General features: G+C 59.8%; 54 protein-coding genes, 1 tRNA gene and 1 pseudogene (1 of these 56 running past the window's edge). 30 read left to right on the top strand and 26 right to left on the bottom strand.

The genetic code is table 11. The features are described 5' to 3' along the window. From mnmE to CDA63_RS11050, 4 genes are all read right to left on the bottom strand, one after another. Positions 1–550, bottom strand: the start of a protein-coding gene (gene mnmE / locus CDA63_RS11065; RefSeq protein ID WP_088464517.1) for a tRNA uridine-5-carboxymethylaminomethyl(34) synthesis GTPase MnmE. The gene continues 842 nt to the left of window position 1, outside the view; the window shows 550 of its 1,392 coding nt (coding positions 1–550); its start codon is at positions 548–550; its stop codon lies off the left edge, out of view. 85 nt (positions 551–635) lie between these two features. Beyond that, on the bottom strand, positions 636–1,295 hold the full coding sequence (locus tag CDA63_RS11060; protein WP_088464516.1) for a metal-dependent transcriptional regulator: 660 nt from the start codon (positions 1,293–1,295) through the stop codon (positions 636–638). Between the two features lie 111 nt (positions 1,296–1,406). Continuing rightward, positions 1,407–2,426 (bottom strand): 3-oxoacyl-ACP synthase III family protein, encoded by a 1,020-nt coding sequence (locus CDA63_RS11055; protein ID WP_088464515.1) that lies wholly within the window; start codon positions 2,424–2,426, stop codon positions 1,407–1,409. 104 nt (positions 2,427–2,530) lie between these two features. Then, positions 2,531–3,778: a glycosyltransferase family protein gene (locus CDA63_RS11050; RefSeq protein ID WP_088464514.1), complete on the bottom strand. Its 1,248-nt coding sequence runs from the start codon at positions 3,776–3,778 to the stop codon at positions 2,531–2,533. A gap of 187 nt (positions 3,779–3,965) precedes the next feature. Between CDA63_RS11050 and CDA63_RS11045 the strand changes: the two genes are divergently transcribed. Beyond that, a complete protein-coding gene (locus CDA63_RS11045) occupies positions 3,966–4,793 on the top strand; it encodes a 2,3,4,5-tetrahydropyridine-2,6-dicarboxylate N-succinyltransferase (RefSeq protein WP_088464513.1) in 828 nt (275 codons plus the stop codon). Between the two features lie 291 nt (positions 4,794–5,084). Further along, entirely contained in the window at positions 5,085–5,885 is an 801-nt protein-coding gene (locus tag CDA63_RS11040; RefSeq protein WP_088464512.1) for a hypothetical protein, read from the top strand. Between the two features lie 112 nt (positions 5,886–5,997). On the opposite strand, the gene msrA is transcribed toward CDA63_RS11040, so the two are convergent. Beyond that, on the bottom strand, positions 5,998–6,534 hold the full coding sequence (gene msrA / locus CDA63_RS11035; protein WP_088464511.1) for a peptide-methionine (S)-S-oxide reductase MsrA: 537 nt from the start codon (positions 6,532–6,534) through the stop codon (positions 5,998–6,000). Positions 6,535–6,739: 205 nt separating this feature from the next. Then, on the bottom strand, positions 6,740–7,627 hold the full coding sequence (locus CDA63_RS11030) for a 3-hydroxyacyl-CoA dehydrogenase family protein (protein ID WP_088464510.1): 888 nt from the start codon (positions 7,625–7,627) through the stop codon (positions 6,740–6,742). A gap of 349 nt (positions 7,628–7,976) precedes the next feature. Between CDA63_RS11030 and CDA63_RS20440 the strand changes: the two genes are divergently transcribed. Next, positions 7,977–8,135 (top strand): lmo0937 family membrane protein, encoded by a 159-nt coding sequence (locus CDA63_RS20440; RefSeq protein ID WP_126546822.1) that lies wholly within the window; start codon positions 7,977–7,979, stop codon positions 8,133–8,135. 130 nt (positions 8,136–8,265) lie between these two features. Here CDA63_RS20440 and CDA63_RS11025 read toward each other — a convergent pair whose 3' ends face one another. Further along, positions 8,266–9,063 carry a hypothetical protein gene (locus tag CDA63_RS11025; protein ID WP_088464509.1) on the bottom strand — a complete coding sequence of 266 codons (798 nt, stop codon included), beginning with the start codon at positions 9,061–9,063 and terminating at the stop codon, positions 8,266–8,268. Positions 9,064–9,177: 114 nt separating this feature from the next. Then, positions 9,178–10,800: an ABC-F family ATP-binding cassette domain-containing protein gene (locus tag CDA63_RS11020; protein WP_088464508.1), complete on the bottom strand. Its 1,623-nt coding sequence runs from the start codon at positions 10,798–10,800 to the stop codon at positions 9,178–9,180. Positions 10,801–11,100: 300 nt separating this feature from the next. On the opposite strand from CDA63_RS11020, the gene CDA63_RS11015 reads away from it, so the two are divergent. Both CDA63_RS11015 and CDA63_RS11010 read left to right on the top strand, forming a co-directional pair. After that, positions 11,101–11,574 (top strand): DUF4199 domain-containing protein, encoded by a 474-nt coding sequence (locus CDA63_RS11015; RefSeq protein ID WP_088464507.1) that lies wholly within the window; start codon positions 11,101–11,103, stop codon positions 11,572–11,574. Positions 11,575–11,764: 190 nt separating this feature from the next. Continuing rightward, on the top strand, positions 11,765–12,247 hold the full coding sequence (locus CDA63_RS11010; protein WP_126546821.1) for a hypothetical protein: 483 nt from the start codon (positions 11,765–11,767) through the stop codon (positions 12,245–12,247). 119 nt (positions 12,248–12,366) lie between these two features. Here CDA63_RS11010 and CDA63_RS11005 read toward each other — a convergent pair whose 3' ends face one another. Further along, positions 12,367–12,774, bottom strand: a complete 408-nt coding sequence (locus CDA63_RS11005; protein WP_088464505.1) for a hypothetical protein — start codon at positions 12,772–12,774, stop codon at positions 12,367–12,369. 123 nt (positions 12,775–12,897) lie between these two features. On the opposite strand from CDA63_RS11005, the gene CDA63_RS11000 reads away from it, so the two are divergent. Further along, positions 12,898–13,731 (top strand): murein L,D-transpeptidase catalytic domain family protein, encoded by an 834-nt coding sequence (locus CDA63_RS11000; RefSeq protein ID WP_088464504.1) that lies wholly within the window; start codon positions 12,898–12,900, stop codon positions 13,729–13,731. Positions 13,732–13,856: 125 nt separating this feature from the next. Here CDA63_RS11000 and CDA63_RS10995 read toward each other — a convergent pair whose 3' ends face one another. Further along, complete coding sequence (locus CDA63_RS10995; RefSeq protein WP_088464503.1) at positions 13,857–14,051, bottom strand: hypothetical protein; 195 nt, start codon at positions 14,049–14,051, stop codon at positions 13,857–13,859. 175 nt (positions 14,052–14,226) lie between these two features. On the opposite strand from CDA63_RS10995, the gene CDA63_RS10990 reads away from it, so the two are divergent. Then, a complete protein-coding gene (locus CDA63_RS10990) occupies positions 14,227–15,036 on the top strand; it encodes a M48 family metallopeptidase (RefSeq protein WP_088464502.1) in 810 nt (269 codons plus the stop codon). Between the two features lie 115 nt (positions 15,037–15,151). Next, on the top strand, positions 15,152–16,072 hold the full coding sequence (locus CDA63_RS10985) for a diacylglycerol/lipid kinase family protein (protein WP_242434646.1): 921 nt from the start codon (positions 15,152–15,154) through the stop codon (positions 16,070–16,072). Here CDA63_RS10985 and CDA63_RS10980 read toward each other — a convergent pair. Both CDA63_RS10980 and CDA63_RS10975 read right to left on the bottom strand, forming a co-directional pair. Then, on the bottom strand, positions 16,056–17,264 hold the full coding sequence (locus tag CDA63_RS10980) for a metallophosphoesterase family protein (RefSeq protein WP_088464501.1): 1,209 nt from the start codon (positions 17,262–17,264) through the stop codon (positions 16,056–16,058). The two genes, CDA63_RS10985 and CDA63_RS10980, sit on opposite strands and share 17 nt — an antisense overlap. 219 nt (positions 17,265–17,483) lie before the next feature. Continuing rightward, a complete protein-coding gene (locus CDA63_RS10975; protein ID WP_088464542.1) occupies positions 17,484–18,116 on the bottom strand; it encodes an LON peptidase substrate-binding domain-containing protein in 633 nt (210 codons plus the stop codon). 228 nt (positions 18,117–18,344) lie between these two features. On the opposite strand from CDA63_RS10975, the gene mtgA reads away from it, so the two are divergent. Both mtgA and CDA63_RS10965 read left to right on the top strand, forming a co-directional pair. Next, positions 18,345–19,088 carry a monofunctional biosynthetic peptidoglycan transglycosylase gene (mtgA, locus tag CDA63_RS10970; protein WP_088464500.1) on the top strand — a complete coding sequence of 248 codons (744 nt, stop codon included), beginning with the start codon at positions 18,345–18,347 and terminating at the stop codon, positions 19,086–19,088. A gap of 103 nt (positions 19,089–19,191) precedes the next feature. Then, positions 19,192–19,650 (top strand): YybH family protein, encoded by a 459-nt coding sequence (locus CDA63_RS10965; RefSeq protein WP_088464499.1) that lies wholly within the window; start codon positions 19,192–19,194, stop codon positions 19,648–19,650. Between the two features lie 134 nt (positions 19,651–19,784). Here CDA63_RS10965 and CDA63_RS10960 read toward each other — a convergent pair whose 3' ends face one another. Both CDA63_RS10960 and CDA63_RS10955 read right to left on the bottom strand, forming a co-directional pair. Then, on the bottom strand, positions 19,785–20,963 hold the full coding sequence (locus CDA63_RS10960) for an App1 family protein (protein ID WP_088464498.1): 1,179 nt from the start codon (positions 20,961–20,963) through the stop codon (positions 19,785–19,787). A gap of 145 nt (positions 20,964–21,108) precedes the next feature. Beyond that, the gene (locus CDA63_RS10955) at positions 21,109–21,918 is read right to left on the bottom strand and encodes a M48 family metalloprotease (RefSeq protein ID WP_088464497.1); all 810 of its coding nucleotides are present in this window, start codon (positions 21,916–21,918) and stop codon (positions 21,109–21,111) included. Between the two features lie 306 nt (positions 21,919–22,224). Here CDA63_RS10955 and CDA63_RS10950 point away from each other — a divergent pair, with 306 nt between their 5' ends. Further along, positions 22,225–23,343 carry a DNA topoisomerase IB gene (locus CDA63_RS10950; protein ID WP_088464496.1) on the top strand — a complete coding sequence of 373 codons (1,119 nt, stop codon included), beginning with the start codon at positions 22,225–22,227 and terminating at the stop codon, positions 23,341–23,343. Positions 23,344–23,456: 113 nt separating this feature from the next. Here CDA63_RS10950 and CDA63_RS10945 read toward each other — a convergent pair whose 3' ends face one another. Then, positions 23,457–25,052, bottom strand: a complete 1,596-nt coding sequence (locus CDA63_RS10945; RefSeq protein ID WP_088464495.1) for a hypothetical protein — start codon at positions 25,050–25,052, stop codon at positions 23,457–23,459. A 159-nt stretch (positions 25,053–25,211) separates the two neighbouring features. Here CDA63_RS10945 and CDA63_RS10940 point away from each other — a divergent pair, with 159 nt between their 5' ends. Next, positions 25,212–26,819, top strand: a complete 1,608-nt coding sequence (locus tag CDA63_RS10940; protein WP_126546820.1) for a hypothetical protein — start codon at positions 25,212–25,214, stop codon at positions 26,817–26,819. A gap of 49 nt (positions 26,820–26,868) precedes the next feature. Here CDA63_RS10940 and CDA63_RS10935 read toward each other — a convergent pair whose 3' ends face one another. Beyond that, on the bottom strand, positions 26,869–27,288 hold the full coding sequence (locus CDA63_RS10935; RefSeq protein WP_126546819.1) for a hypothetical protein: 420 nt from the start codon (positions 27,286–27,288) through the stop codon (positions 26,869–26,871). A gap of 178 nt (positions 27,289–27,466) precedes the next feature. On the opposite strand from CDA63_RS10935, the gene CDA63_RS10930 reads away from it, so the two are divergent. Further along, positions 27,467–27,901, top strand: a complete 435-nt coding sequence (locus CDA63_RS10930) for a hypothetical protein (protein ID WP_088464492.1) — start codon at positions 27,467–27,469, stop codon at positions 27,899–27,901. An 84-nt stretch (positions 27,902–27,985) separates the two neighbouring features. On the opposite strand, the gene CDA63_RS10925 is transcribed toward CDA63_RS10930, so the two are convergent. The 3 genes from CDA63_RS10925 to CDA63_RS10915 form a co-directional block, all read right to left on the bottom strand. Next, positions 27,986–29,482 (bottom strand): exonuclease domain-containing protein, encoded by a 1,497-nt coding sequence (locus CDA63_RS10925; protein WP_088464491.1) that lies wholly within the window; start codon positions 29,480–29,482, stop codon positions 27,986–27,988. Positions 29,483–29,719: 237 nt separating this feature from the next. Beyond that, entirely contained in the window at positions 29,720–30,187 is a 468-nt protein-coding gene (locus tag CDA63_RS10920) for a ferritin-like domain-containing protein (protein WP_088464490.1), read from the bottom strand. Positions 30,188–30,312: 125 nt separating this feature from the next. Continuing rightward, positions 30,313–31,500: an AI-2E family transporter gene (locus tag CDA63_RS10915; RefSeq protein WP_088464489.1), complete on the bottom strand. Its 1,188-nt coding sequence runs from the start codon at positions 31,498–31,500 to the stop codon at positions 30,313–30,315. Positions 31,501–31,695: 195 nt separating this feature from the next. Here CDA63_RS10915 and CDA63_RS10910 point away from each other — a divergent pair, with 195 nt between their 5' ends. The 8 genes and pseudogenes from CDA63_RS10910 (at position 31,696) to rplT (ending at position 42,831) form a co-directional block, all read left to right on the top strand. Beyond that, positions 31,696–33,606, top strand: coding sequence for a DNA topoisomerase IV subunit B (locus CDA63_RS10910; RefSeq protein ID WP_088464488.1), 1,911 nt, complete (start codon positions 31,696–31,698; stop codon positions 33,604–33,606). 94 nt (positions 33,607–33,700) lie between these two features. Next, positions 33,701–36,646: a DNA gyrase/topoisomerase IV subunit A gene (locus tag CDA63_RS10905; RefSeq protein WP_088464487.1), complete on the top strand. Its 2,946-nt coding sequence runs from the start codon at positions 33,701–33,703 to the stop codon at positions 36,644–36,646. Positions 36,647–36,930: 284 nt separating this feature from the next. Further along, entirely contained in the window at positions 36,931–37,707 is a 777-nt protein-coding gene (locus tag CDA63_RS10900) for a hypothetical protein (RefSeq protein ID WP_126546818.1), read from the top strand. 55 nt (positions 37,708–37,762) lie between these two features. Beyond that, positions 37,763–38,881: a tetratricopeptide repeat protein gene (locus CDA63_RS10895; RefSeq protein ID WP_126546817.1), complete on the top strand. Its 1,119-nt coding sequence runs from the start codon at positions 37,763–37,765 to the stop codon at positions 38,879–38,881. 171 nt (positions 38,882–39,052) lie between these two features. Next, positions 39,053–41,002, top strand: coding sequence for a threonine--tRNA ligase (gene thrS, locus CDA63_RS10890; protein ID WP_088464484.1), 1,950 nt, complete (start codon positions 39,053–39,055; stop codon positions 41,000–41,002). 342 nt (positions 41,003–41,344) lie between these two features. Beyond that, positions 41,345–41,902, top strand: a pseudogene (infC, locus tag CDA63_RS10885) (translation initiation factor IF-3); the annotation flags it as partial. A gap of 225 nt (positions 41,903–42,127) precedes the next feature. Further along, positions 42,128–42,322 carry a 50S ribosomal protein L35 gene (rpmI, locus tag CDA63_RS10880; RefSeq protein WP_088464482.1) on the top strand — a complete coding sequence of 65 codons (195 nt, stop codon included), beginning with the start codon at positions 42,128–42,130 and terminating at the stop codon, positions 42,320–42,322. A 164-nt stretch (positions 42,323–42,486) separates the two neighbouring features. Then, on the top strand, positions 42,487–42,831 hold the full coding sequence (gene rplT / locus CDA63_RS10875) for a 50S ribosomal protein L20 (protein ID WP_088464481.1): 345 nt from the start codon (positions 42,487–42,489) through the stop codon (positions 42,829–42,831). Between the two features lie 101 nt (positions 42,832–42,932). On the opposite strand, the gene CDA63_RS10870 is transcribed toward rplT, so the two are convergent. Further along, complete coding sequence (locus CDA63_RS10870) at positions 42,933–43,364, bottom strand: hypothetical protein (protein ID WP_088464480.1); 432 nt, start codon at positions 43,362–43,364, stop codon at positions 42,933–42,935. Between the two features lie 179 nt (positions 43,365–43,543). Beyond that, positions 43,544–43,617 (bottom strand) — tRNA-Met (locus CDA63_RS10865). Positions 43,618–43,753: 136 nt separating this feature from the next. Between CDA63_RS10865 and CDA63_RS10860 the strand changes: the two genes are divergently transcribed. The 8 genes from CDA63_RS10860 to bshB1 all read left to right on the top strand — a co-directional run bounded on the left by CDA63_RS10860 (position 43,754) and on the right by bshB1 (position 52,749). Then, positions 43,754–44,167 (top strand): START-like domain-containing protein, encoded by a 414-nt coding sequence (locus CDA63_RS10860; protein ID WP_088464479.1) that lies wholly within the window; start codon positions 43,754–43,756, stop codon positions 44,165–44,167. A gap of 121 nt (positions 44,168–44,288) precedes the next feature. Then, on the top strand, positions 44,289–45,722 hold the full coding sequence (locus CDA63_RS10855; RefSeq protein ID WP_088464478.1) for an LptF/LptG family permease: 1,434 nt from the start codon (positions 44,289–44,291) through the stop codon (positions 45,720–45,722). A 146-nt stretch (positions 45,723–45,868) separates the two neighbouring features. After that, positions 45,869–46,144, top strand: a complete 276-nt coding sequence (rpsO, locus tag CDA63_RS10850) for a 30S ribosomal protein S15 (RefSeq protein WP_088464477.1) — start codon at positions 45,869–45,871, stop codon at positions 46,142–46,144. Between the two features lie 197 nt (positions 46,145–46,341). Beyond that, positions 46,342–48,501 carry a polyribonucleotide nucleotidyltransferase gene (gene pnp, locus CDA63_RS10845; RefSeq protein ID WP_088464541.1) on the top strand — a complete coding sequence of 720 codons (2,160 nt, stop codon included), beginning with the start codon at positions 46,342–46,344 and terminating at the stop codon, positions 48,499–48,501. A 146-nt stretch (positions 48,502–48,647) separates the two neighbouring features. Continuing rightward, on the top strand, positions 48,648–49,511 hold the full coding sequence (locus CDA63_RS10840) for a sigma-70 family RNA polymerase sigma factor (protein ID WP_088464476.1): 864 nt from the start codon (positions 48,648–48,650) through the stop codon (positions 49,509–49,511). 261 nt (positions 49,512–49,772) lie between these two features. After that, entirely contained in the window at positions 49,773–50,720 is a 948-nt protein-coding gene (gene trxB / locus CDA63_RS10835; protein ID WP_088464475.1) for a thioredoxin-disulfide reductase, read from the top strand. A 140-nt stretch (positions 50,721–50,860) separates the two neighbouring features. After that, positions 50,861–51,997, top strand: a complete 1,137-nt coding sequence (locus tag CDA63_RS10830; RefSeq protein WP_242434645.1) for a M23 family metallopeptidase — start codon at positions 50,861–50,863, stop codon at positions 51,995–51,997. A gap of 32 nt (positions 51,998–52,029) precedes the next feature. Then, on the top strand, positions 52,030–52,749 hold the full coding sequence (gene bshB1, locus CDA63_RS10825; protein WP_088464474.1) for a bacillithiol biosynthesis deacetylase BshB1: 720 nt from the start codon (positions 52,030–52,032) through the stop codon (positions 52,747–52,749). A gap of 19 nt (positions 52,750–52,768) precedes the next feature. On the opposite strand, the gene CDA63_RS21865 is transcribed toward bshB1, so the two are convergent. The 5 genes from CDA63_RS21865 to CDA63_RS10800 all read right to left on the bottom strand — a co-directional run bounded on the left by CDA63_RS21865 (position 52,769) and on the right by CDA63_RS10800 (position 55,874). Then, on the bottom strand, positions 52,769–53,095 hold the full coding sequence (locus tag CDA63_RS21865) for an aldehyde dehydrogenase family protein (RefSeq protein WP_088464473.1): 327 nt from the start codon (positions 53,093–53,095) through the stop codon (positions 52,769–52,771). Positions 53,096–53,288: 193 nt separating this feature from the next. Further along, positions 53,289–54,152 carry a universal stress protein gene (locus CDA63_RS10815; RefSeq protein ID WP_088464472.1) on the bottom strand — a complete coding sequence of 288 codons (864 nt, stop codon included), beginning with the start codon at positions 54,150–54,152 and terminating at the stop codon, positions 53,289–53,291. A gap of 24 nt (positions 54,153–54,176) precedes the next feature. Next, the gene (locus tag CDA63_RS10810) at positions 54,177–55,001 is read right to left on the bottom strand and encodes a universal stress protein (protein ID WP_165768268.1); all 825 of its coding nucleotides are present in this window, start codon (positions 54,999–55,001) and stop codon (positions 54,177–54,179) included. 120 nt (positions 55,002–55,121) lie between these two features. Beyond that, on the bottom strand, positions 55,122–55,373 hold the full coding sequence (locus tag CDA63_RS10805) for a BON domain-containing protein (protein WP_262490658.1): 252 nt from the start codon (positions 55,371–55,373) through the stop codon (positions 55,122–55,124). 231 nt (positions 55,374–55,604) lie between these two features. Further along, a complete protein-coding gene (locus tag CDA63_RS10800; RefSeq protein WP_088464469.1) occupies positions 55,605–55,874 on the bottom strand; it encodes a BLUF domain-containing protein in 270 nt (89 codons plus the stop codon). Positions 55,875–56,149: 275 nt separating this feature from the next. On the opposite strand from CDA63_RS10800, the gene CDA63_RS20435 reads away from it, so the two are divergent. Beyond that, positions 56,150–56,426, top strand: a 277-nt coding sequence (locus CDA63_RS20435) for a PAS domain S-box protein (protein ID WP_242434643.1), incomplete at its 3' end; no start/stop codon positions are given.

Here is a 56,426-nt window from a genome sequence, read left to right as displayed (position 1 = left end):
AGTCGAGCTCCAGCTCCAGCAACGCCGCGAAATGCACCAACTGGCCGCGTAGCTCTTTCAGCTCCCGCGAGAAGCCGCCCCGCATCTGGCGCAGGGCCACCTGGTGGCTCAGGGCCGAATCGGCGGCAATCAGGTCGGCCACCGCCTCGGCCTGGGCCAGGTCGAAGGCGCCGTGCAAAAAGGCCCGCTTGGTGAACTCGCCCGCTTCGGCCAGCCGGGCCCCGTGCCGCAACAACAGCGCCAGCACTTCCTGCACGATGTAGTCGGAGCCGTGGGTGCTGATTTCTACCACGTCTTCGCGGGTATAGGAGTGCGGCCCCCGGAACAGCGACACCACTACCTCATCGAGCACCCGTTCGCCATCGCGCAGCGTGCCATAGTGCAGGGTGTGGCCGGGCTGGTCGGCCAGGCGCTTACCGGCAAATACTGCGTCGGTGAGGGCAATGGCCTGGGGGCCAGAGAGGCGCACCAGCGCAATGGCCCCGGCTCCGGGCGGGGTGGAAAGGGCGACGATAGTATCGGAGAGGGAGAGAGGCAGGTCGGCGGCCACGGCGGCTGGAGAAGTTAGTTGAGCCGCAAAGGTACGGCGCCCAGGAAGTCGGAGCTTGCCCACGCCCGAATGGGTGCTCCCGGCCTCAGTCCGTCAGCATCAGGTTGCGGCTTACCTCTGCCGACATCAGCTGCTTATTTTCTTTGTTTATTCTGATTTCAAGCGAGTTGTCGAACAGAATCTTATCCAATACTTCAATGTGGGTGCCAAGGTTAACACCGACTTTGTCGAGGTATTGCAGGAAGGGGGCGGAGGTGTTCTTGACGGCTACCACGCGGCCCTGGTCGCCGGGGCGCAGGTCAGCAAGCAGGCGGTGCTGGGGGCGGTGCAGGATGCCCTCGGCCGTCGGAATGGGGTCGCCGTGGGGGTCGAGTTGGGGGAAACCCAGAAACTCGTCGAGGCGGCGTACCAGCAGGTCGGAGTCGATGTGCTCCATCTGCTCGGCCACCTCGTGCACCTCATCCCAGTTGAAGCCAAAATGCTCGACCAGAAATACCTCCCAAAGCCGGTGCTTGCGGATGGTGAGCAGGGCCAGCCGCCGCCCCTCGGTCGTGAGCGTAACACCCCGGTAGCGGGTGTAGTGGAGCAGGCCTTTCTCGCCCAGGCGGCGCAGCATATCCGTCACCGAAGCCGGACGGGTCTGCAACTCCTCGGCTACGCTGTTGGTGCTGACTTCGGTGCCCGGCTGGGCCTCCGACAGCTTATAAACGGCCTTCAGGTAGTTTTCCTCGGTGAAGCTGGGCATTTGCTTGAATTAAGAATTAAAAGCAAAGGAGTAGGAATTGGGGTAACTGGCCGAACACATTGTTCTGCTAGCCACCCCAGTTCCTACTCCTCCATTTCTAACTAAAATAACCTACCACTTAATCAGTGCCGAGGCCCAGGTGAAGCCGGAGCCGAAGGCGGCCAGGCAGACCAGGTCGCCGCGCTTAATGCGGCCTTCCTGCACGGCTTCGCTTAGGGCAATGGGCACGGAGGCGGCGGTGGTATTGCCGTAGCGCTGGATGTTGCTGAATACCTTCTCGTCGGGCAGGCCCATTTTGTGCTGCACGTACTGGGTGATGCGCAGGTTGGCCTGGTGCGGAATCAGCATATCGATATCTTTCGACTCGAAGCCGTTCTGATCGAGGGCCTCCTTGATAACCTGCGGGAAGCGCACCACGGCGTGCTTGAACACGTTCTGGCCGTTCATGATGGGGTAGAGCTCCACCTCGTTTTCCAGGTTCTGGATAAACGCGGTTCGGTCTTGGCGGTTCGAGCTGGGCTCCTTCACAATCAGCTCCTCGGCGTGCTCGCCTTGGGCGTGCAAATGCGTGCTGAGGATGCCGTGGCCTTCGCGGGTGCAGGGGCGCAATACCACGGCCCCGGCGCCATCACCAAAAATAACTGACACGGCCCGGCCGCGGGTGCTGATATCGAGACCCGAGGAGTGAATCTCGGAGCCCACCACCAGCACGTTGTCGTACATGCCGGTCTTGATGAACTGGTCGGCCATGCTCAGTGCGTACACGAAGCCCGAGCACTGATTGCGCACGTCGAAGGCCGGAATCGGAGCCTTGATGCCCAGTTCGCGCTGGAGCAGCACGCCCGAGCCGGGGAAGAAATAATCGGGCGAAAGGGTGGCAAACACAATCATTTGCACGTCGTCGGGCTGCAGGCCGGCCATCTCAAGGGCCTTGCGGGCCGCGTTGGCGCCCATATTGGCCGTGGTGTCGGTGCCCTCCGTAAACCAGCGCCGCTCTTTAATACCGGTGCGTTCCTGAATCCACTCGTCGGTGGTGTCCATCAGGGTGATGAGGTCGGCATTCGTAACCACGCGCTCGGGCACGTAATGGCCAACGCCAGCAATTTCGGAAGAGCGGAGAGAGTTGTTCATCAGGGGGATTTTGCGGGACAGACCAGGAAGAAAGCCAAAAGAGCTAGGCCGAAGGTAGAAAAAAACGGAACCCGTTCCCGTAAACGGGCGGCTAAGGTCGGGAGTTACCTGATAGAATCCAGTAAGCGCAGCAGTATTTCCGCTTCCGAGTGCCAGAAAGCGGTGGCTGGCGGCCCCTGCGGATAATAAATAGCGGCCTGCAGGGCCGCTACGAGGCTGGTTGCGGGCGGGTAGTTGTCCTGCAGAAAATCAAACACCAGCCCCGCGCCGGCGGCCTCGGCCAGCGGTTGCCAGAGCGGATTAGGCGGCAGCACCAGCGGCAACGCTTCGGCCAAATACTCGAATAGCTTGGTGGGCACACAACGGGCCGTGCTCAGGTGCGGCCGGTAGGGAAGTAGGCCCAGATGGCTGGCCCGCAGCTCGGCCACCACCCGGGCGTGGGGCACCGGCTCGGCCCCACCGACCAGCACTATGGCTCCCTGCGAAGCCGCTACGGCCGCCCGTAGCCGCGCCAATAGCTCCGGCTGCTGGCAGAACCCGATGATGGTAAGTTGCACGCCCCCTGGCCAGCTAGGGCGCAGGTGCTCCGTAAACCGAATGGCCTCCCATACCCCGTTCAGCGCCGAAATAGTGCCCGAGTACACCAGCCGCAATTGCTCCGTAATTGGGGGCAGTTGGCGCGGGTAGGCAGGCGGCACGGCGTCATAAGGCTGGTGTTTGTTTTCGAGGATAATCGTTGGTTTTTGGTTTTTGGATTCTGGTTTTTGGGTGAAGGAAGTAGTGTTGCTGGGGTGTTCGAGGCGGGCAGAGACCAGCGGTTCTTCGGGCGCGCTGGCTGCTTTAGTTGCGAAGGGCAGCTCCTGGGCATAGCTGCGCTCGGCCAGTACCACGGCAGCGGCCCGGCTAGCGGCCAGGGTTTCGAGGGCGCGCACCAAGTGGGCCAGCAGGCCCCGGGTCCAGGCGGGGTACACAGCCTGGGTTTCAATGTTGAGGGCGTAATTCTCCCGCACATCGTACACGAAGCGGCACCTCGGGTGGCGAAATTGCCAGAGTACGGTGGCAGGCAGTAGCTCTGGGGCGTGCACAAACACCACCGCCGGTTGCTGCCGCTGCAGCAACTGCCAGTAGCGCCACTGCGCTTGGAGCCGGTCAAAGCTCAGCCTTGTGCCCCGTAGCAGTTCGTGCACGTGCAGGTTGGCGGGCAAATCGGGCGGGAGGGGAGCGGTCCGTCCGGCTACGTGCACCTGGATGCCGGGCCGCCCGGCCAGCGTGCGCCCAAACTTGCCCAGCATCCGGGTATCGTCGAGCGGTTTGAGTACGGAGGCCAGCAGGATGGTCGTGGTGGGCGGCATATTGGATGCGAAGATGGCGGTTCCTGATTCGTTTCTCGCGGTTTGTTTTCGGTTTTTCGGCGCTGGTTATTGGGCTTTTACCTTGTTAGCCGTGGCTTGTTTGGATGCGGACACTACCGGCCTCGTCGGTCATGCGCTACCTTTAGGCCGAAAATCAAGCAACTAGCAATAAAAAACGACCTGCCGCATGACCACCGACCTGCAACCCCTGATTGAAGCCGCCTGGAACGACCGCAGCCTGCTCCAGCAAGCCACCACCATCCAGGCCATCGAGCACGTTATCGAGGAGCTCGACAAGGGCCGCCTGCGCGTGGCCCAACCCGCCGCCGACCGCGAAGGCGGCTGGCTGGTAAACGACTGGGTGAAGAAAGCTGTTATCCTTTACTTTCCCATCCGCCAGATGGAAACATTCGAAGTCGGCCCTTTTGAGTTCCGCGACAAAATGCGCCTCAAAACCGACTACCAGGGCCAGGGCGTACGCGTGGTGCCGCCGGCCGTGGCCCGCTACGGCGCTTACCTGGCTTCAGGCGTTATCATGATGCCGAGCTACGTGAACATCGGTGCCTGGGTAGGCGAGGGTACGATGGTGGACACCTGGGCCACGGTGGGCTCCTGCGCCCAGATCGGGGCCGGCGTGCACCTGAGTGGTGGTGTGGGCATTGGTGGCGTGCTGGAGCCTGTGCAGGCCGCGCCGGTGATTATCGAGGACGGTGCTTTCGTGGGCTCGCGCAGCATTCTGGTCGAAGGCTGCTTCGTGGGCCGGGAGGCCGTAATCGGGGCCGGCGTGACCATTACGGGCAGCACCCGCATTATTGATGTAACCGGTACAGAGCCCAAGGAGTACCGCGGCCACGTACCGGCCCGCTCGGTGGTTATTCCGGGCTCATTGCCCAAGCAGTTTCCGGCCGGCGAGTACCACGTGCCTTGCGCCCTCATCATCGGCCAGCGCAAGCCCAGCACCGACCTTAAAACCAGCCTCAACGACGCCCTGCGCGACCACAACGTAGCTGTCTAAATCACAGATATTGCAGATGTTGCTGATAAAAGGGATTCGTGCTGGCTTTAGCTGAAAGGATGATTGGGTAACCTGAAATTGTCTGATACCGTGGCTAGTTGAGGAGCAGATAGCCAGTTTGTTGGTTGTCCGCTTATCTTTGAGAAGTTTTGATGACGAGCTTTCGGCCTCTGGTAGCGCCAACAGAGTGACGCATCATCCGCTCGACCTAACATCAGTCTGCGCCATCCAATCATCTTTTCATCTGAAGGCCAGAACGAATCTGCGCTATCTGCAACATCTGCAACATCCGTGATCAAGAATGTCGTATCGGCCGCCCAGGCCCGCGAGGAAGTGCGCGACTACGTGGCCCAGGAGCTAAGCCTCAACCCCGAAACCATCCAGACCCGCGTGGCTTTCAACCGGGAGCTGCCCTGGGTCGATAACCGTACCCGGCCCTGCTTTTTGGTGGAGTGGGCCACGCCCGACGGCCGCGATGGCGTGGCGTTGGCAGGCCCGTACACCCACAATTTCTTCGAGTTCACCCGCGCCGAAGCCTACCAGTTGGGCGGCCCGAACGCCTGGCGGCAGCAGTTGCTGAACCTGTACGCCGGCTGCGAGCTGGTGGTGCACGCCCGCCTCACCCAGAGCCTGACCGATGTGCCCGACCCGACCCGGCTGGCCCTCATCAAGCAAAACCTGGAGGAGCGCAGCAACTGGCGGGTGGCCGTCAATGTGTCGTTACGTGAGTTCATCCGCCTTGGGACCGATGAGTACTATATCTTCAATGGCAGTTGGGTCTGGAACCCGTTTTATCATTACTCGCCCCTTAGAGGCTTCGTACCCTTCGGCGATAAAACCCTGATGACGCTGCCCAAGCAGACGTTTATTCCGGTTAAGTCGCACTCACCCTTCGAGGCCCTGCCTGAAGTGGGCGAAGACGGCGCCTATCCGGGCGAGCTGGTGAGCTTCCTGATCGTGAAGAACGACCAGATCATCGAAACCCGCGCCCTCGACCTTTATACGCGCACCCTGATAAACCAAGTGGCCACGTTCTACGCATTGGGCCGCGACCATGGCCCTTTTCAGATTGATCTGAACGAACAGGCGTAGCTTCTAGAAGGGAGTACCAAGAAGTGAGAGGTGAGACTCTCGTGCTGACGCCCCCAAATCGGGATATCAGCACGAGTGCTCACCTCTCATTCTTGGTACTCCCTTCTAGAAGCTACGCCACGCTTTTCAGCTTGTCGCCGAACACCGCTTTTACCTTATCCACCTTGCTCTTCACCACAAACTGGCAGTAGGGCTGCGAACCGTTCAGGTTGTAGTAGTTCTGGTGGTAGGCCTCGGCGGGGTAGAATGTCGGCAGGGGGATGATTTCGGTCGTGATAGGACCGTCGAAGGCGTTGGCCGCCGTGAGCTGCTGCTTATAGGCTTCGGCCAGGCGCTGCTGCTCTTCGGAGTTGGTGTAAATACCCGAGCGGTACTGCGTGCCCGCGTCGTTGCCCTGGCGGTTGAGGGTGGTGGGGTCGTGGGTTTTCCAGAACACCTCCAGCAGGTCCTCGTAGCTGATAACAGCAGGGTCGTAGGTCACCTGAATGACTTCGTTATGGCCCGTCAGGCCGCTGCAAACTTCCTTGTAGGTAGGGTTGGCAATGCGCCCGGCAGTGTAGCCCGACACGACTTTCTCCACGCCCTGGAGTTGTTGAAATACGGCTTCGGTGCACCAGAAGCAGCCGCCGCCAAACGTAGCTTGTTCCATGAATCGCAGATGTTGCAGATGAGAGGATGCCGCTGATTTGTTCAGCGTCGACTGTATAACGCGCGAAGGATGCCAGCTGTTCAAATTGGCTGGTTTCAGCCGTTTCAGACAGTCGTATATACGACCTGCGCCTGTCTGTTCATCCCGCTGCTTCATGCCAAAACTGCATGAGTCAGCAGCATCCCCCAATCGCAACATCAACGGCTTACTTCTGGAACCGCTCGGCCAGCACCAGTTCTTTGGTGCCGTGGGTCCAGGAGTAGAAGCCCTCGCCCGATTTTACACCCAGGCGGCCGGCCATTACCATGTTAACCAGCAGGGGACAGGGGGCGTACTTGGGGTTGCCTAGTCCGTCGTGCAGTACCCGCATAATGGCCAGGCATACATCGAGGCCAATAAAGTCGGCCAATTGCAGCGGCCCCATGGGGTGGGCCATACCCAGCTTCATCACGGTGTCTATTTCCTCGACGCCGGCCACGCCCTCGTGCAGCGTAATGATGGCCTCATTAATCATGGGCATCAGAATGCGGTTGGCCACGAAGCCGGGATAGTCGTTGACTTCGGTGGGCGTTTTGCCCAGTTTCCGCGACAAGTCCATCACCTTGGCCGTCACCTCATCGGAGGTGGCGTAACCACGAATCACCTCCACCAGCTTCATCACCGGTACCGGGTTCATGAAGTGCATGCCAATAACCTGGGTCGGGCGCTTGGTAACAGCCGCAATACGGGTAATCGAAATGGACGATGTGTTGGTGGCCAGAATAGCCGTTTCGGGCGCGTACTGGTCAATTTCGCGGAAAATATTGAGCTTTAGCTCCACGTTCTCAGTGGCGGCTTCCACCACTAAATCGGCATTAAGCACGCCTTCCGAAAGGCTGGTATAGGTGCTGATCCGGCCCAGGGTAGCCGTTTTATCATCGGCCCCGAGGCTGCCTTTGCTCACCTGGCGGTCAAGGTTTTTGCCGATGGTAGCTAGGCCTTTGTCGAGGGCTGGTTGGTTGATGTCGATGAGGGAAACGGCGAATCCGTGCTGGGCAAAAACGTGGGCAATGCCATTGCCCATCGTGCCCGAGCCAATAACGGCAACGTTCATAAGGGTGGGAAGAAAACTGGGTGGGAAGAAACGGACCAGCTAGCGCAAAGCAGCGGCTGGCCCTTGGGCAAAGCTAAGCCTAAAACCCCGGGCCCACCAACCAGACACCCCCAGCAGGACAGGATTAACCGAAGCTCGACAAAAAAATATAACGCTGTTTCCAGCTTACGGAGGCACTTTATAAGCTGGGAATGAAAAATAGATGAATAGCAATTAAACCTTTTAACCAAAAGTGCGCGTACAAACCCGCAGAATGGCTTCCGAAGCACGAATCACCCCCTGCAAGCCGGAAACATCCCTTTTCTCTCTCCCCCTTTCTTTTTTCCCAACTCTCTCTTCCTTTTCAATCATGGGTAATCTGTTGTACATCATCGCCGTTATTCTGGTCATCATCTGGGCCATCAGCTTCTTCGGCGGCTTCTTCACCGGCGGCATCATCCACATCCTGCTGGTTATTGCCATCATCGTAATCCTGCTCCGCGTTATTCGAGGCGGCAGCGCGATTTAACTACCAGCTATAGCTAGCCCACAATAGCTGGCATAGTTGACTGAAAGACATAAAAAACCCGCTCAATAATTTGAGCGGGTTTTTTATGTCTGAATCTAAATGGAAATGGCTTAAAACCAGACCGCGACGCTTATTTCAGATCGAACAGGAAGCTGAAACGGATGACGGGCTGGCCGTAGATGTCGTCGAAGCCGTCGTTGAAGTTGTAGAGTACTACAATGTCGGCGGCGGCCCGGTCACTGAAACGGTTGCGGTAACCCACGCCGGCCAGCGGCGTTTTCACCGTGCCTTTGTACACGCCAACATTGCCGAACTGGTCGTAGCCCAACACTTCGGCCTTGGTTACCTCATATTCGCCGTGCAGGAAGAATTCCTTATACACGATGAACTGTGCGAATCCCTTAACGCCCAAGCTGCTGGTTTTGAAGCTGGGCCCGCCATTACCAAACGCGTAGCTGTTGTAGGCGTACGAGAGGCCCGGTCCGGCCGCAAACCGCTCCGAGAACCGGTAACCTACCGCCGGTGCAATGCTGGCGCTAAACTGGTTGTACCCGTTGTAGCCGCTAAAACCCAGCCCCAGGTTGGTATAGAGGAAATACTTGCGCAGGGGCGGCGGCGGCGGTGCCACGCCCGGTCGCTGAGGCAGGTCCATCCCGGATGGCCGGTTGGGGTCATAGGGGGCGTTCGAGGCCGGTACGTTGGGGTCGGGCGCGGGGGCTGTTGGGGCAGGCTGATACACCGGCGGGACCGTGGCGGGAGCGGGTCGGGGTGGGGCCGGCACTGGGGCCGAGCCGGGAGGTGCCGTATTCAACTGCGGCTTCACGGCCGGGCGGGTGCGGGTGGTATCGGTAGTTTGGGCCCGGGCGGCAGTGGGGGCCAACCCAAGGCCAGCCCCACCAAGCAGCAGTAAAAACAGAAGTTGTTTCATCGGAAAAAAGGGAACGTGCAGATGTGAAAATATGGGGACGTGCTTAGTCAACGTAGTGCCAGGTAGTTTCATTGACTGCCCACCCACCTATTTCCCGGGTAAGCCCACTTAAAGCTACGAAACCAACTGGTACATGCGGCGGCGCTGGGCCTTGATGTTCTCGTCGGCCAGGTACTCCTCGTACGTCATCCGGCGGTCAATAATACCGTCGGGGGTCAGCTCGATGATGCGGTTAGCCACGGTTTCAATCACCTGCAAGTCGTGGGAGGCAAACAGCAGCGTACCGTTGAACTCCTGCAACGAGTTGTTGAGGGCCGTAATACTCTCCAGATCGAGGTGATTGGTCGGGTCGTCGAGCGTGAGCACGTTGCCGCCTTCCATCATCATCTTGCTCAGCATGCAGCGCACCTTTTCGCCCCCGCTCAGCACGTTGCTCTTCTTCAACGACTCTTCGCCCGAGAACAGCATCCGGCCCAGGAAACCCCGGATAAACGACTCGTCCTTCTCGGTGCTGTATTGGCGCAGCCAGTCCACCAGGTTCAGGTCGGTATCGAAAAACTCGGTGTTCTCCTTGGGAAAATAGCTGGGCGTGATGGTGGTGCCCCAGCTAAATGTGCCGGTGGCGGGCTTGGTCTGCTCGAATAGGATGTCGAAGAGGAGGGAAGCCGCCCGGTCGTCGCGGCTCACGATGGCCACCTTGTCGCCTTTGTCGAGCATGAACGACACGTTGCGGAACACGGTATACCCGTCCACCTTGGCGCTCAGGTTTTCCACCGTCAGCAGCTGGTTGCCGGCTTCGCGGTCGGGCTTGAAGGCAATGTAGGGGTACTTGCGCGAGCTGGGCTTAATTTCCTCCAACGTAAGTTTCTGCAGCAACTTTTGGCGCGAAGTGGCCTGCTTGCTCTTCGAGGCGTTGGCCGAGAAACGCCGCACAAACTCTTCCAGCTCCTTGCGCTTGTCCTCAGTTTTCTTGTTCACATCCTGGCGCTGGCGCAGCACCAGTTGGCTGCTCTCGTACCAGAACGAGTAGTTGCCGGGGTACATGGTAATCTTCGAGAAGTCGAGGTCGGCCATGTAGTTACACACCGCATCGAGGAAGTGGCGGTCGTGGCTTACCACAATTACGGTGTTCTGGAACGAGTCGAGGAAGTTTTCGAGCCAGAGCACGGTTTCGGCGTCGAGGCCGTTGGTTGGTTCGTCGAGCAGCAGCACGTCGGGGTTACCGAACAGGGCCTGAGCCAGCAGCACCCGCACCTTATCGGAGCTGCCCAAATCGCCCATCAGGGTCTGGTGCTTGTCTTCGGCAATGCCCAGGCCCGAGAGGAGTTCGGCCGCTTCGTACTCGGCGTTCCAGCCTTCGAGGTCGGCAAACTCCCCTTCGAGTTCAGCGGCCCGCTCGCCGTCGGCGTCCGAGAAGTCGGCCTTGGCATACAGGGCATCCTTTTCCTCCATTACCTTCCAGAGGCGGGTGTGGCCCATCATTACGGTCTGGAGCACGGGGAAGGCGTCGGCCGCGAACTGGTCCTGCTTCAGAACCGACAGGCGCGAGCCTTTGGGCATATCTACCGAGCCGGTATTGGCCTCAATCTCGCCCGACAGGATTTTGAGAAACGTAGACTTGCCGGCGCCGTTGGCCCCGATGAGGCCGTACACGTTGCCGGGCATGAATTTGATGGAAACGTCTTCGAAGAGGACGCGCTTGCCGTAGCGCAGGCTTACGTTGGAGGTGCTGATCATATGAAGCAGTAGGTCGAAAAAACGGTAAAGGCAGCGGTAGCCCGGCTCACAGGCCCACTACCGGCTCACAAAAGTACGGAAAATGCCCCGTCTGCCCCATTAATGAGGGCTGCAGGAGTAATAGTGGCCAAAAAAAGCCTCTCCCTCACAACAACCTACTGTTCAACTTGGTATAAAGTAGAGTCGGTGAGCGGCAAAACTTTGTCGTCGGGGCGGCCTTTTAACATTACCAAGGCTGCTTCTGGTTCCGACCAAAGCCCGCGCTCTTTCTTTCGCCACTTACCTTCAATCCCATTCCCTATGGCTGATCCCCAAATCACTCCCGAAAACAACGGCGTCCGCTACGGCCTCTACACGTCCGTGGGCATGATTGCTTACTTTATAGTTGCGTCCTTGTTTGGGCTGGCCGAGCGCATCGAGCTCAGCTTCCTCAACGGCCTGATTTTGGCCGTGGGGGTATGCATGGCCATTGTACGCTACAAGCGTTTTCGCAACGGCCGGATGGGCTACCTGCCAGGCTTTGGCACTGGCATTATAACGGCCGTTGTGGCGTCGGTAACATTTGGCCTCTTCTTCATTCTGTACGCCGGGGTCATCAACCGGCACATCATGGACGGCATCCGGGCCCAGGATCTGTTCGGCTTCGATTTGTCGGTGACCATTGCCTTTCTGGCCATTGTACTGCAGGGGGCTATGTCGGGCGTTATCATCTCACTCATTGCCATGCAGTATTATAAAACCGCCGACCACAAGCCCATGGCTGGAATAGAATAAGCCGCCTTACGGCGATACAAGCGCAAGACCGGTTCCTACAGGAGCCGGTTTTATTTTTAGAACACATCAGGGTATGGCTATAATCTAATTGACTAATGAATATTTCAATAAATTATTTAATAAAAAGGATAAACGTGGTGTGATAATGTGATTTTAAAGCTTTATATTTGTATAAAATAAATGGAAGAAGATGGAATTATCCAAAGAAGTCTTTGGTTTGCATCCTAGCCCATCACTACCATCCAGTGGTCCGCCCAATTTTAAGCCACGTTTTATGAAAGCATTTTTTCTCGCTCTTAGCCTGTTTATTGGTTTGGGTACTGCTGCGCAGGCTCAGCTGAAGGATCATCATTCTGAGCGACCCGGCAATAGTAGCCCAACGGCCGCCCAGGCCGATGCGCTTACCCGGCAGATGAGCCAGCAACTCAGCCTCAACGAGGCGCAGATTATCAAGCTACGGACAGTGAATAAAATAAAGCTCGCTCGCACCGATGAAATCAAGTGGCAGTTCCACGAAGATCCGCTTGAGTGTAAGGCTAAGCTGATTGAGCTCCAGTCGCAATATGAAAACGAATGCGGTCGGATTCTTACCCCCTCACAGCTAAGCGCTTTGCGCGATGAGCATCCTGAGTCTGTACCTACACCTCCGTCCAGCGAAGGCGGCCTTGGTTAAGGTTTTTCACTGATTTTCGGCTAACACAAAGGTCAATCGGCCGTCCTCGCTAGTGAGCGGGGACGGCCGATGGCTTTAATAGCTACCCCAGAGCTGGGGCTGGCTAGTACAGTAAAGCGTTACTCCCCGGTTGGTATCACGGGTATGATGAGCTCCGTTACAGTGCCAGTGGCTCCGCTGCGCAGCATTACCCGGGGGCGGGCCGAGCGGGGATGGCCGGGCTGGCAGTGCAGGCCGGGGGTAACGTAGTAGATGTACACCTTATCGCTCTGCTCACCCAATTCCTCCTCATCGGGGTGGCCTAGCAGATTCGTGATGTCGTTGACGCGGGCTTCGAAAAGGTCGGCGCGGTGCTTTTCGAGAATGGGAACCAGGGCAGCCCGCTGGTTGCGGCAGCCGTAGGGGTCGGCTTTCCAGGTGACAGAGTCGAAGTCGGGCAGGTCGGGCAGCGCGTGGCCGCAGCCGGTTAGGGCGTAGGCCACGGCCAACAGGGCGGGGCGCAAGCAGGAGGCGAAAGTGTAAGGCATGGCTGATTAAGCAAGTGAGGGCGAGTTGGTTTACCGAAAAAGTGCTAATTTTGGTGAGCCCACAGCCCCCGGGTTGTGCAAGGTACCCGCAAATTTACTCGCCCCGACTACTAATTTTAGCCGATGACGAACTTGCCGACGCTGACCGCCGGTCTTTTTCTTGCCTGTTTTTCCTGCCTGCTGCCCGCCAGTGCCGTGCCCACCCGCCCGGCTGGCATTGCCGCTACCCCCGAAAGACCCTGGCTAGCCTCTGCGCCAGTTCGCCTGAGCCCCCCCGAGCGGGCCGTGTATCTGGCCGCCTTCGAGCAGCACGTTGCCCGCACCTACGTGCAGGCCCACCTAACGGCCGCGGCCCTGCCCCTGACTGTGTACCGCGAGGCCCTGCTCGGCTTTTACAACCTGCAACAGCGGGGGCATATCGGTGCCAATTGCCACACGCTGAGCATCGCCGATTTCAGCCAGTCGAGCAACCGTGAGCGGTTGTGGGTGGTAGATATAGACCAAGGCCGGCTGCTGTACCACACGCTGGTGGCGCATGGCAAAAACTCGGGCGAGGAGTATGCCCGCACTTTTTCCAACGTCGAGGGCTCGGAAATGAGCAGCCTGGGCTTCTACGTAACCGGCCCCACTTACCAGGGCAAGCACGGGCTGTCGTTGCGGCTGCGCGGCGTAGATGCGGGCTACAACACCAACGCGCTGGGCCGGGCCGTGGTCGTGCATGGGGCCGCCTACGTGAGCCAGGGCTTTATCGGGCAGCATGGACGGCTGGGGCGCAGCCAAGGCTGCCCGGCCCTGCCCGAGTCCGAAGCGCCGGCCATCATCCGGGCCATTAAAGGGGGCTCGGTACTGTACGTGCACGGGCCCGCCGAGTCGGGCTACCGCTCCGAACTGCTGGCCCTCGATGCGGCCCTGCTGGCTTTTGCCCAGAGCCAGGGCCTGACCAACCGCCTGGGCTAGCCCTGCGAAGCCAACTGAGCGGCGCATCCGTTTCGCCTGCTTATCATGTTGTCTATAAAGAAACCGCCCCCTTCCTGGCCAGTGCCGGGAAGGGGGCGGTTTCATGTTGGTTAAGCGTAGTGGGCTTACGCCCGGTCGTTAGTGGTGCGCACAAGATTGATACCGGCAAAGAAGAAAATCAGGCCCACGATGAAGGGCACCAACGAGTTCATTTTGCTTAGGCCCAGGCCACCAATCTGCAGGAAAGCCAGCGCCGCGATGATAATACCGATGATGCCTAGTACGGTAAGAATGCTGCCGAAAGTGCGTTTCTGATTCATGGGGAGGTAAAAAAGGGAGTGAAGGGAGAGAGGTGCAGCGGGCCCAAGGCCACGGCTGAGCCTGATACGTGCCCCGGCGAATTTTAGGTTTCAGCCCCTGGCGCAACCCTAACCCAGACGGCGCGTTACAAAGCGCCCAACTCTTCCCTTCCTTTCATTCTTTTTCCTTCCAGTCATGCGTGGTAACCTTCGCTACATCCTGGCCCTGGTCATGGCTGCTTTTGCCTTTATTCCTTACTACTGCAACACGCAGAAAAACGAGGTAACCGGCGAAATGCAGCACGTGAACATGTCGGCCGACCAGGAAATTGCCCTCGGCCTCCAGGCCGCTCCCGAAATGGCCGCTCAGTACGGGGGGCTGCACCCCGACCAAGCGGCCCAGGCGGCCGTGCAACGTATTGGGCAGCAGATCGTGCAACGCACCAAAGCCGGCCAGACGCCCTATAAGTTCCAGTTTCATCTGCTGGCCGATGAGAACACCATCAACGCCTTTGCCCTCCCCGGTGGGCAGGTGTTCATCACGGCGGGGTTGTTGAAAAACCTTACGTCCGAAGGCCAGGTGGCCGGGGTGTTGGCCCACGAAATCGGGCACGTGGTGGCCCGGCACTCGGCCGAGCAGGTAGCCAAGTCGAAGCTGACTAATGGCCTGACCGGAGCCGCCGCCATCGGCCTCTACGACCCCGACCGGCCCGGTACGGCCGCCGCCGCCGCCGGTGCCGCCATGGTAGGCAAGCTCCTGACGCTGCGTTACGGCCGCGAGGATGAGCTGGAAGCCGATAAACTGGCCGTGGACTTTACGCCCGCCGCCGGCTACGATCCGCGTTCCATGATTCAGGTGATGGAGATTCTGGACCGTGAAAGCCAGGGCAGCAAGCCGCCCGAGTTTATGAGCACGCACCCCAACCCGGGCAACCGCATCGAGCAAATTCAGCACGACATTGCCACCGATTTCCCCCAGGGCCTGCCCGCTAACCTCAAGCAGTAGTCCTCTCTACCCCGTTCTTTTACTCCGTACAGCTGGCCATTGGCCGGCTGTACGCGTTTAAAGGCCTACAATCTACTTTCCGGACTCGCCTCACTTCTGCTTCCGCTGTCTAGCCATGCGAACCGCATCTTCCGACCATCTGCAGCACTTGCTGTTCGTGCTCAACCCGATTTCCGGCGACATCGACAAGGCCCCGCTCCCCGATACTATCAGGGCCTATTGCACCCAGCGGGGGCGCACGGCCGAGTTCTTCCAGACCACCGGTGAGGATGACCTGTTGCGCCTGCGCGGCTGGCTGGCTACCACTCCGCCCGACGCCGTGTTCGCGGCCGGCGGCGACGGCACGGTGAGCCTGGTGGCCGAAGCATTGTCCGGTACGGCCGTGCCGCTGGGCATCTTACCCCTGGGTTCGGGCAACGGACTGGCCAAAGACCTGGGTATTCCGCTGGTGCTCGACTTGGCCCTGGCCCTGATCTGGGACTACCAGATCCGGCCGCTCGATACGCTGCGGGTGGGCGGCCGCTTCGTAGTTCATTTGGCCGATTTGGGCTTCAATGCCTGCATCGTCGACCGGTTCGACCAGGGCGACGTGCGCGGACCGGCCGCTTACGTGCGCATTGCCACCCAGGAATACGCTGCCTACCAGCCCGCTACTTACCACATCGAAACCAACCAGGAAATATGGGCGGGTGAGGCTTTCATGGTGACGCTGGCCAATGCCAACACCTTCGGCAGTAACGTGGTTATCAACCCCGACAGCAAACCCGATGATGGCCAGTTTGAAATCTGCCTGATCAAGCCTTTCCCCAACGCGGCCGCCCCGGCGTTGCTTTACCGCCTCTACACCAGCGGCTTCGACGATTCCGACTACACCCATCGCCTACGCTGCCAACAGGCTCTAATTCAAGTGCCCGGCGCCGATATTGTACTGGTGCAACTGGATGGGGAACCCCACTACCTGCCCAACCCCGTAACGGTCGAAATACTACCGCAGAGCCTGCGGGTGCTAGTGCCACCGGCTAAGTCTGCTGAGTAGGTGGGGCCGGCGTAACCGGCATGGCGGCCGGGGCGCTACTCAGGCGCAGACGGAATACCTCGGGCGCATCGAAGGGTGGTTCGAGCGTGCGCAGCCAGGTTTGGTGGGGGCCATAGTAGTCGAGGCTGAATAAGCCCTGGTGCTCGTGCACGAACGTGGCCCGCCCGCCCTTCTGCACGAAAGCCGTTTTGCTGCCCGCCCCGCTCACGAGGTAATGGCCGCCTCGCTGCTCGAAGTATTGCAGGTTGTGGTCGTGGCCGGCGGCGTACACCACGCCGGGAAAATCGTGGAGCACCCGGAGCAGGCGGCGGCGCATTTTGCGGTAGCGGGGGTGGGCCATGTCTTCGGCCGCGCCCACGGTTTTGCGATAGAGCGGCAGCAGCGAGCCAATGAAGGGCAGCGGCACGTAGGCCCGCTTATGCACCGTGGTAAGTGGAAATACGTGCTGCTTGGCCGTGAACTTCCCCCCATGCAAGGCGTTGGAGTACAGCGGATGATGGCCGGCCACCACTACCTGCTGGTGGCGGTTGGCTTCGAGCAAGCCCCGCAACTCGTGGAATGGCTGGCGCGAATCGGCGGCGGGGCGGGCGCCGGTTTGCACCCACCACTGGGTATTGAGCACGATGAGCAGCAGGCCCTCGGCCAGTTGCAGGCTTATGGGGCCAGGCTCGCCGTCGGGGGGCAGGTAGTGGGCAGCGGGCAGGTGCTGGTGCACGTAGGCTTCCTGGCGGCGCAGGTATTCCCAGCCGTCGGGGCGGCCCTTGTTCCAGTCGTGGTTGCCGCTAAGGAGCACTACGCGCCCCTCGAAGCGGCCCAGCGTGGCCAGCAGGGCATCGAAGCGGGCCTCGGCGGCGGCCCGGCCGGGGTGGCCTTCGGCGGGTAGGCCGGTGGGGTAAATGTTGTCGCCGAGCAGCACAATTGTACCATCAGGGCCGGTTTGCCGCTGCCAGTGCTCCAGCAGCTGCAGAATCGGATCGGAGCCGTCGGTGGCTACTGCGCCGGGGTCGCCGAGCAGGGCCACGCGGTGGCGGGGCGGGGTAGTGGGCAGGGGTTGGGAAGCCCAGTCGCGGCGGGGAGGGGCCACATAGGGGAGGCGGCGGTAGCGGCGCTCCTGCCCGTGGCGCAGCAGCAGCCAGAGGCCCAACAGGCCAGCCAGCAGCAGCAATCCGTAGAGCAGAAGAGAGGTAGGCATTCGATATGTTCGCTGTTTGGGAATTGACTGCCAGTTGCCAGTCGTTTGTTGCCAGGTGTCAGGCTGGAAGAACGTCATGCTGAGCGAAGCGGAGCGTAGTCGAAGCATCTCTACCGCTTCGTTGGACTTACAAAGAAGTCGCCATTGCATCAAAGATGCTTCGACTGCGGCTACGCCTTCGCTCAGCATGACCTTCCTCTACAACCGACAACCGACAACTCAAAAAGAGGGCGGCGTGAGGTTTTTGAAGTGGCCGTTGAGGCGGACGCGCTCCTTGAGGCGCTCGGTTTCCTGAAGGACAGGCAGAATCCGCTCCAGGTGTTCGAGGGCCAGGTGTTGGCGGGCTACTTCGGTGGGAGCGGCCAAGAGTTGGTATTCCTGCTCGGTGCTCATGCCCAACTGGTGGGCTACGTCGTAGATGCGGAAATCGGGGGCCAGCTCGACGAAGATGCGGCGCAGGCCCAGAATGGAATAGAGCTGTTCTATCAGCTCCCGAAGTTGGGCGTGCAGGACCGGGTCGGCGGTGGCGTTATCGGGTAGGTCGAGTACGGTGGCCCCAGCATACGGCTTACCGGGCAGCTCGCGGAAAAACTCCTCGACCCGAAATAAGCCGACGGCTTTGGTCCGAATGTCGAGCTCCCCGGAAACGTAGCTTTTCTCCACGCTGAGCAGCCGTAGCTCCGTGCCCAGCTCACTAACCTCCCCGTTCAGGTAAGGCGGCACACCAAACGTAATGCCATCCTGCAAACAGTCGCGCACGAGCTGCCGGTAGCGGGGCTCGAAGATGTGCAGGTTGAGCTTTTCGCCAGGAAACACTACGAGGTTAAGCGGGAACAGGGCAAGTTGACGCATGAAGAAAGAATACAGGTAGGCGGATAGCAGCAAAAAAACAGGGTCGGCAAGTAGTGCGCTGCCCGCCTTACTAACAATGCTAGCGCCCGAATCTTCCTGCTGTAGCGCATCTTTTTTGGCGGCGGCTGGCAGTAACTATCGGCTGGCGGGCCCTCATCCTAAAAACAGACGCTATTTTTGCTCCGGGTTTTGGGGCGAATCCCAAGCCCGGATACAGCTGCTGATTGCGTGACGAATATAGAAAAAACTGCCCGCCGAACCGGCCGGATAGCCTTGCAGGTGCTGGCCGTGGCCTTTCTGTTGTCGGTGGCCTGGGTGGGCCTCTACCGCTGGGTAAACCCACCCGCCACCTGGCTCATGCTCGACAGGCGGGCCCACGCCCCGGTGGGCCGGGGCTACCACGGCATCCGCGAAGAAAACCGCCGGATTCAGTACGATTTCAAATCCCTGGAGGAAGTGTCGGCGCAGTTGCCGCTGGCACTGGTGGCGGCCGAAGACCAGCGGTTTCTGCTCCATCACGGCTTCGATGGCGATGCGCTGATGAAGGCGGCTAAATCGAACTTTGAGGGCGGTAAGCAACTGCGCGGGGGTAGCACCATCTCGCAGCAGGTGGCCAAAAACGTGTTCCTGTGGCAGGGCCGCAGCTATGTGCGCAAGGCGGCGGAGGCTTACTTCACGCTGCTCATCGAGTTGCTCTGGGACAAGCGCCGCATCATGGAGATGTACTTGAACGTGGCCGAAATGGGCGACTGTATTTTCGGAGCCGAAGCCGCTTCTCAGCAGTACTTCAGCAAGCCCGCCGCCCGCCTCACGCCCGCCGAAGCGGCCCTGTTGGCCGGGGTGCTGCCCAACCCGCTCCGATTCCGGGCCAGCAACCCCGGCCCCCAAGCCCGGGCCAAGCAGCGCCGCGTACTGCGCCGGATGCGGCAGCTGCGCGGCACTCCCTACGTGCAGGAGTTGATGAGTGAATGAGTACTTGGTCTCGTTGTATCGTTGATGAATCGATAACGGCTCAAAATGGCGTTATGCTCAGTATGCCGTTCTTTACCTATTCCTCCGCTTCCTCTTTGCTCCCATGAAATACCTGTTACTCTTGCTGCTGCTTGCGGCGGCTATTTTGCCCGCCTGCTCGCCCCGGCTGGCAGTACTTACGCCGGCCACTACGGCGGCGGCCCGCCACGATATCCGCGAGGTGCTGCAAACCCAGACTGCTGCCTGGAACCGGGGCGACGTAGCCGGGTTCATGCAGGGCTACTGGCAGAACGACTCGCTGGTGTTCATCGGTAAAAGCGGCCTCACCTACGGCTGGCAGCCCACCCTCGATAACTACCGCCGTAGCTACCCCAACCCGGCCGCCATGGGCCAGCTTGATTTCAGCCAGCTGCGCATCGAGCCTTTGAGCCCCGATGTGGCCCAGGTAATCGGGCGCTGGCATCTGGCCCGCCCGGCAGCTGGCGACTTGCAGGGACACTTTCTGCTGGTTATGCGCCGCCTCGGGGGCCGCTGGGTGGTGGTGGCCGACCATTCGAGCTAACGGTTAGCGCTGGCAGGACGCGGAAAGGCTGCAGCCGATCAAACAGGCTGCGGTTGTGAGTTGAAAGCATCAACGCCTGCTCGTTCTATATCAGAGCGAGCAGGCGTTAATGCTTTCTGGCCTCCATAATATGCCTATGCCATAACCGGCTGGCCGCTTCCCTGTCCGTCCAGGCCGTCGGCGGCTTCGTCCTTCTGCTTGTCGGCCTCCACGGCCGGAATGGCTTGCTGGTAGATGAGGCCGGTGGCGGCGGCGTGCTCAGCGGCCTGCACCGTGTCCTGCACCAGCAGCATTTCCACTTTTTCGCCCCGCAACTCCTCGCGCACCTGCTCCACCAGGGCCGCGCGGTCGGGCCGGTTTACGTCGCGGATGTAGATGGCCAGGATGCGGCCGGGGTGGCGGCGCACCACTTCGCGGTAAATGTTAGCGTCTTCCTGGCCCGAGTCGCCGATGAGCACGAAGGGTAGGCGGGGGTAGGTGAGCAGCAGGTTCTCGATTTCGCGCAGCTTGTGGGCGTGGTGCCCGGTGGCCGCCCCGGGCTCCTGGGGCATCTTGAGGGCTAGGTCGCGCAACAGCAGCGGGCCAGGCGGCACATCGTTGAGGTCAAGGAAGTCCTCCAGCAAATCGTAGAGGTTCCAAGGCGAGCTGCTGACGTAAAAGAACGGGTTGTTGCGCTTGCCATTGCGGCCGAGCTGGAGCTGGCGGTAGAACTCGGCCACGCCCTTAAAGGGCAGCCGCGAACGGGCATTACGCAGCAGTACGGTGCGGGCCATTTGCAGCAAATCGGTGGCCGACGTCTGGATAACGGTGTCATCGAGGTCGGAAATAATGCCGTACTCGGCGTCGGGCGGCGGAATAAGGACCAGGGCGCGGGTGCTCAGGCCGGGCGGGGTAGGGAAGGGCGCGGGGGTGCGGTGCAGCAACACCTCGACCGGATGCCAGAGAAAATCAATCGGCTCGGGCAGGGCTTGCGGGGCCAGGTTGAGGGTGAAGTAGCCTTCCTCGTCCGACAAAATGGGGTGCTCGGACCCATCGGCGGGCCGCACGCTGAGCTGGGCCCCGGCAATTTCGTTGCTGTCGAAGCGGCGGTACATGTTCAGCAGGTTATGCCAGCGCGAGTCGGATGGGTCGGCCTCACCTATGCCCTTGTCGGTGAGCACCCGGCCCTTCACGTAGAGGCGCTCGGGGGTGCCGTAGCTGCGGTAAGGCACGAGCTGGATCGGGTGCAGCAGCCCGAGGCGGGCGCGGGTGCGAATCAGGGCTTGGTCGGCGCCTTCGGCCCAGCCGCTGAGTTTATCGAGAAAGGAAGCCATGGGGCAAAGAAAGTAGTTTATGGGCAAGCTGCCTCCACCGCGGTTTTTCCGGCAGAGCAGCGTAGCAGGAGTGCAGTGCGCCATCAGCCACAAAAAAGCTCCCGGCAAGTTGCCGGGAGCCTGGAAAGCAAGCAAAGAAGTGGCGCTAGAGCGCGCTTCTGAGCTGGTTGAAGTCGTCGGAGCCGGCCGTGCGGCTGCGGCAGTTCAGCTGGTCGGCCTTGGCCTGGATGTTCTGAATGCGGGAGCCGGGGTCGGGGTGGGTGCTCAGAAATTCGGGCTGCCGCTGCTGCCCTTCGCTCTGGGCCTTGATGAAGAAGCCGGCCGCCCCGTCGCAGGCGTAGTAGTTGGAGGCGTTGAGGTATTCCACCGAGTAGGCATCGGCCTCCGTTTCGTAGTCGCGGCTGAACTTGAGCTGGCCTAGGCCACTGGCCACGTCGACCAGCGTGTTCTGGTTGTTGCCCAAAATCAGGCTCAGCAGCACACCGATGCCATACTGCTGCTGAAGCTGCCGGGACGTATGGCGGCGGTCGGCGTGGGCAATTTCGTGCCCCAGCACCCCGGCCAGCTGCGTTTCGTTGTCGAGGTACTTAATCAGGCCCGAGTACACATATATGTGGCCGCCGGGCGTGGCAAAGGCGTTCTGGGTCTGGTCGTCTTTGATGATTTTTACGTCCCAGGGAAACTCGTTGCGATACTGGATTTTGCCCGAGTTGAGTACCCGCAGCACAATGCGGTTGAGGGCCGCGTAGGCCTGGGGGTTGCTGCCAGCCTCCAGCAGCTGGCCTTTGGCGCGGAAGGTGGAATCGGTTTGGGCAACTACTTTCTGGCCCAGAGCCTTATCGTCTTCAATGGAAAACAACAGAACGCCGTCGCCGTCTTTAGAGCAGGAAGCGGCGCCACCCAGGGTTAGGGCAAGGCCCGCTAGCAAGCCGGTTTTTTGCAGATTGAATCGCATAAAAAGCGAGAAATTGAAGGATGAAACAAAGGGGAACTGCCCGGGCCCTAGAAAAAACGGTGCCAGAGCTGGCGGCCTGCTAACGCCCGCCTCGTCCGCCGTGTTGTCTTCGTCAGCCCATAAAACCCATCCGGGCGACGTATCGGGCGCATAATCAGCCATAAAAAATATGCGGCTGCGCTTTGCCACGGTATTGCCAGCCGGTAGCAGCAGGGGCGGTAATCGGGGCCACCTTCCACTGGGTTTCTGCGTAGAGGAAAACCCGCCTGCCCATTTCGGTTGGCTGGTTATCCCACGCTCCTTGATATGGTTACTACCGCCACTCCCCGTTCTAAAACCAAGAAAAAGCGCCTGCAGCCCCTGCCCGAGGCCCACGAGTTGTACAAAGACCCCGCCCGCCAGGCCGAGCTAGCCGGCCTGCGCTACCTCACCGACGCCAAGCCTGGTCTGACCCGCGAAACCACCCGGGCCGGTAAGGTTCGCTACCGCACTACCAAAGACGAATTGCTCACGGACGAGAAAACGCTGGCCCGCATCGCGGGCTTCGTGATTCCGCCGGCCTGGACCGACGTTTGGATCTCGCCCTCGCCCAACACCCACCTCCAGGTGACGGGCCGCGACGCCAAGGGCCGCAAGCAATACCTCTATCACCCCGCCTGGGACCAGGCCCGGGCCCTGACTAAGTTCAGCCGCCTGCGGGCGTTCGGCGAGCAACTGGCCGAATTGCGCGCGCAGATGCACAAAGACATGGCCCGCCCGCAGCTCGACAAAACCAAAGTGGTGGCCCTGGTGCTCACGCTCATGGACCAGTCGTTTATCCGGGTTGGTAACCGCGAGTACGCCAAAAAAAACAAAACCTACGGCCTGACTACCCTCCGCGACAAGCATGTGCAAGTGAGTGGGGCCGATGTTCGTTTCAGCTTTGTGGGCAAGAAAAGCGTGCCCCACGACCTGACCATCCATGACCGGAAACTGGCCCGGATGGTGCAGAAGTGCAAGGAAATTCCGGGCCAGCACCTGTTCCAGTACTACGCCCCCGACGGCCACCGCCAGGAGCTGGAATCGGGCGACGTGAACGACTATCTGCACACCGTAACCGGCATGAAACTTTCGGCCAAGGACTTCCGCACTTGGGGCGGCACCGTGAAAATGGTAGAGGCCCTGGAACGGATTCTGGATGAAGAGCCGGAGTTTCCGCGCCCTAAAACCCTGAAGCGGGCCATCAAGGACGTGGCCGAGAACCTAGGCAACACGCCCAGCGTGTGCTCTAAATACTATATCCATCCCCAGGTTATCGAGCTCTTCAACTCCAACCAGCTTCTCGATTACCTACGCCGCCACGACGCCGACCCCAAACAAAACGACCTACTCACGCCTACGGAGCACATGGTGCTGGAAATGCTGGGCGAGTTGGAAGCAAAGTAAAGAAACCAGCTTGTCATCCTGACGCAGGAAGGACCTGCTTAAGAAGCTGATCCATATATCAGCTTCTTAAGCAGGTCCTTCCTGCGTCAGGATGACAAGCCTAACTTCACCTTCTACCTCCCCGAACCATCCCGGTCAAAAGCGTGGGAGAGGACGTTGTGGGCGGTTTTGTTCTTGGTTTCCGGGCCGGGGTGGAGCTCGTTGTTGCGAGCCGTGTCGAAGAAGCGGGTGCGTTTGCGCAGGCCGGCCACGCGCGAGGAGTCGCGTACCACGTCTTCCTGGGGGCCGCCGTAGATGTCGATGAATGGCGAGCGGCGCACCCGGCCTGATACCACGAACTCGTCTTTGCCTTTCAGGCCGTGCAGGCGCACCGTTTTGGTTTCGGTGGGGTTGAAGCTGCGGCGGTAGAGCAGGCGGCCGTTCTGGCCGGCGGGCACGCCCTTGGTCGCGTACATCGAAACCACGGTGGCCGTGTCGTTGAGGCGCTCGACTACGAACCGTTCGTCGTCGTCGGTGCCGGCTACCAACACGTCTTCGGCTTCGAGGCGGTAGAACGTTTCGGCGGCCTCGGGTAGCTTGGCGCGGCGGGCCTGCAGGCTAGCTATCATCCGTGGGCCCTCGTAGGCATACACCTCAGGGGGTAAGCCCTGGCGTACGGCCTGCTCAATTACGGCGTCGGTTAGGCGTTGCTGCAGGTCGTGGGCGGTGGCCAGATACGTAGCGCGGGGCACAGCGGCCAGGGCGCGGGCATCGATGAATGAGGCGTTGCGGGTGTAGCCCTCGATGCTCTGGTACTCGGGCCCGAACGTGCGGAACTTGGCCACGGCCTTGCTAACCACCCAGGAGGCCAGCCCATCGTCAAAGCGAAAAAAAACCTGGTCCCGGTCCTGGGGAACGGGTTTCCAAAGCAGCCGGCCCGCGGGTTGGGCGTAGCCGGCCCAGCTCCACTGGCCCTCGTGCCGGTCCCAGTCGCCAAGCCAGATGTCGAGCAGGCGGGCCCGCACGAAGGCTGCCCCGTCGAGTTCGTAGCGCTGGTCGTCGTAGCGTTCGGGTAGCACATCGTCGGTTTCTTCGAGCTGCTTGGCCCCGGCTACGGGGCCGCTGATATTTTGCTTGCCTTCGAACTTGCGCTCCACTAGTACCACTTTACCCTGAAATTGCTCGGAGGCGGGGCCCAGCCCGGTTTCATCGGCCCGCACGTAGTAGGGGCGGGGGCTGGTGTGGGGTACTCCGGCGGCCTCAGCCAGCGGGGGCACCACGAAGGCGCCGTAAGGCATGGCGGCGGCGGTGGCGTCGCGCACTACCGTCATCACGAAGCTGCGCCGCAAAACCTTAGGCAGGGTTTTTTCAGGATTTTTATCAATGGTGCGTACCGCGTAGCTGCGGCCTGCCGAGTCCACCATCGTCATGCTCACCGTTTGGAAGCCACCGCCCATTTTCTCGAAGCGCAGGCCACCCGGAACCAGGCGGTCGGGCCGTAGCACGGGCAGTTGCAGCGGCTGGGCCCAGGCCCGGCGGTAATGCGCGCCCAGTAGCAAGCGGCCCAGCGGGCCACGCTGGTAGTGGCGGCCAGCCGTTACCCGCGCGCTATCGGCGTTGGCAGGCAGCACGGTGGTATAGTCCAGGCGGGCGTCGGGCTGGAAAAACGACTTTCGACTGCACGCCGTGATGGACAGCAACAGTAGGGGTAGGGCGTAGCGAGGGTTCATTCAGGGCAGTAAAGCGCGGGATTATTTCCTTCAACGCAAGTTTACCGGAAAAGTGAATGCCAGCGGGCATAACCGTAGGGGCTGGCTTTGCGGTATAAGGGAAGCGGAGTCGGTTGAAGCCGGCTCCGCTTCCCTTATACCGCGAAACCCCGCGCTTCCGTGTCTTTCTCTCCTTCCGCGCCCTTCCTGATGCTGGGCCTGTGCAGCGGCCTGCTGCTGGTGGCCTGTTCCGCCCCCGCCCAACAAACGCCCCCGTCTACTACCGTCCGCCCCGTTATCGGCCCCGATTCGACCGTGGTGGTGGCGGCTGGCCCGCAGTACGACCGGGGGAGCTTGCACCGTTTTTTCTGGGGCACTCACTACCGGGCCCTCTGGGATTTACCGGTGAAAGTGCCTGTTTTTAACCTGCGTACCGCCGTGCCCGGCGGCCTGACGCCCATGAAGGAGGGCGGCTCGTTCCAGACCAAAAACCTGCGCCTCGTCGACCGTAACGGGATACAGTACGTGCTGCGCTCGGTGGACAAGGACGCCACCCGGGCCCTGCCCGAAGAATTGCGCGATGGGGCCATTGGGCGAATCATGAAGGACCAAACCAGCGTTATCCACCCCTACGGCGCCTATATCGCGGCTCCGTTGGCTGAGGCCGCTGGTCTTTTCCATACCAACCCGCGCCTCGTGTACGTGGCCGACGACCCCGCCTTGGGCGAGTTTCGCGAGGAGTTCGGCTACGCGCTCTACCTGTTTGAGGAACGGCCCGACGGCGACCAGAGCACGGTGGCCAGCTTCGGCCGCTCGGCCGATGTGGAAAGCTCGCGCAAGGCCTTCTCGAATCTGGTGGCCAGCTCCCAGTATCAGGTGGATGCCCGCCAGTACCTGCGCAACCGCCTTTTCGATATGTGGCTCGGCGACTGGAGCCGGCGCGAAGACCAGTGGCGCTGGGCCAGTTTCCCGGCAGCCGGCGGCGGCACCACCTACCGCGCTATTCCGCGCGACCGGGACCATGCTTTTTTCAAGTTCGATGATGGCTTGCTTACCCACATCATCGGTTGGGTGAAATCCAACTACCAAAGCTTCCACGAGAAAATCCGCCTTGCCGACGTGGAGGGCCTCAACCGCGCCGCCCGCCCGATGGATAAGTCGTTGCTGCCCTACCTGACCCGCACCGATTTCCAGCAGGTGGCCGACTCCCTACGCGGGGCCCTCTCAGACGAGGTAATAGCCCGGGCCCTGGCTACTTGGCCGCCCGAAGTCCAGCAGATCAGTCAGGCTGAATTCACGCGCAAGCTCCGCGCCCGCCGCGACCAGCTACCCGCCGTGGCCGACAGGTTCTACGAGCTGCTCAACCGCGACGTGGAGCTACCCGGCACCGACGAAGCCGAGCGGTTCGTGGTGGAGGCCACCGGTCCCGATGCCGTGCGGGTGCAGTTATTCCGGCTCACGTCCGAGGGCGCTACCATGCTGCACGAGCGCACCTTTAAAGCGGCCGAAACCCGATCCATCAAGCTGTTTGGGCTAGGCGGCAACGACTCGTTTGAATTGCGCGGCGAGCCCACCAGCCGTATTCAAATGGGGGTGTACGACGGCGAAGGCCAGGACCTGATCGAGGCTACCCCGGCCCCCGAAAAGAGCCCATCCAGCCGCCTTACCATCTACGACAGCGGCGACGGTAACACGTTACGGGTGGGCAAATTCAAAACCGAAGCATATCAGCCCAAAGCCGAGGAATTCGACGCGGCCGGCTGGCTGCTGCGCCACCGGCTGTATTAGCCGTGTTGGTTGCCGGTGTGTTTCGCCCTTGCCACTATTCAGTGGCGCCTTATGGTTGCTCCTGCAACCAAGCCATAGCCGCGCCCTCGTCGCCGAAAAGGCTAATCTGGTAATCCTGCTCAATATCGGAAACAGTCTGCGCCAGCGCGGCTAGGGGCGTGGCGGGGCTGGTGCTTGGCCGCCAGGTAGTGGCCACCAAACAGGCCAAATGGATGGGTAAATTGTGGATGGCCGGCTTGAGGGCGGGTAAGTACTCCTGGGCCAGCCAGTCTACCATCTGGGCATCTGGCTCGGCCCGTCGGCGCGAGTCTACCAGCCACCGGCCGGCTTGGTGGTCGGCGGCAACCTGACAGGCTTCGAGGTAGCCTTGCTGCAGCTCCGTTTGGGATACTTCCCGCAGCCAGCGCACTATCAATAAAGCCAGATCGGAGCGAAACGTGATGGAAATGTAAGGTGTGTCAGTAGACATGGAGCGGTGAAGAGCCGAAACAAGTTGCTCCGGGGGGCAAACATACGGCCTGCCGAGCCGGCAGTTGCCAGAATCAGGTACAAATTGATAAGTCCCCCTTTTTAAGGGCGGCTCCGGACGCAGGGTAATGCAAATGCTTCCGGCAGAGTCCTATATTTGACTTCGTTTTCGCCGCCCGATGCAAACCTTCCTTTCCCCCGACTACCTGAGCCTGGCTTACCGCTCCGACCTCAATTTTTTGGTCGGCCGCTGGTTAAGGCCCGTTTCGGGGGATGAAACCCGCCAGGGCTACGCCTTAATTCTGCAGGCAGCCCAGCAGTGTGCCTGCCCTTACTGGCTACTCGATGGCCGCCGCCGCCCACCAGCCGACGCAGAAACCACCCGCTGGGGCTTGGAAGAGTTTTTTCCTAGCCTGAATGCCACTTTTGGCCAGCTTGTGTTCATGAGCCAGCTGCTTTCCCCCGATTACCAGGCCCTGACCGACGCTCAGCCCGCTTTCCAAGTGGCAGAGCAGAGTCCGGCCCGCACTTACCAAATGCGCCGTTTCAACGACGAAAATCAGGCTGTGCGTTGGTTGCAACAGCAGCAAACGGTGCCAGCCGCTGGCAAGTAAGCGGGGAGAGGGACATATGTACTGGCAGCCGCCAAGCTTGTCATATCCTCTAAGCCCCATCTGAGTTTGTATAAAATCAGTCCTCTACTTAAACACCTTTACCTTGTCTTTGTGCTTGGTTCGCAGGTACTGACGAATAATCTGCTGCACGTCCTTGTTATCGTGGTAGCGCGTAACGGCGTCGCGGAAATCCTCGAAGCGGCGGGCCGAGAAGGTTTCATCTACGTAGCCGAAGCCTAGGTAACGGCCGTTTTCTACCACCACGAGGCTCTTTTCATCGGCCCGGTGGCCCGTCCCGATAATAACAAACGAGCCGTGCTCATAGGTAAACGACTCAATGGCGGCTTCTACCCGTTGGTTGTACGCTTCGGGTGGCTCCTGGCCCACGCAGGCTCCCTGGCAGCGGTGTACCTGGTAATCGAAGCAGGGGCCGGTGGTTTTGTACAGGTCGCAGAGCTTCTGGCAGAGGTTGAATTTGGCGACTTTATGAAACAGAAAGCCCTTGGCCTTGAACTGGTTGGCCAGCGCGATGAGCGGGTGCGACTCGGCATGGTCGTCGGCCCGGCCGTAGTAGAGGTGCTTGTAGCCGTCGTCGTCAGTCCGCAGAAAGATACCCGCCGGAAACACCGACCGCCGCTGCTGGCGGTTGTAAAGTGGCTTGAGGCGCTTGATTTCGTGCGACTCAAAGAGCAGTGCCACCAGCTCGGAGCCAGTCAACTCCCAGGTGATTTCTGAAATCGAACTTTTGAACTCAATGCTCTTGCGCGACTTATAATCGACGGCAAAATGCTGCTGAATACGCTTGTAAATATTGATGCTCTTGCCCACGTAAATCACTTCCCCGGCCTGGTTATGGAAGTAATACACGCCCGCCTCCTGGGGCAGGGCCGCCACGTGCTCGGGCGTAATGTTGGGCGGCAGCAGCGCCGTTTTAATGGCCTCCTGCACGGCTTTTATCTTGCGCGGCGAGGGCTGCTTGCCCCCGGTAGCCGCCACCGGCTTGCGGCCCGCCGGAGCCTGGGCATCTACCACGGCCAGCGCGTCGGCCGGGCTCAGGCCAGCAGCTGCGGCCGGAGTTTCCTGCTCCTGGCTGATGTTTAATAGCCGCCCGAACAGAATGGCCGTGGCCGCCGCGTCGCCGGCGGCGCGGTGCCGCCCGTTCAGCGGGATACCGATATTCTGGCAAAGCTTGCCCAGGCTGTAGCTGGGCTGCCCCGGCATCAGCGAGCGGCTCAGGCGCACCGTACACAGCGTTTTGCGCGAGTAGTTGTAGCCCAGGTCGCCAAACTCCTTCTTCAGAAACGAGTAGTCGAAGCGCACGTTATGGGCCACGAATACGCAGCCCTCGGTCATCTCCACCACTTTGCGGGCTACCTCGTGGAAGCGCGGGGCCTCACGCACCATATCGTCGGTGATGCCCGTGAGCTGGGTAATAAAGAAGGGGATAGCCCGGCCCGGATTAATCAGCGAACTAAACTCATCCACCACTTTCTCGCCATCATGAATATAGATGGCAATTTCGGTGATGCGGTCCTGCGCGGGCTGGCCCCCGGTGGTTTCAAGGTCGATGATGGCGTACAAATGCTTTTTTGAGCTGTTAGCTACTAGCTGTTGGCTGATAGCTTTTGTTCTGAGAATACCCGCTAGGGCTAAATCAACTAAGCAGATTGGTAACAAAGATACCCGCCCGGATGGTTGCACCGATTTTCAACCTCAAATTTCCCAGCCATCCTAGCCAAAAAAAGGAGCCTACCAACTGGTAGGCTCCTTTCAAAAAAGATAAAAGTTATCAGCAAAAGGCTAATAGCTCAGAAAAGCTTAGCGGCCCTTCTGGCCGGTAATCCAGTTTTTGGTTGACAGAATTTCGCCGTGCTGCTTCTCAATAACGCTGCGGGCTTCGGTGGGCAGTTCATTCGACTTCAGGGCCGTTTCGTAGCTGCTCAGGGCCGTGGAGTCGCCCGTTTCGCACTCGCCCAGAATGGCCGAATCGTCCTGGCCCGTAATGGCCGACTTGATGTTGATCCAGCCCCGGTGAACAGCGGCAGCAGCATCGGTGAGGGCGCCTTCCACAGTGCCTTCCTGCTCGGGGTTGATGCCGAACTGCTGGGCGTGCGTGCTCAACTCGGAAGCGAATTGGGCCCGCTGCTGGCTGAACTGGCTCAGCTTGGCTTTCAGGTCAGGGTTGGCAACGCCCTCGGCGGCCTCCTGGTAGCCTTTAGCGGCCGTTTTATTGATTTCTACGAGGTCGTTGTAAGCGCGGGCGGTTTCGCCAGTGATAAGTGCCATGAGAAGATGTTTTAAGGTAAAAAGAAGGCTGCCGCAGTGGGCAGCAGCTCTGTCCTTATACCGCTGGGTGCCCCGGTCGGGTTGCGTGTAAAATTGAGGTCAGTTCCGGCGGCTTGCGGCGCTTGTTATTCCTCGGAACGGCCCAGCATTCGGTTCCAGAGCCGGTGCAGGCCTCCCGGCTGGTCGCCTTCTGACTTGGTCGAATCGTCGCCATCGGCCGTGTCGCCGAGCAAGAAGCCCCAGGGCTCGGTCGTTTTGTTGGCGTCGAGCACCACTTTGATTACGGCCATCAGCGGAATGCTCAGAATCATGCCGGGTGTTCCCCACAGCTCGTTGCCCAGAATCAGGGCCAGAATGGCGGCCAGCGGGTTGATGCTCACCTGCGAGCCCGTAATCATGGGTGTAATGAAGTTGCCTTCCAGAAACTGCACGATCACAAATACGCCTACCACCAAAGCTGCTTGCACCGGCGAGCCGGTTTCAACCAGCGTAACAATGGCTGGCACAGTGGCCCCGATCAGGATGCCGATATAAGGAATAACGGCCAGCACCGAGGCGAAAATGGCGAAGAAGATGGCAAACTTCACCCCCAGCACCAACAGCCCGATGCCGTTGAGAATAGACACGATGACAATTACCTTCAACAAACCCGAAATGTAGGCCTGCACGACGGTCTGGATGTTATCTACAGTATGCAGAACGGTTGTGCGCTTGTCGGGGGCCACGAAGCGGAACATGAACTGGCGCAAATGGTCGCGGTAAAGCAGCAGACAGAAAATGTAAATCAGCACCTGCGCCAGATTGCTTAGAACCGCCGTAGTGGTGAGCAGGGTCGTGCCCAGGTAAGAGCCGCCCGACTTCTTAACGGCCTTGAGCGTGGCATCCTTTAGGTCATCAACGCTCATGGGCGTGTAGCCGAATTTAAGCTGCGCCCACTCCTGGCCGTCACGGAAAAACTCTAATAGCTTGGTTTGCAGCTTGGGCAACTCACTCTGAAACTGGGTGAGCTGGGAGCCGAAAGCCACGATAATACCGGCGAACACGGCCAACAGCAGCAGCAGACACAGGATGATGGCCAGAATGCGCGGCACACGGCGGTTTTCCAGCCACCGGCAGATGGGTAGTAGCAGCAGCGTGAACAGCGCCGAAAACAGCAGCGGCAGCAAAATGGCGTCGAGCTTGTGCAGGGTGTAAACCAGCAGCACGGCCCCCAGCATGAAGAGGGAAAACTGGATGAAGGACGTCTGCCGGACTTCGGGCGTGGGCTTATGGCCGGTGGGGGGCAGGTGATGTTGAGCGGCAGGAGTAATCATTTTGCTAATATGGTTGGGAGATGTTGAGTCGAAAAAAGAATTGTAAGCGGCGTCCTGCAGCGTTTGTCGGAACGAACGACAATGGAGTTAGGTTGAAAAAAAGGAATTTGCTAACTTTACTAGCGAAATAAGCTCGCGGAAAAGGACAGTTTTCTGCGTTATTTTACCTTCTCCTTTGATTCGCGCATTCTCCTGATGGCTGAAGAACAGATATCCGTTGCCACCCACGGCTACACCGAAGACAGCATCCGCTCCCTCGACTGGCGTGAGCACATCCGGCTCCGGCCCGGCATGTACATCGGCAAGCTCGGCGACGGCTCGGCTTACGACGACGGCATCTATGTGCTGGTAAAGGAAGTTATCGATAACTCCATCGACGAGCACGTAATGGGCCACGGCCGCACCATCGAAATCAAGATTTCGGAGGATAAGGTGCAGGTGCGCGACTACGGCCGGGGTATTCCGTTGGGCAAAGTGGTGGACGTAGTAAGCAAGATTAACACGGGCGGCAAGTACGACAGCAAAGTCTTTCAGAAGTCTGTGGGCTTAAACGGGGTGGGCACCAAAGCGGTTAACGCGCTCAGCAATTACTTTCTGGTGCAGAGCGTGCGCGACGGGCTGATGAAGTCGGCCGAGTTCTCGCAGGGTATGCTCACGAGTGATGCCAAGCCTCAGAAAACCAGCCAGCGCAACGGCACCCTCATGGTGTTCCAGCCCGACGATTCGATTTTCAAGAACTATAAATTTTACCCCGAATACCTCGAAAATCAGATCTGGAACTACGTTTACCTCAATGCCGGCCTAACCATCCACTTCAACGGCCAGAAGTACTACTCCGAGCACGGCCTGCTCGACCTGCTCTCCCGCAAGGCCGACCCCGAGACCCTGCGCTACCCCATTATCCACCTCAAGGGCGAGGATATCGAACTAGCCCTCACCCACGGCAACGACTACGGCGAAGAATACTACAGCTTCGTGAACGGGCAGTATACCACCCAGGGCGGCACCCATCTGGCGGCCTTTCGCGAGGCCATCGTGAAAACGCTACGTGAGTTCTATAAGAAGGATTACGATGCCTCCGACGTGCGGGCCTCAGTTATAGCCGCCATTTCGGTGCGGGTACAGGAGCCCGTATTCGAGAGCCAGACCAAAACCAAGCTGGGCTCCATGAACATGGGCCCCGACGGCCCTACGGTACGCGGCTTTATCCTCGATTTCATTAAGGAGCACCTCGACAATTACTTGCATAAGAACCCGGGTATTGCGGAGGCGCTTAAAAAGCGCATCGAGCAAAGCGAGCGGGAGCGTAAGGACATGGCCGGGGTGAAGAAACTGGCCAACCAGCGGGCCAAAAAGGCCAACCTGCACAACCGCAAGCTCCGCGACTGCCGATTCCACCTCGGCGACGGTAAGCACGAAGAGGAGGCCCAAACGACCCTGTTCATCACCGAGGGCGACTCGGCCTCCGGCTCCATCACCAAGAGTCGCAACGTGCAGACGGAGGCCGTGTTCAGTTTGCGCGGTAAGCCGCTGAACTGCTTCGGGCTGAAGAAGAAAATCGTGTACGAAAACGAGGAGCTCAACCTGCTCCAGCACGCGCTCAACATCGAGGAGGGAATCGAAAACCTGCGCTACAACCGCGTGGTAATTGCCACCGATGCCGACGTGGATGGCATGCACATCCGGTTGCTGCTGCTCACCTTCTTTTTGCAGTTCTTCCCCGATTTGGTGCGCAACGGCCACGTGTACATTCTGGAAACGCCGCTGTTTCGGGTACGCAACAAGAAAACGACCATTTACTGCTATAACGAAGGCGAGAAGCAGGCCGCCATGCGCCAGCTCGGCCGCAACCCCGAAGTCACGCGCTTCAAGGGCCTGGGTGAAATCAGCCCCGATGAGTTCGGCAAATTCATCGGCGAAAACATCAAGCTCGAACCCGTCATTCTGCAGGCCGAACGCTCGGTGCAGCAGATTTTAACCTATTACATGGGCAAGAACACGCCCGCACGCCAGGAATTCATTATTGACAACCTGCGCCTGGAAAAAGACCTGATTACCTCCGATGTGCTGCCCGTAGCCGAGGTGCCGGAAGAGGATTTGGCGTAGGCCAAACAGAATGCAAATTTCCTCTGAAGCGGCGGTTGCCCGCGCCGGAGAGTGGTACAAGAACAAATAACCGTGGCCTGGAGCCACACCCTGTATGTCCGAAGAAACGAACTTCCAAGCCCCTCAGCACACACTTGATTCCGACGGCCATTATGCGGCCGGCGACTCGGTAGACCTAGGCGGGGCTGCCTCATCCACCGGGGCCGATGAATCGGTGGAACCCACCGCAGTCTTGGCCGAGTCCGGGGCCGATGTGGAGGCCATTATTGAGGCGGAAGCCATTCCCGAAGACGAGCTGTCGGCGGAAGAAGAGGAGGAGGCCAAATTTGCGCCTGGCGAAACCATCCATGACGTGGCCACGGTGCGCGGCATGTACCAGAACTGGTTCTTGGATTATGCCTCCTACGTGATTCTGGAGCGGGCCGTGCCCGCCATTGAGGACGGCTTGAAGCCCGTGCAGCGCCGCATCATGCACGCCATGAAGGAGATGGACGACGGCCGCTTCAACAAAGTAGCCAACGTCATCGGCCAGACCATGCAGTACCACCCCCACGGCGACGCCAGCATCGGCGACGCCATGGTGAACCTGGGCCAGAAAGACCTGCTGATTGAAACCCAGGGTAACTGGGGCGACATCCGCACCGGCGACTCGGCGGCCGCGCCTCGCTACATCGAGGCCCGCCTGAGCAAATTCGCGCTGGAGGTGGTGTTCAACCCCGACATTACGGAGTGGCAGATGAGCTACGACGGCCGCAAGCGCGAGCCCACCACGCTGCCCGTGAAGTTCCCGCTGCTGCTGGCCCAGGGCGTGGAAGGCATTGCCGTGGGGTTGAGCACTAAGATTATGCCCCACAACTTCCGGGAGTTGTGCCAGGCCAGCGTGGCGGTGCTCAAGGGCAAGGAGTTTCAGCTGTTTCCCGACTTCTCGACCGGCGGCCTGGCCGACGTGAGTAACTACCAAAGCGGGCAGCGGGGCGGCAAAATCCGGCTGCGGGCCACCATCGAGAAGGCCGACAAAACCATGCTCGTCATCCGCGACATTCCGTACGGCACCACTACCACGGCGCTGATGGAAAGCATCGTGAAGGCGTCCGAAGCCAACAAAATCAAGATCAAGAAGGTGGTCGATAATACGGCCGCCGAGGTGGAGGTGCAGGTGCACCTGCCGCCCGGCGTGAGCCCCGACCTGACGATGGACGCGCTCTATGCCTTCACCGACTGCGAAATCAGCATCTCGCCCAACACCTGCGTTATTATTGAGGATAAGCCACGCTTCGTGGCTGTGGAGGACATGCTGCGCCTAAGCACCCAGAAAACGGTTCGGCTGCTGGAGCGGGAGCTGGAGATTCGGCAGGAGGAGCTGGGCGAAAAGTGGCACTCGGCTTCGCTGGAGAAGATTTTCATCGAAAACCGTATTTATCGTAAGATCGAGGAGTGCGAAACCTGGGACGACATCCTGCTAACAATTGAAGCTGGCCTGAAGAAGTTCACGCGGGTAGCAGGGGAGAAGGAGAAGGCCAACGACACCCGCATCGTGCTGGCCCGCGCCATCAGCGAGGACGACCTCACGCGGCTGACCGAAATCCGCATCAAGCGCATCAGCAAGTTCGACGGTTTCAAGGCCGATGAGCTGATTGCCCGCCTCGAAGCTGAGTTGGCCGAAGTGGCCGACCACTTGGCCAACCTTACGCGCTACGCCATTAACTACTTCGAGGGCCTGCTGAAAAAGTACGGCGTAAATCGGGAGCGGCGCACCCAGCTGCGGGCTTTCTCGGTAGTAACGGCCCAGAAAGTAGCCGTGGCCAACCAGAAGCTCTACGTAAACTACGCCGATGGCTTTGTGGGCTACGGCCTTAAGAAGGACGAAAAAGCGGTGGCCGTCACCGACTGTTCCGACCTCGACGACATCATCGCCATCCGCCGCGACGGCACGTTCGTCGTCACGCGCATCGCCGAGAAAACCTTCGTCGGCAAGGACATTCTGCACGCCGGCGTGTACAACAAAAACGACGACCGGCTGGTGTACAACATGATTTACCAGGACGGCACCTCCGGCATCAGCTTCGCCAAGCGGTTTTTGGTTACGAGCATCACCCGCGATAAAGTTTACGACCTGACCAAGGGCACCAAGGGCACCAAAACGCTCTACCTGACGGCCAACCCCAACTCGGAGTCAGAAATTGTAGGCATCCAGCTCGCCGACAAAGCGGCGGCCCGGGTGAAGCAGTTCGATTTCGATTTTGCCGAGCTGGCCATCAAGGGTAAGGGCTCGATGGGCAATATCGTCACCAAGCAGTCCATCAAGAAAATCACCCAGAAAGCTCTCGGCGACTCCACGCTGGGCGGCCGGGAAATGTTTTTCGACAACGTGGTGGGCCGCCTCAATACCGATGGCCACGGCCGCTACCTGGGCACCTTCGACACCGACGACACCCTGCTGCGCGTATTCAAGGACGGCAGCTACGATTTGCAGTCGCCCGATCTGGCCCTGCACTTCGACATGGCCAATATGCTGCTGCTGCGCAAGTTCGATACCGATACCGTGCTGAGCGCGGTGTATCTGGAAGGGGAGTCGAAAACGCATTACGTAAAGCGTTTCCGGGTTGAAACCAGTACCCTTGATAAGCGCTTCACCTTCCTGCCCGAAACCAAGGGCACCAAGCTGCTAACGGCCACGGCGCATCCGGAACCGGCCGTGAGCATCAAGCTGCAGCGGGACAAAAAGGCCGATAAGGAAACCGAAAGCCTGCTCCTCCACGAGTTTATCGACGTAAAAGGGTGGAAAGCGCTGGGCAATAAGCTCAACTACTATAAAATCCACGCCCTCACCCTAACTACCGACGAAGGCCCCGAGCCCGAGCGCAAATCGGCCAAGAAGAAAGCGGGTCCCGCCACCATCCCGCGCTCTGCGCCTGCCGCCCCGGCCGCGCCCCACGAGCCGTTGCCCGACCGCACCGACGACTTCGATATCTCCGATGAGGAGGTGGCTCAGGCCCAGGCCGTGCTCAAATCGCCCAAGTCGCAGCTCAAGCTATTTTAGCAGGAAGAAGCGGAACAACACGTGGGGAGGATGAAGGCCAGCCTTCATCCTCCCCACGTGTTGTTCCGCCGGATTGGCCAACTTTGCGCCGGCCGGGCTACTGCTGCTGCTGCCCGCTTGTTGCTCCACTGCTCCCACTTATGCTCACTTCGCTGCTTCCAGTCTTCCGCCTGCTCCTCCTGGGAATAGGGCTGTTGAGCGCGGGGGCAGCCCTAGCGCAATCGAGCGGCAGCCAAGCAGCCAAGTCAGCTTCCAAAGCGGTTGGCAAACCACCCAAAACTGCTTTGGCCACGCCTGGCTGCCCGGCTCCGGCGCCCACCCCAGCGGTGGCCCGGCTGCTGGCTGAGGCCCGCCGCCTGCAGGCCGACTATCACGAATCGGAGGCGCTGGGCAAGTACGAGCGGGTACTGGCCAAAGACCCGGCCACGTACGCGGCGCTGTGGGAAGCGGCCGTGCTGAGCGTGCGTATCGGTAGCCGCTACACCGACGAAACCCGCAAGCTGGCTTACCTGGCCGCCGCCCGCCTCTACGCCAAAACAGCCCTGACAGTATGTCCCGACGGAGCGGAGGCGCACTACGCCGCTGGTCTGGCGCTGGCTACCCTGGCCCCGCTGCTGCCCTTGCGCAGCCGTTTGCTGGCCTACCGCGAACTGCGCCCCCACGCGTACCGGGCCACTGAGCTGCGCCCCGACTGGGCCGAAGCTTGGCAGCTACTAGGCCGCTGGCAATACCGCGTCGACCATTACAGCCTGCCGGAACGGCTCTACAGCAAGCTGTTTCTGGGCGGTATGCCGGTGGGGGGCAGCACGCTGCTGGCCGTCGAGTCGTTGCGCAAGGCCTACGAACTCGCTCCCCAGCGCATCGAGCACGCTTATGACTTGGCGCGGGTTTACCTTAACCGCAGCCAGGAAACCCGCGCCACCGCCGTACTCCAGGCCGCCCTCGGAATTACACCCGTTACGGCCGACGAGCTGGTCATGAGCCGCCGTTGCGAGCGGCTGCTCGAACAGCTCAACCGCCGCAAGCGCCGGCAACTGCAGCGCCTCATTAATGAGCTCTGAGGCCGGCAAGGCCGGAAGGCATATCTTTGGTACTTGAATTTTCTGACTATTGGCCGTGGCTGTTTTGCGTTTTGAGTGGGGAGGATTATTGTTGGTCGGGTTGCTGGCCAGCGGTTGCTCGCAAGCACCCGAGGAGCAGCCCGACACCATGATCGACCTGCAAACCGTGGCTAGCGGCCCACGCATTCAGGCCGATGAGCTCGACGGAGCCATTGCCCGCCAGCCCGGCAACGCCTCGCTCTATGCCCGCCGGGCCGCCTTCCGCCTCGATGCCGGCCAAATCGATGCTGCCCTGCGCGACATCAATCAGGCCTTGGTGTTCGACGATGCGCCGGGGCAATTCTACTTCACCAAGGCCCGCGCCCTGCGGGCCCAGGGATTCATCAAACCCGCCCTGGCCGCCGCCGACGAAGCGGCCCGCCGGGGCTACGCCTCGCCCGAACTCAACCTGCTGGTGGGCGAAACTCACCTGGCCTCGCGCCGCTACCAGGACGCGCTGGACCAACTCGACCGGGTTTTGCAGCAGGAGCCCGACTTAGCGGCGGCGCTTTTTTACAAAGGCTTGGCCTTCGAGGGCTTGCAGGATACAACCCAGGCCCTCGACTACCTACGAGCCGCGCTGGCCCGCAGCCCCCGCGCACCCGAAATCCTGCACCAGCTAGCCTTTCTGCTCAACGCCAACCGCCAACCCGAACGGGCCGCCGATTATGCCGCCCGGGGCCTGAAGCTCGAACCCACCAACGGCGCACTTTGGTTTGACTACGGCCGCCAGTTCGAGTTGCGCAACCAGCCCGATAGCGCCCGCCGCGTTTATGCCCGCACCGTACAGCTCGACTCCACCTACTACCAGGCCGACTACCAGCTGGGCCTGAATGCCTACCAAAGCCGCCAGTACGCCACCGCCGTGCCCCACCTGCAACGGGCTTTGCGCCGTGCGCCCGCGCTGCCCGAGGCCCGTGCCATGCTGGGTGAAAGCCTCGAAAGCCTGGGCCGCTGGGCCGAAGCCACCGACCAGTACCGCCTGCTGCTAGCCGCCAACCCCGGCAACCGTCATTGGCGCTATAAAGTCTGGAAAGTAGGTAACCGCTCCCGCGGGGTCATTGTCAACGAAACCCCGCGCCCCGCGCCCATCGAGGCGATAGAGCCGCTTATCCTGCGCCGCCCGGGGCTTTAGAGTGAATGAGTGACTCGGTGAATGAGTGAATGGTTCTATTAACCCGAACATTCCGCTTACTGAGCGTCGATAAAGAGCTTCGTTCACTCATGCTCCGAGTCACTCATTCACTCATTCGCCTTAACTTGCGCCTTCACGGCTGTTTGTATAGCCATTAGCCCTCCTTTTTTTATGTTGAATATCACCCTCCCCGACGGTTCGGTGCGCCAGTTTGTAGATGGCGCCACGGGCCACGATGTCGCCGCCTCCATCAGCGAAGGCCTGGCTCGCAACGCCGTGGGCGTGCGCGTCGACGGCGAAGTGCGCGACCTGCACCGCCCCATCGAACAGGACGCCCAGGTGGCCATCCTGACCTGGAACGATGCCGATGGCAAAACAGCTTTCTGGCACTCTTCGGCCCATGTGCTGGCCGAAGCCCTCGAAGCGCTGTACCCCGGCGTGAAGCTGGGCATCGGTCCGGCCATCGAAAACGGCTTCTACTACGACATCGATTTGGGCGAAGGCCGCACGATTTCCAGCGAAGACTTCCCGGAAATCGAGAAGAAAATGCTGGAGTTGGCCCGCCAGAAAAGCAAGTTCGAGCGCCGCGCCGTGCCGAAGGCCGAAGCCGTGGCCTACTTCACCGAGAAAGCCGACCCTTACAAGCTGGACTTGCTGGAACGCCTCGAAGACGGTTCCATCACGTTCTACCAGCAGGGCAACTTCGTAGACCTCTGCCGCGGCCCCCATCTACCCGATACCGCCAATATCAAGGCCGTGAAGCTGCTCAACGTGGCCGGGGCCTACTGGCGCGGCGACGAGAAGAACAAGCAGCTCACGCGCATCTACGGCATCACGTTCCCGAAGGCCAAGGAGCTGACCGAGTACCTCGAAAAGCTGGAGGAAGCTAAGCGCCGCGACCACCGCAAGCTGGGCAAGGAGCTGGAGCTATTTGCTTTTTCCGATAAGGTAGGAGCGGGGCTACCGCTGTGGCTGCCCAAAGGCACGATGCTGCGCGAGAAGCTGGAGCAGTTCCTGCGCCGGGCCCAGATGAAGGCCGGCTACCAGCCCGTCGTTACGCCCCACATCGGCTCCAAGGAACTGTACGTTACCAGCGGCCACTACGAGAAATATGGCGCCGATTCGTTTCAGCCCATCAAGACGCCAAACCCGGGCGAGGAGTTCTTCCTCAAGCCCATGAACTGCCCCCATCACTGCGAAATTTACAAGACCAAGCCCCGCAGCTACCGCGACCTACCCGTGCGCTTGGCCGAGTTCGGCACGGTGTACCGCTACGAGCAAAGCGGCGAACTGCACGGCCTGACGCGGGTGCGCGGCTTCACCCAGGACGACGCTCATATCTTCTGCCGCCCCGATCAAGTAAAGGAAGAATTCACCAAGGTTATTGATCTGGTTCTCTACGTGTTCCGGGCGCTGGGATTCGAGGATTTCACGGCCCAGATTTCCCTGCGCGACCCCGAGAACAAGACCAAGTACATCGGTTCCGATGAGAACTGGGCCCGCGCCGAACAGGCCATTATCGAGGCGGCGGCCGAGAAGGGACTGAGCACTGTAACGGAGTTGGGCGAGGCGGCCTTCTATGGCCCCAAGCTCGACTTCATGGTACGCGACGCCCTGGGCCGCAAGTGGCAGTTGGGCACGGTGCAGGTTGACTACAATCTGCCCGAGCGCTTCGATCTGGAGTACGTCGCCTCCGACAATTCCCGCCAGCGCCCTGTCATGATTCACCGGGCCCCGTTCGGCTCGTTGGAGCGGTTCGTGGCTGTGCTCATCGAGCACTGCGCCGGCAACTTCCCGCTCTGGCTCTCGCCCGAGCAATTCGCCGTGTTGCCCATTTCGGAGAAGTACCACGACTACGCCCAGCAGGTGTACGACCGGCTCATGGGCGCGGAGCTACGCGGCACCGTTGACCACCGCGACGAGAAAATCGGCCGTAAAATCCGCGACGCGGAGGTATCGAAAGTGCCCTACATGCTCATCGTGGGCGAGAAGGAGCAGGAAAACGGCATTGTGTCGGTGCGCAAGCATGGTGAGGGCGATGTGGGCTCCATGCCCATTGATGCCTTCATCCAGAGCTTCCAGACCCAAGTAGCAGCCATGATGGATGGCACCACGGTTTAAGCCAACAGTGTCGCTGAAAGCGGAATTTAACCCGCAGTCAACCAGGATTTTAGTAAGCTGTTGAGTGATATCTGACCCCCGGCGTATTAGTTGCGTCGGGGGTTTTGGGTTGAAGACGAAGTGCATTTGACAGGGCTAATTTCAGACTTGGTGCTGCCCCTAAGGGTGGGGTAGGAGGCAAGCAACGGGATAATTATGGCCGCCAAGGCCGTTTTTTATATAGTCTTTGTTGAGGATTTGGAAAAAATGGCGGATATTTGCCCGCTAGCTGAACGCATCGGGTCCGCCCAGTGTCATATCAGTTCTAGTCAAAATCGACTTTCACCTTAAGGAGAAACTGCCATAGCTACCCCCAACCGCCGTTATATCCCTCGCGCCCAAGTCGAGGAGCCGTTCAAAATCAATCACAAGATTTCGGCCCGTGATGTCCGCCTCGTTGGCGACAACGTGGAGCAAGGCATTTATCCCATCGAACAGGCCCGGCGCATGGCGCAGGAGCAAAACCTGGATTTGGTGGAGATTTCGCCGACGGCCACCCCCCCCGTGTGCCGGGTTATCGACTACTCGAAATTCAAGTACGAGCAGAAGAAGAAAACCCGTGAGTTGAAGGCCAAGCAAACCAAAGTGGTCATCAAGGAAATCCGGTTCGGCCCCAACACCGACGACCACGATTTCGCCTTCAAACTCAAGCATGCCCAGGAATTCCTGAAGGAGGGAGCCAAAATTAAGGCTTACGTGCACTTCGTAGGTCGGAGCATCGTCTTCAAGGAGCGGGGGGAAATCCTGCTGCTCAAGTTTGCTCAGGCCCTCGAAGACCTTGGTAAAGTGGAGCAACTGCCCAAGCTGGAAGGCAAGCGCATGTTCCTGTACCTGGCGCCCAAAGTAATTGCCCCGCCTAAAAAGGTGGCTCCGAAGGAGGCCGACAAGGCCAAGCCGGCCGATAAAGCCAAAGCTGCCGACAAAGTAGCTCCGAAGGAGAAAGAGGCAGTAACTGCGGAAGCCAACCCAGCCGACGAGGCTGCTGAATAACGCACTGTCCGGGGCTTCGGTCCCGACTTTTTTGAGCTGGCGCACCGGCCCTAGGCAGCCGACCGCCGCATTTTTCACCCTTTCATTACCACCACAATGCCGAAAATGAAGACCAAGTCCGGCGCCAAGAAGCGTTTCACGCTGACCGGCACGGGCAAAATCAAGCGTAAGCACGCCTACAAGAGCCACATCTTGACCAAGAAAACTACCAAGCAGAAGCGTAATCTTACGCACGTGACGCTGGTTAGCTCGGCCGACATGAACCGCGTAAAGGACATGCTTAATCTCTAATTAAAAATGAGGAGTCTGAATATCAAGAGTTAGGCGAATTGCGCTACCACGACTGATTTTCGACTTGGAGTTTTTAGTTTTTAATTCCCCAAAACCAGGCGTCCGGTAGGAACCTAAGCTGCGGCAGTAAAGTCCGCCGCCGGCCGCCAAAAATAACCCAGGTTATGCCAAGAAGTGTCAACCACGCGGCCTCGCGCCACCGTCGGAAAAAAATCATGCGTTTGGCGAAAGGCTATTATGGCCGTCGCAAAAACGTATGGACTGTTGCCAAGAACGCCGTAGAGAAAGGCTTGCTCTATGCTTACCGCGACCGGAAAGTAAAGAAGCGTGAGTTCCGAGCCCTCTGGATTCAGCGTATCAACGCTGGCGCCCGGGAGCATGGCTTGTCGTACTCGCAGTTCATGGGTGGCCTCAAGAAGGCTGGCATCGAACTCAACCGCAAAGTATTGGCTGACCTCGCCCTCAACCACCCCGCTGCTTTCAAAGGCATCGTGGAGAAGATCAAGTAACGAACCCTGTTCGTTGCATAAAAAAGCGGCTGCTCCGAAAGGGGCAGCCGCTTTTTTGCGTTTCTAATGACCATGCCTTCATTATGGCAATAGCTCACTTCTCACATTGGCTTTCCTGCTTCGGCCTGCTGCATGTGCCGTAACCAAGTGGTAGCTTCTTCAGCATTTTCGAACAGGTACATCTGGGTATGGGAGCCCACGCGGAGGTGCATGTCTTCGGCTGAAGCCAAGCCAAAAACGCCCGGAGCGCTGATGTGGGCGTAATAGGTCATGCCCGCAGCCAGCGCTTGTGGTACCCACACCTGCTCAAGCCAGTTGTTAGCCTGTTTCCAGGAGCCGAGCAGCTGGCGGTTGTCGGTGAGCATGTAGGGGCAGCTGGTTTGCTGCAGTATCTCCAGAATACCTTGGGAGCCCTCCATGATGGACTCCATAGTCAGCTGTCCCTGCCAATTGTTGTATATCCAGTTGTTTTCGCGGTCGAACTCGGTAAGGAGAAAGGTCGTGCCGGCTGAGGTTTTGAATTCCTGACGCATAGAAGCGAATTAGCCAAACTCTCGGCCAACGCACAAGTATTTTAGACCAATGCGCCATAGTAGTCGGTTAGCGGGGGCATCGGCACAGCCAACGCTGTTGTGGGGCCACCGTTGAGACGTGCGGGCCTTTGGCGCACAAAAAAACCGCGCCAGAAGGGTATCTGACGCGGTTTTCGACGTAGCGGGAACGAGAGTTGAACTCGTGACCTCAGGGTTATGAATCCTGTGCTCTAACCAACTGAGCTATCCCGCCCTGTTTTGGTGGTGCAAATGTAGGCACAAGTTTTGAAGTGTTGCAAGTGTTGCGGCAAAAAAAACCCGTGTATATTCGCTGCCAGAGGGGTTTGCCAGTTCGGTACCTTCGTTAAATTCTTTACTCTGTACTGCTTATGCCTCTTTCTGCAACGCGTCACAAACATCGTTTTTCGGTCGAATTTCCCATTAACGCTTCCCCTAAAATCCTATATCCCTATCTGGCTACGGCCTCTGGCCTCGAACAATGGTTTTGCCAGCGCGTTGAAGTGGAAAGCGCACAGCTTTTCAATTTTGTATGGGACGGCCAGCCGCACTATGCCGAAATGACCTCGCACCGCACGAACCGTTCTGCGCGGTTTTCTTTTCTCGATGATAAGCGCCAGCCTATAACTGATGCCAACTACCTCGACTTTCAAATTGAAGAGTCGCAACTAACCCAGGAAGTTTACCTGCGGGTGGTAGATTATTCGGAAGAAACCGACAACGAGGAATTGCAGGAAATGTGGGAAAGCATGATGCAAAAGCTGCGGGAACAGGTAGGGGGCTAGATAATGTGAACACGCGAAGGCGGGAAGCAGACGCGAAACGAGCCGTACCTTCGTTCTGTGTCTGCTTCCCGCCTTCGCGTGTTAACCAGCCTGCCCAACAGGAGCGGGGCTGGGTTTTGCTATGAAAAAACTCGATAAACTGATTTTGCAGGCTTTTGCCGGGCCGTTCCTGCTCACTTTCGCAGTGGTGCAGTTCATCTTCCTCATGCAGTTCATGATGAAATACATGGACGACTTGGTGGGCAAAGACCTTGGCCTAGGCGTAATCCTGCAGCTGCTGTTCTATTTCAGCGTGCTGATTGTGCCGATTTCGCTGCCACTGGCCGTACTGCTGTCTTCGCTGATGACTTTTGGTACGTTGGGCGAGCACCACGAGCTAACGGCCATCAAAACGGCGGGTATCTCGCTTACCCGCATTCTGCGTCCGGTGCTGTTGGTGAGCCTGTTGCTGGCCGGCGGGGCCTTTTGGTTCAATAACACCATCGTGCCGCTGGCCAATCTGGAGGCCTATAGCTTGCTCTGGGACGTGCGCCAGCAAAAGCTGGCGCTTGATATCCGGGAAAACGTGTTTTATAACGGCATTCCGGGTTTCACGATTAAGGTGAATGAGAAGCAGGGCGAAAACGGCGACATTCTTCGGGGCGTGATGATTTATGACCATACGGGTGGCCGGGGCGGCAGCACCGTAATTCTGGCCGATTCGGGCCGCATGTTCACCCGCTTTGGGGGGCAGTACCTGGGCCTGGAGCTGTTTCGGGGCCGCTCGTATACTGAGCAGCCTAACACCCAGAATACCTCGGGGGCGAGCTTTATCCGGCAAAATTTCGACCGCAACCTGATTACCTTTTCGCTGAAATCATTTGGCCTCGACCGCACCAAGAAGGAGCTCTTCAATACCAACAAAATGATGCTCAATCTGGGGCAGTTGAGCCACACCACCGACTCGCTGCATCGCCGCCTGACGCAGGAGCGCGGGCAGGTGTTGCAGCAACTCACACCTTACTATTCCTACCTGCACTTCGATACCACGGGCCAAGCTGCCCTGCACCGGGTGCAAAGCTGGGTAGTGCCACCCAGCCGCCTTCAGCCCGACAACTACCTCATTGCCCAGCAGGCCGCTAACCGCGCCCGCAACGTGCGCTCCTTCCTCACCACCACCAACGAGCGGCTGACCAACCTCAACAAGGAAACGGCCAACTACCGCATCGAAACCTACCGCAAGTACACCCAGTCGGCTGCCATTCTACTTATGTTCCTGATTGGGGCGCCGCTGGGGGCCATTATCAAGAAGGGAGGATTGGGCGTGCCGATTCTGGTGTCCATCGTGTTCTTCATCATCTACTACGTATTCTCCATTATGGGGGAGAAGTACGGCCGCGAGTTGATAATGCCGGTAGGAGTGGGCATGTGGCTATCGGCGGCCGTGTTACTGCCGATAGGACTGCTGTTTCTCTATCAAGCCCGCCACGATTCCGGGCTGCTCGACATTAACTGGGGCCAGTTGGTGCCCCGATGGTTACGCTGGCCCCGACGCGGCTATAAGAAGGCAGTGTAACGTGAGTGCAAGGGAATATGTGGGATGACACTCATTTCTAACGTTGCTCGTCATTCCCCCGCATTAAATCACTACCTTTGCACCCACCCCGAGGTGCGGGGTGATTTTTTTCATTTTTAATCAAAGACGGGGAAACCTATCTGCCGATGCAACTGACCACCGAAGCAAAACAGGCTATTTTCGAGAAAAACAGCCTTCAGAAGACCTCCAAAGACACCGGTTCGGCCGAGTCGCAAATTGCGCTCTTTACCCAACGCATTTTGGACCTGACCGAGCACCTGAAGGTGAACAAGAAGGACTTCTCCACCCGTTTGGGCCTGCTCAAACTGGTAGGTAAGCGCCGCAGCATGCTGGATTACCTCATGCAGCGTGACATCAACCGCTACCGCGCTATCATCAAAGAACTGGGCTTGCGCAAGTAATTGCCTCGTCCGAGAGCAGGGAGCCTTTCTTAAGCGAAAGGTTCCCTGCTCTTTTTTTGTCCGCCACTGGCCGCATCATTTCGGCCGTTCCGCGGTTCCTTTCTTGACTCCTTTTCTTCCAGAGCAAAACCGGCGCCTTGCCGGCCCGGTTTTTTTGGCTGCTCGCCCGCTGCACGCTTTCCCTTAAAGCACCCCCGATGCCCAACTATCACGCCATTACCAAGCACATCACCCTGCCCGACGGTCGGCAGATTTCCCTCGAAACCGGCAAGCTGGCCAAATTCGCTGACGGCGCCGTAGTGGTGCGCCTTGGCGACGCCATGCTGCTAGCCACAGTTGTATCGCAGCCCAGCTCCCGCGGTGAAGTGGACTTCCTGCCTCTGTCAGTAGATTACCAGGAGAAATTTGGTGGTGCCGGCAACATTCCCGGCTCGTTCCAGCGGCGCGAAGGTCGCCTCTCGGACCAGGAAATCCTGGTGTGCCGCATTGTAGACCGCATCCTGCGCCCGATGTTCCCTAAGGACTATCACTACGAGGTGCAGGTGATGATTACCCTGATTTCGGCTGATAAAACCGTGCAGCCTGACGCCCTGGCTGCTTTGGCCGCTTCGGCTGCTCTCTCGATTTCGGATATCCCGTTTGCCGGCCCCATCTCGGAGGTTCGCGTGGCCCGCATCGACGGTAAGCTGCAAATCAACCCCCTCACCGCCGACATCGCCCGTGCCGACATCGACCTGATTGTAGGTGCTACCGCTGATTCGGTGGCCATGGTGGAAGGCGAAATGGACGAAGTGACCGAGGAGGAAATGGTAGAAGCCATTGCCTACGCCCACGAAGCCATCAAGCTGCAGGTGAAGGCCCAGCAGGAGCTGGCCGCCGAGGTGGAGAAGTCGAAGGTAAAGCGCGACTACCCTAAGTATGTCGAGAACGACGAGCTAAAGCAGCGCGTGATGGACGCCGTATACCAGGGCGCCTACGACGTGGCTAAATCGGGCAACACCAGCAAGGCCGGCCGCAAGGAGGCTTTCGGTGCCATCAAGAAGCCGTTGCTGGAGAAGCTGCTCGAAGAGAATCCCGAGCTCGACCAGAAAATGTTCAGCCGCTACTATGCTTCGGCGGAGAAGAAAGGCATCCGCGACATGATGATCAAGGAGCGCACCCGCCTCGATGGCCGCGCCCTGACCCAGATTCGCCCTATCTGGAGCGAAGTGAACTACCTGCCCGGTGCCCACGGCTCGGCGTTGTTCACCCGCGGCGAAACCCAGTCGCTGACCACGGTTGCCCTCGGCACCAAGCTCGACGAGCAGATTATCGACACGGCCATGACGTCGGGCTACAGCAAATTCATGCTGCACTACAACTTCCCGGCCTTCTCGACCGGCGAGGTGAAGCCCAACCGCGGCCCCGGCCGTCGCGAAATCGGCCACGGCAATTTGGCCCAACGCTCGCTGAAGAAGGTAATGCCTTCCGACGACGAGAACCCCTACACCGTCCGCATCGTGTCGGATATTCTGGAGTCGAACGGCTCGTCGTCGATGGCCACGGTGTGCGCCGGCTCGATGGCGCTGATGGACGCCGGTATTCCGATCCGGGCTGCCGTTTCGGGTATTGCCATGGGCCTCGTGCAGGACAAGGAAACCGGCGAATACGCTGTGCTTTCGGATATCCTGGGCGATGAGGACCACCTCGGTGACATGGACTTCAAAGTAACCGGCACCGAAAAAGGTATCGTGGCTTGCCAGATGGACATCAAAATCCAGGGCCTGAGCGCCGAGATTATGACGGCCGCTTTGCACCAGGCCCGCGAAGGTCGTCTGCACATTCTGGGCGAAATGGCCAAGACCATTGCCGAGACGGCGGCCGAGTTGAAGCCGCACACGCCCCGCTCACACAAAATGCTGATCGACAAAGAGTATATCGGCGCCGTAATCGGACCCGGTGGCAAAGTCATCCAGCAGATCCAGAAGGATACCAACGCCACGGTAATCATTGAGGAGAAGGACGAGAAGGGCCACGTGAGCATCTACGCTTCCAACCAGGAAGACATGCAGGCCGCTATTGACCGCATCAATGCCATTGCCGCTACGCCGGAAATCGGTGAAACCTACAAAGGCAAGGTGCGCAGCATTCAGCCCTACGGCGCGTTCGTGGAAATCATGCCGGGCAAAGACGGCTTGTTGCACATTTCGGAGGTTGCCCATGAGCGCCTTGCCTCGCTGGAAGGCGTGCTGGAAGTAGGGCAGGAGATTGACGTGAAGCTGCTCGACATCGACAAGAAAACGGGTAAATACCGGTTGTCGCGGAAGGTACTGCTGGCGAAGCCCGAGCGTACCGCCGACTCTAACGGCGCCGCCTAAGGTCCGGGATTTCGAACTTTCGCGGGTATCGGGCCGTTGTATTCAACTGAGCCCGGTACCCGTCTAGGGTTCGCCTCCGCATCTCGCGGACTGTAATCGATGTCAAGTAACCAGAGCATTCATAACTTCACTCTCTCGCGCCCGCAATGAGACAGCTAAAAATCAGCAAGCAGATCACCAACCGCGAAAGCCAGTCGCTGGATAAATACCTCCAGGAGATTGGTAAGGTGGACCTGCTGACCCCCGACGAGGAGGTAACGCTGGCGCAACGCATTAAGGCAGGCGACCAGCTGGCGCTGGAAAAACTCACTAAAGCCAACCTGCGCTTCGTGGTGTCGGTGGCCAAGCAATACCAGAACCAGGGCTTGAGCCTCGGTGACCTGATTAACGAGGGCAACCTCGGCTTGATCAAAGCCGCCAAGCGTTTCGACGAAACCCGGGGCTTTAAGTTCATCTCCTACGCCGTTTGGTGGATTCGCCAGTCGATTCTGCAAGCCTTGGCCGAGCAGTCGCGCATCGTGCGTTTGCCCCTGAACCGGGTGGGCTCACTGAACAAAATCAGCAAGTCGTTCTCGGAGCTGGAGCAGAAGTTCGAGCGGGAACCCTCGCCCGAGGAAATTGCCGAAGTACTTGAACTGACCACCTCCGAAGTAGTCGATACGCTCAAGATTTCGGGTCGCCATGTTTCGGTGGACGCTCCGTTTGTGCAGGGCGAGGAAAACCGCCTGCTCGACGTGCTCGAAAACGAGGACGAAGAGAGCCCCGACACGGGCCTCATGAACGACTCGCTCCGCAAGGAAGTGCAGCGCGCCCTGAGCACGCTCACTAAGCGCGAAGCCGACGTTATCACGCTTTACTTTGGCCTGAACGGAGAGCACTCGCTCACGCTGGAGGAAATCGGTGAGAAGTTCAACCTGACCCGCGAGCGGGTTCGCCAGATCAAGGAAAAAGCCATCCGCCGTTTGCGCCACACTTCCCGCAGTAAGGCCCTGAAACCATATCTGGGGTAGTTTATTCTACTCCCCGGCAACAAACCCTGACCTTTGGTTGGGGTTTTTTGTTGATAATAAGGCTGGTTGACAACTTGAGTGGTCTATAGCACTTTGGACCATTTGCTTAGGTAATGGTTGAAGGTGCTTGGTGCCGTCTAGAGCGGCAACCGAAAGGCGCTGCCAACCTCTGCCGGCGCAACGGCCCGCACTTGTTACCTTTGTAGCCCCAAACCTAATTTCTCCCGGCGCAGGCCTGGTCCTGCTGCTGCCTTCCAACTTATGGCAAATACAACTCCTGAGCACATCAAGTGCCTGATTATTGGTTCCGGCCCGGCCGGTTACACCGCCGCCATTTACGCTTCGCGGGCAGGCCTTGCGCCTGTGATGTACCAGGGCTTGCAGCCCGGTGGCCAGCTCACCATCACCAACGACGTGGAGAACTTCCCCGGCTACCCCGACGGCGTAATGGGCCCCGAGATGATGGAGGACCTCAAGAAGCAGGCTGAGCGGTTTGGTACCGACATCCGGTACGGCATTGCCACGGCCGTTGACTTCGAGAGCCACCCGCGCCAGATTACTATCGATGAAAGCCTGTCCCTGACGGCCGACACCGTGATTATTGCCACCGGAGCGTCGGCCAAATGGCTGGGGCTGCCCTCCGAGCAGCGCCTGAACGGCTCGGGTGTATCGGCCTGCGCCGTCTGCGACGGGTTTTTCTACCGGGGCAAGGACGTGGCTATTGTGGGGGCCGGAGATACGGCCGCTGAGGAGGCTACTTACCTGGCCAACCTGTGCTCGAAGGTGTACATGATTGTGCGCAAGGGCGAAATGAAGGCTTCTAAAATCATGCAGAAGCGGGTGCTCGACAACCCCAAGATTGAGGTGCTCTGGAACACGGTAACCGACGAAATTCTGGGCGAGCACGCCGTGGACGGGGTGCGGGTGAAAAACTTGTTGGAAGGCACTACCCGCGAGCTGGCTGTGGAAGGCTTCTTCGTGGCTATCGGCCATGATCCCAACTCTAAAATTTTCCAGCCTTACCTGCACCACGACGAGCAGGGCTACCTCAAAACCCTGCCCGGCACGAGCAAAACCAACATCGATGGGGTATTTGCCTGCGGCGACGTGCAGGACTACACCTACCGCCAGGCCGTAACGGCCGCTGGTACCGGCTGCATGGCGGCCCTCGATGCCGAACGCTACCTCGCTGCCCTCGGCGACCATTAGCCGCGGTGAATGAGTGAATGAGTGAATGAGTGAATTGGCGGGCTATACCGAGTATACCAGCCGGTTCAGTAGGACGTTGAATCTGCCGCTGCATCCACTCATTCGCTTACTCACGCATTCACTCATTAATTTCCTTGCCCTTGCTCAATTTTGTTAAATACTGGCTGCTACCGCTACTACTGATCGGGCTGCTGAGCTTGCCCGGCCAGTTGCTGGCGCAGCGGCGTAAAGTGCCCCAGACCAAGGCGAAGGCCGGCTCGCCTGACAAGCGGAAAGACTTTTTCCGCATCAAGTCGCCCACCATCCGTTACGTGCGGCCCGACACGACGGTGCTCATCGAAACCGAGGAGTTGCCCGACGATAATTCCGAAGCGGCCAAGTCCATCTTCTTCAATCCGGCCAAAAAGCTCTCCATTGTGAGCGAGGACACCACCTCTCTCAATGAAGGCGAGCAGCACATTGTGGAGATGAAGGAGGAGGTGCAGATTGATTCGAGCTGGATTCAGGTGGCTGGCTACTATGCCATCTGGGATACTCAGAACATCAACCCGTACCGCGTCGATGGCCGCCGCATCCAGGATACGCTCAACCTGCGGCTCATTGAACCCGAGAAGCAGCGCTACGCTAAAATGCCGCTCAACGCCACGCCCATCACCTCCGACTTCGGTTTCCGGGGCTACCGCTGGCACTACGGCACCGACCTTGACCTGGAAACCGGCGACTCGGTTAAAACGGCCTTCGATGGCGTGGTGCGCCTGGTAAAGTGGGACGGCTCGGGCTACGGCAACTACGTGCTGGTGCGCCACTACAACGGCATTGAAACGCTCTACGGCCACATGCAGAAGGCGGTAGTAACGCCCGGCACCTTCGTGAAAGCGGGGGAGTTGATTGGTTACGGCGGCAGCACGGGCCGCAGTAGCGGTTCGCACCTGCACTTCGAGGTGCGCTACGAAGGCAACCCCATCGACCCCGAGAAGCTCTACGACTTTCCCGACTACCACCTCATCAAGGATAACTTCCAAATCACGTCGGGGCTGTTTGCGTACTACAGCAAGTCGCTTAAGTACCGGGGCGGCAGCGTGCCGGGCGCGGGCAGCAGCAGCAGTAGCAGCCGGAGCAAGCCCACCCAGGCCCGGCGCATCGTGTCGCACAAAATCCGTAGCGGCGATACGTTGTCGGAAATTTCTCAGAAGTATGGCGTGTCACAGGCCCAGATCCGTCGCCTCAACGGCAACGTCAGCACCCTACGCATTGGCCGCACCCTGCGCATCAAATAGGCTTCCGTTTGCCCAGCCAACCCCTCAACCAAATGAAACTTGATATTCTGGCCTTCGGGGCCCACCCCGATGATGTAGAAATGTCTTGCTCCGGCACGCTGCTGGCGGCGGCGGCGGCGGGCAAGAAAATTGGCATCGTCGATTTTACCCGGGGCGAGTTGGGCACCCGCGGCACGCCCCAGACCCGGGCCGAGGAGTCGGAGCGAGCCAGCCGCATCCTGGGCCTCGATGCCCGCGAGAACCTGGGCATGGCCGACGGCTTTTTCCGCAACGACCGGGAGCACCAGCTGGTGCTGGTGGCCGCCCTACGCCGCTACCAGCCCGACGTCGTGCTTTGCAACGCCATCCACGACCGGCACCCCGACCACGGCCGGGGCGCGCAACTGGCCACCGAAGCCTGCTTCCTGTCGGGCCTGCGCATGATTGAAACTCTCGGCGACGATGGCCAACCCCAGGCCGCCTGGCGCCCCCGGGTAGTGTACCACTACATCCAAGACCGCCAGATTCCGGCCGACTTCGTGGTTGATATCACGGCCCACTGGCCCAAGAAGTGGGAGTCCATCCAGGCCTACAAAACCCAGTTTCACGACCCCAACAGCCAGGAGCCAGCCACTTACCTCTCTACGCCGGCGTTCAGCGACTTCATGGAGGCCCGGGCCCGCGAGTTCGGCCACCTCATTGGAGCGCAGTACGGCGAAGGCTTTACCCGCGAGCGGCCGATTGGCGTGCGCGAAATCACGGAGTTGATTTAACTGCTCTGCTGACTGAGACTTACTCCGCCACGAAACGCCTCCCCGAATTTCGGGGAGGCCGTTTGCCGTTTGGTGCTGTAGGTTGGTGGGTTAGATGGGGTATTCGCGGGGTTCGTGCTGCACGGTAACACTGCACCAGGGGTATTCTTTCCATCACCCATTCGCCGCCAAACCGGCCCATAATCGAACCCCGCTCGCCCCCGAGAATTGCGTTGGGTTGGTCGTTCACGGTCTGGTCGTTCACGTGCACCATGCCCGTTTCGATCTGGCGGGCCAATAGCACGCCGCGCTCCAGGTTGCGGGTATGGATGGCTCCGCTCAGGCCTAAATCAGTGGAATTAGCCAGTTACAGCGCCTCGGCCTCGTTATTGGGGGAAGTGGCTAAACGGCGCAGCTACCAGGCCGACAATAGCCTTTGCCGTGTGTTGCTTCCGCCAGCTGGGCCGTGGTCCTGATGATGGGCCCGGACCTGCTCATCCTGTACGTGCCGATGTCTACCATGAGCTATTCAGCACCCATGCCGGTGGCGCCGCCGCTTGTCAGCTCATGCGGGGCAGGTAGTCGGGCTGATCCGGGGCCTCGGCGGGTAGCAGCAGCACGGGTACGGGGCAGCCGCGTAGCACCTGCGCCGTAACGCTGCCATGAAACAGCCGGCCCAGAAAGCTGCGGGGGCGGGCAAGCAGAATCAGCAAATCAGCCTGCGTTTCGGCCAGGGCCGCTAGTACTCCGGCCGCTGAGTTGTTGCCAGCATCGTCGTGCAGCGCCAACGGCTCGGCCGTCGGCAGCAGTTTGCGGAGTGGCCCGCCAAGCTGCTCATAGTCGCCCGACCGCTCGGGCCCGCTCGAAGTGGGCCGGACGTGCACCACCGAAAACGCTGCCCCCCAGCTCGCCAGCAGCGGGGCCAGGGCCAGGGCGGGGGCATTGAGGGCGAAGTACTCCCCATCGACAGCCACCAGCACGCGGCGCGGCAGGCCGGTAGGTAGGCTGGTTTCGGGCACCAGCAGCAGCGGCCGGTGGGTGGCCCGCAAGACGGGCAGCACGTGGTTGTGCAGCAAATAATCGAGTACGTCGTGCTCGGGGCTCAGGCTCATGGCCAGCAGCAGCGGGTGGTAGCGCGCAATAGCCTCCTGCACGGCATCGGGCATGGCGGCCGTCAGCATCGTTGCTTCGGCCGATGCGGGCAGGCGGTGGGCCAGTTCCTGCAGCGCTTCGGCCGCCTCGGTCTGCATTTGGGGAAAGTAGGGCATCGGGACAAATGCCAGCTCGGAGGAGAGCAGGGGGGCCTGATACACATTCACCAGTTCCAGGTGCACGTGCAGCGGCGCGCCCAGCACGGCGGCGTAGCGGGCCGCCTGCTCCGCCGCTGCCGAAAGGTTAACCAGCACAACAAAGGAAGGATTCATGGCACATAGCTGAGAAAGAGGTGATTAGTCCTGGGCGGGCAGTACGAGCAGCGGAATGGGGCTTTGCTCGATGAGCTGGGCCGTGACGCTGCGGTGAAACAGGCGGCCCAGCAGGCTGTGGCGGCGGGCCACCACAACCAGCAGGTCGGTGTGCTGGCGGGCGGCTTCGGCCAGCACCCCACCCACTACCGAGATATTATCGACCTCGGAGAGCAGCTCGGGGGCCAGTTCATCCGTCAGGTCGTGGGTGGCCACGGTGCGCAGGATGGCATCTACTCCCAGACGGCCGTGGCTGCTGTCGGCTACCCGCACCACGGCCAGCGTGCCGTCAGCCACACCCAGCAGCTGCCGGAGCACATCCTGGTACTGGTGCAGCACGAACGGCTGCCCATCCACGGCCAGCAGCAGGCGGCGGGGCGGAGCGGCCTGCCAGTCGCCGAGGGCCGGCAGCAGCAGCAAGGGGTAGGGCACGGTGCTGAGCAGCGTTTCGGCCGTGCTGGTCAGCACTTCCGCGGGCGTACTGGCCCCGCCGGGCTGGCCCAGCACCAGCAGCAGGGGGTGGTGGTGGAGCACGGCGGCGCGCACGGCTTCGGGCAGCTCCCGCTCCGACACCTCGACCAGGGTGGGCACGGGCTGCGCATTGGCCAACCGTTGCAGTGCCCGGTCGGTGGCCTGGTCGTTGAGGGGCGCGTAAGGCAGATCGTCGTCGAGTGGGGCCAGCAGTGCATCGTAGCGGGCGTGCAGCAGCACGAGTTTCGCCTGCAGGGGCTCCGCCAGCCCGGCGGCATACGACAGCGCACGGTTAGTGACGGCATGAAAATCGGTCAGTACAACGAGGGGGGAAGCCATAAGCCGGGAAGAAAAAAGGGGGAGAAACGACATTATGCGGTTAATCGAAGCGCTAATCAGCCCAGGGCTTCAGCCCTGGAGCTCCTGGACTGGCAACCGGACACTGGCAACTGGCAACCGCTAGTGGTGCGCGTCGGCGGGCAGCGCCTCGGGTTCAGTGGTCAGCGGCTTGGAAGTGGCGGTTTCCGCCGGGTCTGGCACGCGCAGGTGGTTGTTCACGTCGCGGGCGCCGGCCTCGTAGACTTCGAGGGCGGCCTGCTGGCGCTCGGGCCAGGTGTCCACGGTGCCGGTGAGCGTGGCGCGGCCGTAGCGCACCTGCACTTCAATGTCCTGATCGTGCAGGCTGCCCGACCAGAAATGGCGCTGCCGGATGCGGGGCAGAAGTCAGGTGCGAGGTGGTGGTCATGAGCTGGGGGCTTATGGGGGCAAGCGGAAATTGGATCGGTACAAAATTCCCCCAGAATGCCCGTCTGTGCCATGATAAGGATTACCTCATCGGATGATATCCGTCATCAGCATCAAGGCTGGTAAACCGCCGGGCCAGTTGCAGCCCTGCAGTTGGCCGCCTAAGACTTATCAATAGCCCTCCGGCTTGTCTTCGTGCTACGTCACAAAATCCAGCAGCAGCTTCAGTAGCCCGGGGTACAGCTGGGGCGGCGCGGCAGGAGCCCCGGCCCCGGCCGGTGTACTGGCCAGCAGCACCTGCAGCTCGGCGGCGCTGGTCACCCGGAAGCCCATGCTCCAGTTGGCAAAACTGTGGGCAGTGGAGGCTCCAGCGCTCAGCACCTGGCAGCAGTGGTGGCGCATATTGGTTACGATCTGGCCGTAGTAAAGTGCCTGTACCACTTCCTTCTCGCCTTCCAGTAGCTGCATAAACTCTGCCTATCGGGCGTGTGCAGCAGCAGCCCCGTTAGCTGGTTTTCGCGGTAGAAAATGCGGGACTGTTCCAGCAAAGCCCGCAACGCAGGCTACTCAAAGGGCATCAGCGCCTGGCTATGATATACAAGGTGATACAGGCGCATTGTGGCAGTAACTAAAAAAGACCCACTGATGGACAATAGTCAGCCCTGCTGCGGTATCCTTGGGGTGAGGGAAAATACGCAGAATTTATTGTAAACCAGCCCGTTTCGCGCGTTCAGGGTGCTGGCTTGGTTGCCTATACCGTTGGGGGTGGGGCGAGCCGGGCCAGCAACTGGACCACAATAAACTCCCCTTCCGGCAGGCCCTGCTGGCGCCATAGTTCCACCCCCTGCCGCATCAGCACCAACGCCACCATCGGCATCATCGTCTGCGACAAAGCGGGGCTGATGGTGTCGGCCAACGAGTTGGCGGGGCAGCTATTCGGCTACGCGCCGGCCGCGCTGCTGGGCCAGGCGGTGGAGGTGCTGGTGCCCGACGCCACCGGCCGCCACCACGAGCAGCTGC

It is taken from the genome of Hymenobacter amundsenii, assembly GCF_002204745.1.
Lineage (GTDB): Bacteria > Bacteroidota > Bacteroidia > Cytophagales > Hymenobacteraceae > Hymenobacter > Hymenobacter amundsenii.
The sequence above is the reverse complement of the archived record's forward strand: the minus strand, read 5'-3'. Positions and strand labels throughout refer to the sequence as shown.

Coding starts and splice junctions, on each gene's coding strand:
- CDA63_RS11060 (WP_088464516.1), bottom strand. CDS start 1,295: ATGCCCAGCTTCACCGAGGAAAACTACCTGAAGGCCGTTTATAAGCTG.
- CDA63_RS11055 (WP_088464515.1), bottom strand. CDS start 2,426: ATGAACAACTCTCTCCGCTCTTCCGAAATTGCTGGCGTTGGCCATTAC.
- CDA63_RS11050 (WP_088464514.1), bottom strand. CDS start 3,778: ATGCCGCCCACCACGACCATCCTGCTGGCCTCCGTACTCAAACCGCTC.
- CDA63_RS11045 (WP_088464513.1), top strand. CDS start 3,966: ATGACCACCGACCTGCAACCCCTGATTGAAGCCGCCTGGAACGACCGC.
- msrA (WP_088464511.1), bottom strand. CDS start 6,534: ATGGAACAAGCTACGTTTGGCGGCGGCTGCTTCTGGTGCACCGAAGCC.
- CDA63_RS11030 (WP_088464510.1), bottom strand. CDS start 7,627: ATGAACGTTGCCGTTATTGGCTCGGGCACGATGGGCAATGGCATTGCC.
- CDA63_RS20440 (WP_126546822.1), top strand. CDS start 7,977: ATGGGTAATCTGTTGTACATCATCGCCGTTATTCTGGTCATCATCTGG.
- CDA63_RS11025 (WP_088464509.1), bottom strand. CDS start 9,063: ATGAAACAACTTCTGTTTTTACTGCTGCTTGGTGGGGCTGGCCTTGGG.
- CDA63_RS11020 (WP_088464508.1), bottom strand. CDS start 10,800: ATGATCAGCACCTCCAACGTAAGCCTGCGCTACGGCAAGCGCGTCCTC.
- CDA63_RS11015 (WP_088464507.1), top strand. CDS start 11,101: ATGGCTGATCCCCAAATCACTCCCGAAAACAACGGCGTCCGCTACGGC.
- CDA63_RS11010 (WP_126546821.1), top strand. CDS start 11,765: ATGGAATTATCCAAAGAAGTCTTTGGTTTGCATCCTAGCCCATCACTA.
- CDA63_RS11005 (WP_088464505.1), bottom strand. CDS start 12,774: ATGCCTTACACTTTCGCCTCCTGCTTGCGCCCCGCCCTGTTGGCCGTG.
- CDA63_RS11000 (WP_088464504.1), top strand. CDS start 12,898: ATGACGAACTTGCCGACGCTGACCGCCGGTCTTTTTCTTGCCTGTTTT.
- CDA63_RS10995 (WP_088464503.1), bottom strand. CDS start 14,051: ATGAATCAGAAACGCACTTTCGGCAGCATTCTTACCGTACTAGGCATC.
- CDA63_RS10990 (WP_088464502.1), top strand. CDS start 14,227: ATGCGTGGTAACCTTCGCTACATCCTGGCCCTGGTCATGGCTGCTTTT.
- CDA63_RS10985 (WP_242434646.1), top strand. CDS start 15,152: ATGCGAACCGCATCTTCCGACCATCTGCAGCACTTGCTGTTCGTGCTC.
- CDA63_RS10980 (WP_088464501.1), bottom strand. CDS start 17,264: ATGCCTACCTCTCTTCTGCTCTACGGATTGCTGCTGCTGGCTGGCCTG.
- CDA63_RS10975 (WP_088464542.1), bottom strand. CDS start 18,116: ATGCGTCAACTTGCCCTGTTCCCGCTTAACCTCGTAGTGTTTCCTGGC.
- CDA63_RS10965 (WP_088464499.1), top strand. CDS start 19,192: ATGAAATACCTGTTACTCTTGCTGCTGCTTGCGGCGGCTATTTTGCCC.
- CDA63_RS10960 (WP_088464498.1), bottom strand. CDS start 20,963: ATGGCTTCCTTTCTCGATAAACTCAGCGGCTGGGCCGAAGGCGCCGAC.
- CDA63_RS10955 (WP_088464497.1), bottom strand. CDS start 21,918: ATGCGATTCAATCTGCAAAAAACCGGCTTGCTAGCGGGCCTTGCCCTA.
- CDA63_RS10950 (WP_088464496.1), top strand. CDS start 22,225: ATGGTTACTACCGCCACTCCCCGTTCTAAAACCAAGAAAAAGCGCCTG.
- CDA63_RS10945 (WP_088464495.1), bottom strand. CDS start 25,052: ATGAACCCTCGCTACGCCCTACCCCTACTGTTGCTGTCCATCACGGCG.
- CDA63_RS10935 (WP_126546819.1), bottom strand. CDS start 27,288: ATGTCTACTGACACACCTTACATTTCCATCACGTTTCGCTCCGATCTG.
- CDA63_RS10930 (WP_088464492.1), top strand. CDS start 27,467: ATGCAAACCTTCCTTTCCCCCGACTACCTGAGCCTGGCTTACCGCTCC.
- CDA63_RS10920 (WP_088464490.1), bottom strand. CDS start 30,187: ATGGCACTTATCACTGGCGAAACCGCCCGCGCTTACAACGACCTCGTA.
- CDA63_RS10915 (WP_088464489.1), bottom strand. CDS start 31,500: ATGATTACTCCTGCCGCTCAACATCACCTGCCCCCCACCGGCCATAAG.
- CDA63_RS10910 (WP_088464488.1), top strand. CDS start 31,696: ATGGCTGAAGAACAGATATCCGTTGCCACCCACGGCTACACCGAAGAC.
- CDA63_RS10905 (WP_088464487.1), top strand. CDS start 33,701: ATGTCCGAAGAAACGAACTTCCAAGCCCCTCAGCACACACTTGATTCC.
- thrS (WP_088464484.1), top strand. CDS start 39,053: ATGTTGAATATCACCCTCCCCGACGGTTCGGTGCGCCAGTTTGTAGAT.
- rpmI (WP_088464482.1), top strand. CDS start 42,128: ATGCCGAAAATGAAGACCAAGTCCGGCGCCAAGAAGCGTTTCACGCTG.
- rplT (WP_088464481.1), top strand. CDS start 42,487: ATGCCAAGAAGTGTCAACCACGCGGCCTCGCGCCACCGTCGGAAAAAA.
- CDA63_RS10870 (WP_088464480.1), bottom strand. CDS start 43,364: ATGCGTCAGGAATTCAAAACCTCAGCCGGCACGACCTTTCTCCTTACC.
- CDA63_RS10860 (WP_088464479.1), top strand. CDS start 43,754: ATGCCTCTTTCTGCAACGCGTCACAAACATCGTTTTTCGGTCGAATTT.
- CDA63_RS10855 (WP_088464478.1), top strand. CDS start 44,289: ATGAAAAAACTCGATAAACTGATTTTGCAGGCTTTTGCCGGGCCGTTC.
- rpsO (WP_088464477.1), top strand. CDS start 45,869: ATGCAACTGACCACCGAAGCAAAACAGGCTATTTTCGAGAAAAACAGC.
- pnp (WP_088464541.1), top strand. CDS start 46,342: ATGCCCAACTATCACGCCATTACCAAGCACATCACCCTGCCCGACGGT.
- CDA63_RS10840 (WP_088464476.1), top strand. CDS start 48,648: ATGAGACAGCTAAAAATCAGCAAGCAGATCACCAACCGCGAAAGCCAG.
- trxB (WP_088464475.1), top strand. CDS start 49,773: ATGGCAAATACAACTCCTGAGCACATCAAGTGCCTGATTATTGGTTCC.
- bshB1 (WP_088464474.1), top strand. CDS start 52,030: ATGAAACTTGATATTCTGGCCTTCGGGGCCCACCCCGATGATGTAGAA.
- CDA63_RS10815 (WP_088464472.1), bottom strand. CDS start 54,152: ATGAATCCTTCCTTTGTTGTGCTGGTTAACCTTTCGGCAGCGGCGGAG.
- CDA63_RS10810 (WP_165768268.1), bottom strand. CDS start 55,001: ATGGCTTCCCCCCTCGTTGTACTGACCGATTTTCATGCCGTCACTAAC.
- CDA63_RS10800 (WP_088464469.1), bottom strand. CDS start 55,874: ATGCAGCTACTGGAAGGCGAGAAGGAAGTGGTACAGGCACTTTACTAC.